General features: G+C 36.0%; 47 protein-coding genes, 1 pseudogene and 1 other annotated feature (1 of these 49 cut by a window edge). Of the genes and pseudogenes, 17 read left to right on the forward strand and 31 right to left on the reverse strand.

The features are described from left to right. Positions 1-321, forward strand: the final stretch of a protein-coding gene (locus HHT355_RS07660; protein ID WP_103202850.1) for a DUF4153 domain-containing protein. The gene continues 1,131 nt to the left of window position 1, outside the view; only the last 321 of its 1,452 coding nucleotides appear in the window; its start codon lies off the left edge, out of view; its stop codon occupies positions 319-321. A 123-nt stretch (positions 322-444) separates the two neighbouring features. After that, positions 445-1,422: a GIY-YIG nuclease family protein gene (locus HHT355_RS07665; protein WP_103202851.1), complete on the forward strand. Its 978-nt coding sequence runs from the start codon at positions 445-447 to the stop codon at positions 1,420-1,422. 93 nt (positions 1,423-1,515) lie between these two features. On the opposite strand, the gene trpS is transcribed toward HHT355_RS07665, so the two are convergent. The 8 genes from trpS to HHT355_RS07705 all read right to left on the reverse strand — a co-directional run bounded on the left by trpS (position 1,516) and on the right by HHT355_RS07705 (position 13,165). Next, positions 1,516-2,520: a tryptophan--tRNA ligase gene (gene trpS / locus HHT355_RS07670; RefSeq protein ID WP_103202852.1), complete on the reverse strand. Its 1,005-nt coding sequence runs from the start codon at positions 2,518-2,520 to the stop codon at positions 1,516-1,518. A gap of 122 nt (positions 2,521-2,642) precedes the next feature. Beyond that, complete coding sequence (locus HHT355_RS07675; protein WP_103202853.1) at positions 2,643-3,275, reverse strand: HAD family hydrolase; 633 nt, start codon at positions 3,273-3,275, stop codon at positions 2,643-2,645. A gap of 396 nt (positions 3,276-3,671) precedes the next feature. Further along, entirely contained in the window at positions 3,672-5,183 is a 1,512-nt protein-coding gene (locus HHT355_RS07680; protein ID WP_103202854.1) for a GH39 family glycosyl hydrolase, read from the reverse strand. Positions 5,184-5,320: 137 nt separating this feature from the next. Next, positions 5,321-6,820 (reverse strand): arabinosylfuranosidase ArfA, encoded by a 1,500-nt coding sequence (gene arfA, locus HHT355_RS07685; protein ID WP_103202855.1) that lies wholly within the window; start codon positions 6,818-6,820, stop codon positions 5,321-5,323. A gap of 126 nt (positions 6,821-6,946) precedes the next feature. Then, the gene (locus tag HHT355_RS07690) at positions 6,947-8,131 is read right to left on the reverse strand and encodes an alpha/beta hydrolase-fold protein (RefSeq protein WP_103202856.1); all 1,185 of its coding nucleotides are present in this window, start codon (positions 8,129-8,131) and stop codon (positions 6,947-6,949) included. Between the two features lie 225 nt (positions 8,132-8,356). Then, complete coding sequence (locus HHT355_RS07695; protein ID WP_158245928.1) at positions 8,357-10,444, reverse strand: methyl-accepting chemotaxis protein; 2,088 nt, start codon at positions 10,442-10,444, stop codon at positions 8,357-8,359. 226 nt (positions 10,445-10,670) lie between these two features. Next, positions 10,671-12,089 carry a family 43 glycosylhydrolase gene (locus tag HHT355_RS07700; RefSeq protein ID WP_103202858.1) on the reverse strand — a complete coding sequence of 473 codons (1,419 nt, stop codon included), beginning with the start codon at positions 12,087-12,089 and terminating at the stop codon, positions 10,671-10,673. A gap of 41 nt (positions 12,090-12,130) precedes the next feature. After that, complete coding sequence (locus tag HHT355_RS07705) at positions 12,131-13,165, reverse strand: LacI family DNA-binding transcriptional regulator (protein WP_103202859.1); 1,035 nt, start codon at positions 13,163-13,165, stop codon at positions 12,131-12,133. 327 nt (positions 13,166-13,492) lie between these two features. Between HHT355_RS07705 and HHT355_RS07710 the strand changes: the two genes are divergently transcribed. From HHT355_RS07710 to HHT355_RS07720, 3 genes are all read left to right on the forward strand, one after another. Then, entirely contained in the window at positions 13,493-13,972 is a 480-nt protein-coding gene (locus HHT355_RS07710; RefSeq protein WP_103202860.1) for an S-ribosylhomocysteine lyase, read from the forward strand. Positions 13,973-14,085: 113 nt separating this feature from the next. Beyond that, positions 14,086-14,943 carry a hypothetical protein gene (locus HHT355_RS07715; protein ID WP_146039179.1) on the forward strand — a complete coding sequence of 286 codons (858 nt, stop codon included), beginning with the start codon at positions 14,086-14,088 and terminating at the stop codon, positions 14,941-14,943. Between the two features lie 4 nt (positions 14,944-14,947). Next, positions 14,948-15,217: a hypothetical protein gene (locus HHT355_RS07720; protein WP_103202862.1), complete on the forward strand. Its 270-nt coding sequence runs from the start codon at positions 14,948-14,950 to the stop codon at positions 15,215-15,217. Positions 15,218-15,461: 244 nt separating this feature from the next. On the opposite strand, the gene HHT355_RS07725 is transcribed toward HHT355_RS07720, so the two are convergent. From HHT355_RS07725 to HHT355_RS07735, 3 genes are all read right to left on the reverse strand, one after another. Beyond that, positions 15,462-16,061: a CDP-alcohol phosphatidyltransferase family protein gene (locus HHT355_RS07725; protein WP_103202863.1), complete on the reverse strand. Its 600-nt coding sequence runs from the start codon at positions 16,059-16,061 to the stop codon at positions 15,462-15,464. Between the two features lie 292 nt (positions 16,062-16,353). Next, positions 16,354-18,762, reverse strand: coding sequence for a leucine--tRNA ligase (gene leuS / locus HHT355_RS07730; RefSeq protein ID WP_103202864.1), 2,409 nt, complete (start codon positions 18,760-18,762; stop codon positions 16,354-16,356). Positions 18,763-18,898: 136 nt separating this feature from the next. Then, positions 18,899-19,114 (reverse strand) — a binding site (T-box leader). Between the two features lie 129 nt (positions 19,115-19,243). Further along, the gene (locus HHT355_RS07735; protein ID WP_103202865.1) at positions 19,244-19,618 is read right to left on the reverse strand and encodes a hypothetical protein; all 375 of its coding nucleotides are present in this window, start codon (positions 19,616-19,618) and stop codon (positions 19,244-19,246) included. Positions 19,619-19,849: 231 nt separating this feature from the next. On the opposite strand from HHT355_RS07735, the gene HHT355_RS07740 reads away from it, so the two are divergent. Further along, positions 19,850-20,464, forward strand: a complete 615-nt coding sequence (locus HHT355_RS07740) for a DedA family protein (RefSeq protein WP_103202866.1) — start codon at positions 19,850-19,852, stop codon at positions 20,462-20,464. A 46-nt stretch (positions 20,465-20,510) separates the two neighbouring features. On the opposite strand, the gene HHT355_RS07745 is transcribed toward HHT355_RS07740, so the two are convergent. Then, positions 20,511-21,863 (reverse strand): MATE family efflux transporter, encoded by a 1,353-nt coding sequence (locus HHT355_RS07745; protein ID WP_242967606.1) that lies wholly within the window; start codon positions 21,861-21,863, stop codon positions 20,511-20,513. Between the two features lie 202 nt (positions 21,864-22,065). On the opposite strand from HHT355_RS07745, the gene HHT355_RS07750 reads away from it, so the two are divergent. Both HHT355_RS07750 and HHT355_RS07755 read left to right on the forward strand, forming a co-directional pair. After that, complete coding sequence (locus HHT355_RS07750) at positions 22,066-24,738, forward strand: calcium-translocating P-type ATPase, PMCA-type (protein WP_103202867.1); 2,673 nt, start codon at positions 22,066-22,068, stop codon at positions 24,736-24,738. Positions 24,739-24,796: 58 nt separating this feature from the next. Then, a complete protein-coding gene (locus HHT355_RS07755) occupies positions 24,797-24,991 on the forward strand; it encodes a hypothetical protein (RefSeq protein WP_103202868.1) in 195 nt (64 codons plus the stop codon). A gap of 263 nt (positions 24,992-25,254) precedes the next feature. On the opposite strand, the gene eno is transcribed toward HHT355_RS07755, so the two are convergent. Then, the gene (eno, locus tag HHT355_RS07760; protein ID WP_103202869.1) at positions 25,255-26,565 is read right to left on the reverse strand and encodes a phosphopyruvate hydratase; all 1,311 of its coding nucleotides are present in this window, start codon (positions 26,563-26,565) and stop codon (positions 25,255-25,257) included. Between the two features lie 417 nt (positions 26,566-26,982). Here eno and HHT355_RS07765 point away from each other — a divergent pair, with 417 nt between their 5' ends. From HHT355_RS07765 to HHT355_RS07775, 3 genes and pseudogenes are all read left to right on the forward strand, one after another. Beyond that, positions 26,983-28,488 (forward strand): carboxypeptidase M32, encoded by a 1,506-nt coding sequence (locus HHT355_RS07765; protein WP_103202870.1) that lies wholly within the window; start codon positions 26,983-26,985, stop codon positions 28,486-28,488. A gap of 557 nt (positions 28,489-29,045) precedes the next feature. Beyond that, entirely contained in the window at positions 29,046-30,422 is a 1,377-nt protein-coding gene (argH, locus tag HHT355_RS07770) for an argininosuccinate lyase (RefSeq protein ID WP_199179172.1), read from the forward strand. A 448-nt stretch (positions 30,423-30,870) separates the two neighbouring features. Next, a pseudogene (locus HHT355_RS07775) lies at positions 30,871-30,984 on the forward strand (transposase); the annotation flags it as partial. A 366-nt stretch (positions 30,985-31,350) separates the two neighbouring features. Here the strand turns inward: HHT355_RS07775 and HHT355_RS07780 are convergent. Further along, the gene (locus tag HHT355_RS07780) at positions 31,351-31,962 is read right to left on the reverse strand and encodes a hypothetical protein (protein ID WP_103202871.1); all 612 of its coding nucleotides are present in this window, start codon (positions 31,960-31,962) and stop codon (positions 31,351-31,353) included. A gap of 131 nt (positions 31,963-32,093) precedes the next feature. On the opposite strand from HHT355_RS07780, the gene HHT355_RS07785 reads away from it, so the two are divergent. Beyond that, entirely contained in the window at positions 32,094-33,284 is a 1,191-nt protein-coding gene (locus HHT355_RS07785) for an IS256 family transposase (protein WP_103202154.1), read from the forward strand. 309 nt (positions 33,285-33,593) lie between these two features. On the opposite strand, the gene lepB is transcribed toward HHT355_RS07785, so the two are convergent. Continuing rightward, on the reverse strand, positions 33,594-34,115 hold the full coding sequence (gene lepB, locus HHT355_RS07795; RefSeq protein ID WP_103202873.1) for a signal peptidase I: 522 nt from the start codon (positions 34,113-34,115) through the stop codon (positions 33,594-33,596). Positions 34,116-34,448: 333 nt separating this feature from the next. Between lepB and HHT355_RS07800 the strand changes: the two genes are divergently transcribed. Then, the gene (locus tag HHT355_RS07800; RefSeq protein WP_103202874.1) at positions 34,449-34,637 is read left to right on the forward strand and encodes a DUF6774 domain-containing protein; all 189 of its coding nucleotides are present in this window, start codon (positions 34,449-34,451) and stop codon (positions 34,635-34,637) included. Positions 34,638-34,907: 270 nt separating this feature from the next. On the opposite strand, the gene HHT355_RS07805 is transcribed toward HHT355_RS07800, so the two are convergent. Further along, entirely contained in the window at positions 34,908-36,191 is a 1,284-nt protein-coding gene (locus HHT355_RS07805) for a glycosyl hydrolase family 18 protein (protein ID WP_103202875.1), read from the reverse strand. A gap of 153 nt (positions 36,192-36,344) precedes the next feature. On the opposite strand from HHT355_RS07805, the gene HHT355_RS07810 reads away from it, so the two are divergent. After that, on the forward strand, positions 36,345-36,881 hold the full coding sequence (locus HHT355_RS07810; RefSeq protein WP_103202876.1) for a flavin reductase: 537 nt from the start codon (positions 36,345-36,347) through the stop codon (positions 36,879-36,881). 193 nt (positions 36,882-37,074) lie between these two features. Here the strand turns inward: HHT355_RS07810 and HHT355_RS07815 are convergent, their stop codons facing one another. Continuing rightward, positions 37,075-37,692 (reverse strand): zinc dependent phospholipase C family protein, encoded by a 618-nt coding sequence (locus tag HHT355_RS07815; protein ID WP_103202877.1) that lies wholly within the window; start codon positions 37,690-37,692, stop codon positions 37,075-37,077. Positions 37,693-37,925: 233 nt separating this feature from the next. On the opposite strand from HHT355_RS07815, the gene HHT355_RS07820 reads away from it, so the two are divergent. Together HHT355_RS07820 and HHT355_RS07825 are read left to right on the forward strand one after the other, a co-directional pair. Beyond that, complete coding sequence (locus tag HHT355_RS07820; RefSeq protein WP_103202878.1) at positions 37,926-39,203, forward strand: hemolysin family protein; 1,278 nt, start codon at positions 37,926-37,928, stop codon at positions 39,201-39,203. Positions 39,204-39,409: 206 nt separating this feature from the next. Next, complete coding sequence (locus HHT355_RS07825) at positions 39,410-39,955, forward strand: glutathione peroxidase (RefSeq protein WP_103202879.1); 546 nt, start codon at positions 39,410-39,412, stop codon at positions 39,953-39,955. Positions 39,956-40,077: 122 nt separating this feature from the next. On the opposite strand, the gene HHT355_RS07830 is transcribed toward HHT355_RS07825, so the two are convergent. The 9 genes from HHT355_RS07830 to rpiA all read right to left on the reverse strand — a co-directional run bounded on the left by HHT355_RS07830 (position 40,078) and on the right by rpiA (position 51,685). Further along, complete coding sequence (locus tag HHT355_RS07830) at positions 40,078-41,175, reverse strand: glycoside hydrolase family 11 protein (protein ID WP_103202880.1); 1,098 nt, start codon at positions 41,173-41,175, stop codon at positions 40,078-40,080. A 393-nt stretch (positions 41,176-41,568) separates the two neighbouring features. Continuing rightward, entirely contained in the window at positions 41,569-42,033 is a 465-nt protein-coding gene (locus tag HHT355_RS07835; protein WP_103202881.1) for a hypothetical protein, read from the reverse strand. A gap of 347 nt (positions 42,034-42,380) precedes the next feature. After that, a complete protein-coding gene (locus HHT355_RS07840) occupies positions 42,381-43,748 on the reverse strand; it encodes a glycoside-pentoside-hexuronide (GPH):cation symporter (protein WP_103202882.1) in 1,368 nt (455 codons plus the stop codon). Positions 43,749-43,796: 48 nt separating this feature from the next. Next, the gene (locus tag HHT355_RS07845; RefSeq protein WP_103202883.1) at positions 43,797-46,166 is read right to left on the reverse strand and encodes an alpha-galactosidase; all 2,370 of its coding nucleotides are present in this window, start codon (positions 46,164-46,166) and stop codon (positions 43,797-43,799) included. A gap of 442 nt (positions 46,167-46,608) precedes the next feature. Continuing rightward, complete coding sequence (locus HHT355_RS07850; protein WP_103202884.1) at positions 46,609-47,892, reverse strand: glycoside hydrolase family 1 protein; 1,284 nt, start codon at positions 47,890-47,892, stop codon at positions 46,609-46,611. A 93-nt stretch (positions 47,893-47,985) separates the two neighbouring features. After that, positions 47,986-48,822, reverse strand: coding sequence for a deoxyribonuclease IV (locus HHT355_RS07855; protein WP_103202885.1), 837 nt, complete (start codon positions 48,820-48,822; stop codon positions 47,986-47,988). 347 nt (positions 48,823-49,169) lie between these two features. Next, a complete protein-coding gene (locus HHT355_RS07860; RefSeq protein WP_103202886.1) occupies positions 49,170-49,892 on the reverse strand; it encodes a phosphotransferase in 723 nt (240 codons plus the stop codon). A gap of 36 nt (positions 49,893-49,928) precedes the next feature. After that, the gene (locus tag HHT355_RS07865; RefSeq protein WP_103202887.1) at positions 49,929-50,486 is read right to left on the reverse strand and encodes a GNAT family N-acetyltransferase; all 558 of its coding nucleotides are present in this window, start codon (positions 50,484-50,486) and stop codon (positions 49,929-49,931) included. Between the two features lie 533 nt (positions 50,487-51,019). Further along, positions 51,020-51,685, reverse strand: a complete 666-nt coding sequence (gene rpiA / locus HHT355_RS07870; RefSeq protein WP_103202888.1) for a ribose-5-phosphate isomerase RpiA — start codon at positions 51,683-51,685, stop codon at positions 51,020-51,022. 726 nt (positions 51,686-52,411) lie between these two features. Between rpiA and HHT355_RS07875 the strand changes: the two genes are divergently transcribed. Further along, the gene (locus HHT355_RS07875; protein WP_103202889.1) at positions 52,412-53,857 is read left to right on the forward strand and encodes a TraB/GumN family protein; all 1,446 of its coding nucleotides are present in this window, start codon (positions 52,412-52,414) and stop codon (positions 53,855-53,857) included. A gap of 188 nt (positions 53,858-54,045) precedes the next feature. Here HHT355_RS07875 and HHT355_RS07880 read toward each other — a convergent pair whose 3' ends face one another. The 5 genes from HHT355_RS07880 to HHT355_RS07900 form a co-directional block, all read right to left on the reverse strand. After that, the gene (locus HHT355_RS07880; RefSeq protein WP_103202890.1) at positions 54,046-54,606 is read right to left on the reverse strand and encodes a hypothetical protein; all 561 of its coding nucleotides are present in this window, start codon (positions 54,604-54,606) and stop codon (positions 54,046-54,048) included. A gap of 60 nt (positions 54,607-54,666) precedes the next feature. Further along, positions 54,667-55,464, reverse strand: coding sequence for a sugar phosphate isomerase/epimerase family protein (locus tag HHT355_RS07885; RefSeq protein WP_103202891.1), 798 nt, complete (start codon positions 55,462-55,464; stop codon positions 54,667-54,669). Between the two features lie 24 nt (positions 55,465-55,488). Beyond that, a complete protein-coding gene (locus HHT355_RS07890; RefSeq protein WP_330403388.1) occupies positions 55,489-55,980 on the reverse strand; it encodes a pyridoxamine 5'-phosphate oxidase family protein in 492 nt (163 codons plus the stop codon). Positions 55,981-56,230: 250 nt separating this feature from the next. Further along, the gene (locus HHT355_RS07895; protein WP_158245929.1) at positions 56,231-56,899 is read right to left on the reverse strand and encodes a CPBP family intramembrane glutamic endopeptidase; all 669 of its coding nucleotides are present in this window, start codon (positions 56,897-56,899) and stop codon (positions 56,231-56,233) included. A 19-nt stretch (positions 56,900-56,918) separates the two neighbouring features. Further along, positions 56,919-57,659: a hypothetical protein gene (locus HHT355_RS07900; protein ID WP_103202893.1), complete on the reverse strand. Its 741-nt coding sequence runs from the start codon at positions 57,657-57,659 to the stop codon at positions 56,919-56,921. Positions 57,660-57,671 lie beyond the last annotated feature (12 nt).

Consider the following 57,671-nt stretch of genomic DNA (forward strand, 5'->3'; position numbering starts at 1 on the left):
ACGTATTCCGTAGTCGTACTTACACTATGCTACGGGGTGTTTTCCCTAAGCAGGCCGGATTACCACATAGCCGGATATCTTGTTAATCATACGGAAAAATTGGAAGAAAAAGACCTCTACTTTTTAGCCACGGAATTGTCCCTTGACGCAGCCCCGGTTGTTCTTCCGCTTTTGGAAAAGCAGTATAATTATGATATTAAGGATATAAAAGAACTGTATTATTACAGATTATTATATACTGATTCCAGGGATTTAAGGGAATATAACCTATCGTACAGCAAAGCCGCAAAGCTTATAAAAAATCGTATAGATGCCAAATAAAAGAAGTAAAAAACCGCTTGGTATGATGTTTTAGAAAATAACATACCGGGCGGTTTTTGATTGATAATGAATCTCTGTGAAGATATAATTATATATATTTAAAACAAGCTGAAAGAGGATTACATGAAAGAAATAAAACCTGAATTAAAAAATAAAATAAAGAATATCCCACCGTTACCAGGTATCTATAAAATGCTTGACAGCCGAGGACAAATTATTTATGTGGGTAAAAGCAAATGTCTGAAAAAAAGAGTGCAGTCATACTTTGTCAAAGACCATAAATGGGAAAAAATAAATAAACTTGTTTCATTTATACATGATGTTGATTTTATAGTTACCGATACACACCTGGAAGCCAGATTGCTGGAATGTGAACTTATTAAATCAATTAAGCCCTACTTTAACTCACAGATGAAAAACGACCAGGGTTATGTGTATCTTAAATTAAATGATTATAACCCATATAATGTTTTGTCTCTGGTAAATGAACGCACCGATAACTCTTATGGCCCATTCAGAAGCCGTAATCTTCTGCTGGAATTTATAAGTCTTATGAAAAATATTTACCCTGTCGGATTTGAAAATAACCGTTATGTTTTTGAGTATCATATATTCCCTGTAGTTATGGATAAGAATGATTATAATCATAATTACAAAATACTGAAAAGCATTTTTGAATTTGAAGATAAAATGAGGCTGTTTATTTCACAGGCAGAAGAAAAAATGTCAGAAGCGGCGAATGCTTACAGGTATGAAACGGCATCGGCATATAGAGATATATTAAATTGCCTTAAATATATTGAACATGGTATTAACGGTTATAAAAATCTTTTTTCCAAAAAATTGGTTTTAAAAATTCCTACGGTTGACGGAGTAAAATTGTTTTATGTAAATAAAGGAAGTATACTCTTATCCAAAAAATATAAAAGGTTATCTGACGTTTACTTAAAGAACTTCATAAATAAAGGAAATCTTATCAGTCAGAAGCAGGAATCAAAAGAAAGTCCCAATGTTTCCGATAAAGCATCCGTGGATTATCGGGATATTCTTTATTCCGAAATATGCAGCCTGCCTGGTGATATGATTTTACACATAGAATAAACCCACCGGAATTAACCCGGTGGGTTTTGTTATAAATATATGTTACATAATCTCTTTATTAAGCATAATCGCTACCTTTATACATAAGTTATATTATCTGATTCTTTCGGGAAAACCTATCTTTTTCTGAACTTTGCGTAAGGTTTTGTTGGCAAAATACTCTGCCTTTTCGGCATTATTTTTTATAATCGAATCAATGTATTCCTTGTCCTTGCTAAGTTCCGCAAATCTTTCCTGAATAGGTTTAAGCATCTGAGCTACCGCTTCACCCACAGCCAGCTTAAATTCTCCGTATCCTTTTCCTTCAAACTCTTTTTCGGTTTCTTCGATTGATTTTCCGGCAGCTATGCTGTAGATTTCAATCAGGTTACTGATACCGGGCTTGTCTTCAGAGTAACGGATTTCATTACCCGAGTCCGTAACCGCCCTCTTGAACTTTCTGATGATAGTATCGGTATCGTCAAGAAGGAATATGCTTGCATTAGGATTCTCATCGGACTTAGACATCTTCTTGGTAGGTTCCTGCAGGCTCATAATTCTTGCGCCGGTTTTCTTAATATAAGGTTCGGGAATTGTAAATACATCCCCGTAAATCTTATTAAATCTTTCGGCTATATCCCTGGTAAGCTCCAAATGCTGCTTCTGGTCCTCTCCTACCGGAACAATATCCGACTGGAATAAAAGAATATCCGCAGCCATAAGAACCGGGTAAGTAAATAAACCGGCATTAATATTCTGAGCATGCTTGGCTGCCTTATCCTTGTACTGGGTCATACGGTTGAGTTCACCCATATAGGTAAAGCAGTTCAAAATCCAGGCAAGTTCCGCATGAGCGGAAACATGGGACTGATAGTAGAGGCAGTTTTTAACAGGATCAAGGCCTGCGGCGATATATAAGGTAAGGAGATTCCTTGCTTTTTTTCTGAGTTCCGCAGGGTCTTGTCTTACGGTTATGGAGTGCATATCCACTACACAATAAAAACACTCATACTCATCTTCGAATTCCAGCCAGTTTTTTAAAGCTCCCAGATAGTTTCCCAAATGAAGGGTTCCCGTAGCCTGCATACCTGAAAACAGAGATTTCTTTCCGTTTAACATCTTATCACTTCCAATTCGAATATTTGTATTCTACGGATAAAAGTCTACTAATGTATCCGAGAATTATATCGGTCTATAAATTATTCTCATTCAAATATATAAATAAAGCCTGAAAATGTCAATCATTGTTTTAATTTCGTGATCAACTCCAAAGGAGAATCTATCACATCAGCATATTCTTCAACCTGTCCAAACCCGTACCGGGCAAATATAAAAGGTATACCTGCTTCTTTAGCCGCTTTGGCGTCCCCGGCCGTATCCCCGACATAAACCGGATTTTTCAAATTGTTTCTTTCAATCACCAGTTTGATATTTTCTGCTTTGGCTTTTCCGGTCCTTCCAGGGCATTCATAATCCGTAAAATATTTTTCCAGATGGGGATTAGCCTTAAAGAAGCACTCAATATAACCGTCCTGACAGTTGCTTACGATAAGAAGTTTATAATCTTTATGAAGCTCTTTTATAGCCTCTTCCATTCCATCATACATTTTGGCATTGTGTTTTGCCAGGTACTCACACTCATATTCGCAGCATTCTTTCATTATTTTTTTTGCTTTTTCTTCCGAAACACTTGTAAACAGCTTGACCGCAATATCGTCAAGAAGAAGCCCAAATAAGCTTTTTAGTTTTTCAGGTGTAATTTCATCAGTTACTTCGGGATACTTATTTCTTACAACCTCACTGAAGGCTATTGCCACCTCTTTGGTGGAATCCCATATGGTGCCGTCCATGTCAAAAATTATGCTATCGTACATTTAACTATCCTGACCTTTCTATGAAGCATTATATTTTATTAATAAATTTATAGTCTATTTATATATGTAAAAAATAATCCCATGTATGTTATAATGCCTAAAAATAAGCCCTATGTCAACCCTTCTTAAAGTATTTAAACTTGATTTTATAACTAAAAAAGACGGAACTTATGAACTTTAACGTAAAGAAATTGGGATTATTGCAAGGAAGCAGTATACACATGAAAATAAAAATACTGTTTAAAATAAAAATGGTATGCAGATAAGCATCACTTTGCATGATTACTTGGCAGGAAAATACCGCAAAATTTACTGCCAAAAAGTTACCTGTTTGATGTTTATATCCGCATACCATATATGATTATTAAACAGTCCCTTTATTATAGATAATCAGATTTACTCAAGACCGTAAAATTCTTTAGTGTCAAATTCCCAGTATGTATCCGTCATATCATTTACCGGGAAAATTTCTGTCATAACAAGATGATTACATTCGATATCCATATTTACACTTATTTTTCCGTCTTTGGCAAATACTTTTGAATCGTATCTTAAAGGTTTAGCTGCCTCTTTAAGGATTTCAGCCTGTTTTTTGGTTAAAGTACGGGGTTTTCCGAGATTGCTCCAGGTTTGGGCCGCATTGCCGTATTTACCGCCCACAACTTTAGTTACACTAAAATATTGCGCTTTTTCTGCCGGCAGTGTTATCTCATATGATACGGGATCTAAGGTTTTTCCGTCCCTCGGATCATGATAACTCCAGCCGATAAGGCAGTATCTGCCGTCTTTATCCTTGGTAACTATAATATTTTCATCACGGTAAATCAGTTCATTACCTGCTTTGGAAAAGAATTCAAAAGTATAAAACGTAGGCTTAGGTATCATATAATTAGCTACCAGGCCGAAACCACCGTGAAATACGGCCGCCGGAATTCCTTTTTCTTCAAACACATCACTGAATGTCCAATAGGAATAGCTTTGGGCGTAATCTCCCGCCTCGCTTAAAACTCTTGCTATAAAGGCTGCATTAAACGGTGTATCATGGACAGGGCAGACCGGATCATAGGAACTGTTAAACTCCGTGATATGTAATTCCTTATCCCTGACAATATCGTACTGGTCCATAATTTCTCTTGTCATTTTTAACTCATCAATCATATATGAAGGGTCAAACATTTCCTGGTACACATAGCGGCCTACTATTTTGGGCTGTTTTGCCATATAGCAATGTCTTGTTACCATGTCTATGGGTACATTATTATCCCGGCAGAACTTAAAGAAAGAATGCAGCCAGTTTTCGGTATCCACCCCACAGATAGCAGGGCCTCCTACCTTAAGGTCCGGATCAACTTCCTTTATTGCCCGGGCCGTACACTCATATAATTTAAAGTATTCATCCATAGTGCCAGCCCAAAAACCGATATTGGGTTCATTCCATACTTCAATGGGCCACTTTATAACCTCGTCCCTGCCATACCTTTCTATTAAATGAGTTAAAGTTGCCTTTACCATATCAACCCATTTATTATAGTCGGCCGGCGGAGTAACGTTTCCCTTCCAGTAAAATATGGTCCTGTCACCGCTTGCCAAGGCTTTAGGCATAAAGCCCAGTTCAATGTAAGGTCGGATATTGTTTTCAATATAATAATCAAAAATCCGATCCAGATATGTAAAATTGTAGTAAACAAACGGCTTTCCGTCCTTTTCAATTTCCTGATATATTCCCACATCGTCGCAAAACAAGCCGTGGCCTCTGATATATGAAAAGCCTATTTTATCCTGTACAAATTTTAAATGCTCCTGATATTCTTTTTGCAAAGCCAGGCCCATACGGCCGGTACCTACACAATGGGTCACATAATTATTAAAAGGTTTGCCCTTGCTTGATAATTGCAGTTGCTTTTTCATATACAACACCTCAGAATATTATCTCTTATATTTTTATAAAATTTTTGCTTACTCTTAATACCGTATAACTCTGCCTTCCTATACGAAAAACTTTAAAATTATTTAGGAAGCAAAATAATCAATCATTATAAATATTTTTATATTTGAAAACGTATCACATTCCATGAATGTTTATTTAATGTTGCTACGGCACAGTCAGATCCCATTTTGGTAATTCCATTATTATGGGGAGCTACATTTAAAGGATTTTCAGCCGTATTGGTAGCTTTCATATCGTCATTTTCAAGAACAATATGCTCGATAAGTTTTGCATTCTTAAAATCCCGCAAATCAATTTCAAGCTCAATATCTTCTTTAAGCGAACGGTTTACCGCAAATACGGTCAGTTCTTTCTTATCTTCATTCATTACGGCTATTGTTTCAATATAAGGCACATCTTTTACCTTTTCTGTACTGTAGCTGTCGCAGCTTACCACAGGGGTTAAGGCTACTCCTCTGCCGTAGTTTGACGCATGCATGAAAGGATAGAAAATAGTTTGTGCCCAGACGCTTCCTCCGTTTTCCGTCATGATAGGGGCTATAACATTGACCAGTTGGGCAAGGCAAGCAATTTTTACTCTGTCGCAGTTCTTTAACAGAGTAATAAGGAGACATCCTACCACCAAAGCATCTTCGAAAGTATAAATATCTTCCAATTGATGAGGTGCTATCTGCCAGGGCTCCAGTTTTTTATCCGCTTCATTGCTGTGGAACCAGACATTCCATTCGTCAAAGGATAAGTTTATAGTTTTATCCGAATGTTTAACAGCCTTTACATAATCACATATGGCTATTACGGACTTAATAAACTTATCCATATCCAGTGAGCAAGCTAAATAAGATTTTGTGTCATTGTCATGGTTTCCGTAATAATTATGAAGCGATATATAATCAATATAGTCATAAGTATGTTCAAGAACCGTAGCTTCCCATTTACCGAAAGTCGGCATATTAAGATGGGAACTGCCGCAGGCAACCAGTTCTATTGTAGGATCAAGCTGTCTCATGATTTTTGCCGTTTCACAGGCAATCCGGCCGTATTCCTCGGCTGTTTTGGCTCCCAACTGCCATGGGCCGTCCATTTCATTTCCCAAACACCAAACTTTGATATTGAAAGGTTCCTCAAATCCGTGGGACCTGCGTAAATCACTGTAATAAGTACCTTTGGGGAAGTTGCAGTACTCTAAAAGATTGCGGGCATCTTCAGGTCCTCTGGTACCTAGATTAACAGCCTGCATAACTTGCGAATTAGCTCTTTTTGCCCATTCCTGAAATTCACCGATACCTACTTCGTTTGTTTCAATAACGCGCCAGGCCAATTCTGCCCGTCTGGGCCTCTTTTCCTTAGGCCCGATACCGTCTTCCCATCTGTAACCTGAAACGAAATTTCCGCCCGGATAACGGACTATAGGCACATTAAGCTGTTTTACCATATCAAGAACATCTTTTCTGAAACCCATATCGTCAGCCGTGGGATGAGAAGGTTCATAAATACCGTGATATACAGCCCTTCCCAAATGCTCTATAAACGAACCATATAGCCTCTTGTCTATCTGTCCAACCTTAAAATCTTTATTTATAGTCAGTTTTGCCTTCATAATTAGTCATCCTTTCCAAGATTTGTATGATTAGTTGGGTCATTTACCTTAATATATAAAAATTTATAAATTTACCAACACATTTGCTTTTATAAACATTCTATGCCTATACGAAAATGTAAGCCTTTACCATTTAAACAGCATCTCGAGCATATCAACCGCACATTTTCTCCAAACATCCCATTCATGATATCCGGGATAGGTTCTGACTACGATATTATATCCTTCGGATGCCAGTTTATCTGCTTTAGGTTTTGCCACTTCAACCATCTCGGTTTCTTTATCACCCATTCCGACAAACAGCAAATGCATTTTATTATTAAATATTTCTGCCGATGCAAATGTTTCGGAATAATCATAATTTCCTAAAGAATCTACGCCTAAGGTTCCCTGGCTCTTGTAACTAAATCCTCCACTGAATATACCCAAAGCAGAAAATAGATCCAAATGCCCCAAAGCTGTCATTCTGGCATGGATGGAACCGAAAGATAATCCGGCTATAGCCCTGTAATTTCTGTCGTTAATAGTGCGGTATTTCTCATCAATCATCGGTACGCAGTCTTTACAAATAACTTCATCAATATCTTCAAGAATAAACCTGTCTTCACCGACTTGCTTAAAATTATATCCGCAGTTTAAGACTATAATCATTTCCTTGCATCTGCCTTCATGTATCAGGTTATCCATGATATAATTTATTTTCCCGTGCCACAACCAGCCGGTTTCGTTTTCACCGCCACCATGCTGCAAATAAAGTACGGGATACCTCTTATCGGTATTTTTTTCATAACCCGGAGGTGTGTAAACCCAGCAGTTTCTGTACCTTCCGGTTATACTTGACTTATATATTTCCATATGCACACTGCCGTGAGGAACATCCTTTAAAAGGTAATCGGTAAAATCGGGATCCGGAATTTCAATAAAGTTAACCGCATAAGATCCTCCGTATCCTACCGGCATCTGAGGATGGATAGTTTCAACCCCGTTAACAAAGTATGTATGATAATGAAAGCCCGGTCTTATGCCTTTTAAAACCGTTTTCCAGTACCCGGGCATTTCCTTGACAGGCTCAAAATCATAGTATCCGGGAAGAGAACCGCCAAAACCTTTTAATTGAACCGTCTCTGCTCCCGGTGCATAAAAAGTAATTTCAACGTCACCGTTGTCAAGAATCCTAAAACCAGGCACGTTTTCAAACTCTTTAAAATGTAATCTGCCGTTCCCTCCCGGTACCCTGGCTTGATTTATAGGGTCAAAATACAGGGCATGGCTATAAAGGGACTGATTTTTAGTTAAATCTTTATTCAACATATGCTATCACCTTCTTCTTAAAATTTTGATTTATTTTAAATGGGTATATGCCATACCGTTATTCGAAACTAAAGACTTAATAATACAAAACCAACACATAAGAAGTCTTGTCTAATGAAAAGGGGTGTCACAAACACCCCTTATATTTAAATTTACCTGTATATTTTCCGGTTTTTTCATATGTTTATATGATTGAGGTTTAGATGCTTTGCGTTAAGTAATATTTTATTTGGTTATAAACATTTCAATAGCCTTTTCAAGGTCGGATGCATCCTGATTTAAGGCTTTTACCGCTTCGTTCAGTCTGGTTACAGCCTCCAATTGCTCCTGAGCCGTAGCATCAACTTCCTGCGATGAAGCGGAGATTTCTTCTGCCACAGCAGAAATACTTTCGATAGCATTCAGTGTATGTACTTTGGATTGATTAATTTCACCGATGCTGCCTGCAATCTTTTCAAGTTTGTTGGCTAAGTCGTCAACATAAAGATTAATATTGTCAAACAGTTTTACAACGTTATTCAGACGGGCCTCGGTGTTTTGTGAAATTACTTCTGCCTGCTTAACCGTATTTACCGTAGTTTGTGTTTTTGCGATAATATTTTTAATAATCTCTTCTATTTCCTGTGCAGCCGCAACCGATCTGCCTGATAAATTCCTGATCTCATCGGCAACTACAGCAAAGCCTCTTCCGGCTTCACCGGCTCTGGCTGCTTCAATGGAAGCATTCAATGACAGTAAGTTTGTCTGGGCAGCTATTTCGTTTATAACAGCGATAATTTCCGTTATTACTTTCGATTCTCTTTCCAGTTCGGAAATATCCCTGATAGTTTCGTTGGTTACCCGCAAACTTTCATTTGCTGCTTTAGTAAGTTCTTCTATTACATTTATACCGTCTTTAACTATGCTTCTGGTAGTTTCCGCAATCTGTTCGATAGCTAAAGTATTGTCATGGACATTATTTATTTGATTAGCCAGATCATCACTCAGTTTTAAGCACCGCTGGGTATCCTCTGCTTGCTGGACATTTCCCTGCTGAATTTCCGATATGGCCAGTGTAATATTTTTTGAAGATGTCAACAGAAATTCGGAATTTTCGGAAACCTTTCTGGCAGATTCCACAACAGTCTGTCCTACTTTGGTTGCCTTATCAATTATTGCCTTAAGGTTTGCAATCATTTCGTTAATGCTTAGCGACAGCACACCGAATTCGTCATTTCGGATTTTATCAATTGCAGCTGTCAAATTTCCCTTTGAAGCCGAAGATAAAGTACTGATCATCGTTTTTATGGCTTTATCAAATCCATATGCGATAAATATCCCTATAGCCACCGCCAAAATAACAGCCAGTGACACAAGGAATATTGTAACTTTCATGATAGAGCCGGCCTGATCCCTAAGATACGAAGAGGGTATCATAGCACAGACAACGGCACCGCTGTTTCCGACTTTTGAATATATTAACTCATAATCCTGATTATTGTAATCAATGGTAAGATGATTATTAGCTTCCGGACTGCTATGTATATCCTGATATTCTTTAAGACCGGTAAAATGAGCTTCCTTGGCAATCCCGTCCGGAGTAATTTCCCTGCCATCCTGTGATATAAAAGCAATATAGCTGTTTTCAGGCAGATTTAACGTACTCATGGCTTCGGATATAACATTCATTGTTAGATCCATAAAAATATATCCGATTTGCTTTGACGATGAATTATAAAGAGGTTTTACCAATGTTATGGCATACTTATCTTTTGTGACATCCAGATGCTCATCAATAAAATCATGGTAACCCAGCCAAAGATTAACATTGGGATGTTCATTTATCACCTTGGCTTCTTCGGTTTCAATGAAAGCCGAATAAGGATCAAAATTATCATCAAAGGAGCCAAAGGATGTTATGGGTTTTCCCGTATTAGGAATAATGAAAATATTTTCTATATAGCGGTCGGAGGTAGCAATAGTTGAGACCTGACTTCTTGCTGCTTTATATGCGTTACCTTCCGCAAGAATATCTCCGGCATATTTGCCTGAATAATAATCTCTGATTTGAACATCAAACGTAAGAGAAACAGCTTTGTCTTCGATATTTTGTAATATCAAGCCAAAATATTCCCCGGTTTTATCGATTGACGCTATGGTTGCATCCGTAAAAATTTGAGTAATGGCTTTAGACGAACTTATGTAAGCGCTGATGCCTAAGATAACAATAAACACTACAGGTACCAAAAAACCAAAGATTAACTTGGTGCGTATACTTCCGGTTACCTTTGAGAAGATAGAATTTAACTTAATGTTTTTAGCCTTAGTCTTCACTCTTAACCTCCGTCCTTTGTAATTTAAATACATATTTCTGTAGATGTAAATCGTTTTACTATGATGTCCTTAATTAACTAATATATAAAATTATAATATATGTCAATAATACTTGTACAACATGTATAAAATTTTATGGATTTAGTAACATTTTTAGTATTTTTTGCTCAGCTTATTTTATTATCAACAAGCTAAAATTGAAAAACGAAGGGCAAGTTTACCAGTTTTATTCCAATGTAAATGAAGCCAGGCTTGCGCTTCCCTGTCCTTTATAAGTTATATATATGGCATGAATCCCGTCCGGTATTTCTATATCTGCCGAATATTCCTTCCATACATTTGAAAATACCACCGGTATTTTACCCAGGGCCGGCCCGTTCCATGATGTTTTTATTTCAAAATCTCCTCTGCAATATCCCCGGACTTTTATTTTTACCCGTTTAACCCCTTTGCAGTCAAAATATTTAAACCCGGCTGTTGCGGAATCTTTCATATTTGCAATATAGCCTATCTCTTCATCACCGTCTTTTCCGTCCTGGGTAATTTTAGGGAACTGATTATTCATCCATGCCCCTGTAAAATCCGTATAAACCGATTCTTCCCTGCAAAACAGATTGCAGGCTATATAAGCATAATACTCTCCTTTTCCAATTAGAGGACCGCCGTTTGATCCGCAGGAAGTCATTTCTACCTGAGGAATCGAGCCGTCTTCCAGGAAAGTAATTTCTTCCATACATCCCTGCCTGCTGAAGTTGGTACCGTTGGTATGCCTGTGGTAAAATACGTACCATTTGCCGTTTATCTCAATTATGCTTCCGTGATTATTTCCTCCGTAATACATGGGTTTATCTGCAGGTTTATAGGTACTTATACCCATATCACAATTACTTACTATAGTTCCCCCAAATTTAAAACCCTTGGTGGGATGCTTACTGGTAGCATAGCATAACTCATGCATAAGAACAGATGAGTATATAAAATAATATGTATCTCCTTTTTTTCTTATAGAGGGAGCTTCAAAAAATTCATGTCCTTCATAACCGCTGCCTTTGCTGTACGGTTCACTTGGTGCAATTATTACCGGAGGTTCAATAACCGTAAGCATATCGGCACTGCTTAAAACCGTTGCCATGGCACCGCTTCTGTTCTTATCTCCAACGGGACAAAAGCCCGTATATAGATAAACTTTATCGCCCTCTACCAAAACAGCCGGATCAAATTGGGGTTCATCTCCCTCTTTTTCGCCTAATCTGACCCCGTCAGGATAACGGACGTAACCATAGAACTTATATCTTCCCGCAGGTTTATCGCATACCGCAACCGATACTACGGAACTTTTGCTGTCGACATAATACAGATAATACCTCCCGTCCGGTCCTTTTGCCACATCGGGAGCATAAAGGCAAGAGTCCCTGTCATCGTTATTTTCCACATCTGTGGCTTCATAAATTACTCCCTCGTAGCGCCAGTCGGCCAGATCGTCTACCGGTGCAGACCAGCAGACATAATCGTTCAAACAGTATGCATAACCGTTAAAACGGTCATGGGAGCCGAACACATACACTCTGTCATCAAAAACATACGGTTCACCGTCGGGAATATATTCCCATGACGGAAGATACGGATTAAATCCTTGTTTTTTCATCTTTGCCTCCTTTTTCTAATGAAAGAATGTTTTAGCAATGGTTAAATGCTGCTTACCGATTCTCTTATAATCATCTGACACGGCAATTTTATTACTGTATGATTACTTTTTATCCTGCTTTCAATCATATTTAAAATTTTTTTTGCAGCTTCTATACCGATTGATTTAAGTGGAATGTCATTGGTTGTAAGTTTCGGCCTTAAATATTCTGAAATCACATTATTGTCATATCCGACAACTGAGATTTCTTTCCCTATGGATATATTGTTGTCATAAAAGTAATCGTAGGCACCGGCTGCCATCAGATCATTCATGCAAAAAACAGCCGTAATCCCTTCCTTAACTAATAATTCCGCACATTTATAACCCGACGGCCTGTACCAGTCGCCATATTTTATCCAATCCGGGTTAAATAAAATATGTTCTTCATATAATGCCTTCTGATATCCCAAAATTCGACCCTGGGCATGAAGGTTGCCGGCATCTCCGGAAATCACACCAATTCTTCGGTGTCCCATTGATATCAGATATTTAGTGATATCATATCCGCCTTTTTCGTCATCAAAAACGATTGAAGGTATTTGGGCCGACGTAGAAAGGCCGTACACCACAATTACCGGAATATTTAAGTTATACATTTCCAAATCTATGTAACGGCAGTGTCCCGCCACATACATTATGCCGTCCACCTTAACAGACAGCAGCTCCTGTATGGCGGGCTGTAGGACCGATTGAATTTTGTCTTTGTCTGAATACCATGTATTCTGCCATCTGTCATAAAGCCTTAGGTTTACAAGTATTGTACGATAATTGTTGTCATCACAATAAGCCATAATGGCTTCTACTATAGGCGGGGTGCTGAATAAATCCAGGTCTTCCGCAATAATACCTATAATTCTGGTTTTATTCTTTCTCATACCCTGTGCAAAATAATTAGGTTGATATCCTGTTTCTTTTACCACTTCCAAAATCCTTTGCTTGGTTTCTTCACTGACTTTAGGCTTGCCATTAAGGACATTGGAAACCGTACTGACAGAAACCCCGCACATTCTAGCTATATCTCTTAATGTTACCATTTATTTCAATCCCTTCTTAAAGGATTAGGTAAAACGTTTTACATATAATTATAATCACCATCATAAATAATTCAACTGAAATTTATTATTTATTTAAAAAATACAATATTATTTCCTGCTGCATTAAAGTGTTGATATATGGCATTTTATAATGTAAACTAGCTATAAAATGATATTCGAAGCAATAACATATGCAATTTTAATTTCTAATTTGATTTTTTGAATGTCTTATTTAGACATTAAGTATCGGATTTTCTGCTTAATCTTATATGGTATATACCGATGCTTAATGTAATGATAAAATTTTATCGAAAGGTATGATGACATATGAAGCAGATTGAAAGCTTTACCGTAGATCATTTAAGGTTACTTCCAGGTGTATACGTATCCAGAAAGGACAGACTGGGGAACGAAACCATAACGACTTTAGATCTTCGAATTACAAGGCCAAATTTTGAGCCTGTTATGAATACCGGAGAGATTCATGCCATAGAACATCTGGGAGCTACTTATCTTCGAAACCATAAAGATTATGCCGACAAAACCATTTACTTTGGCCCTATGGGATGCCGTACCGGATTTTATCTTCTTCTTGGCGGAGATTACAGTTCCAAAGATGTTGTACCTTTAATAATCGAAATGTTTGAATTTATCCGTGATTATGAAGGGGAAATTCCCGGTGCAGCTCCGATAAATTGCGGCAATTATCTGGATATGAATCTGACGATTGCAAAACACTTTGCAAAAAGATACCTTGACGAGGTACTGTACAATATAAATGATGAACGCCTGAATTATCCGGCATAACTAAATAATTCCATATAGATGTCACCGGAACTTAAGCCGTTTTACTGCCGATTATTAGCATGATTGTTATTCCCATGAATATACTATAATGAGTATGTACAATGGGAGAAGCTATGGCAGAGGACGGCTTACTTCATACTGCGGAAATCCTAAAAACCGCACTGCCCTATGTAGACGTAAAATCAAAACTGATTTTGGATTTGCTCGTTAAATTATATGAGCTTATTGCCTGCTTGCGCAATTTCAGGACCAAAGATATGGCTGCCTGTGGCTTTGAAAATACCGGCGAAAAAGTAGATGCGGAAGCATTGTTAAAAAAAATCAGACCGAGTTGTAACCAAAAGGAGCGGGCTTTTGTAGATAAAATATTAAATATATTTCAGGCCAAGAGAATTTTTGAAATGTATAATACATATATGGAAGCTATGAAAGCCATGGAAGGCTTTGACGGGTTTGCCGAAAATGACAACAGCAATGACAATACCTACAATTTCATGGATAGTTTTTCCGATTTTGATTTATCGGCCATTATAGGCGATGATAATATAGATGTAAACTTACATAAAGATAATAATACATACGCAGAAAATGATTTAAGCCCAGACAAAGACTATAGTTTAGCCAATGATCTAAGCTTGGACAACGGTTATAATTCAGCAAATGCTCTTATTAAAAGCAATAATTATATCTCTGACAATTATTTATACAACAACGATACCTTTAATGAAAATAATGACTATAATAAAAGCAATATTAATTACGCCAATGATCCTGATAACAATAACATAGACAACAATAGTCAAACTGAAAAACATCAGGCAACCAAAGAATCTCCTGACAATAGCAATTTAATCGAAGCACTTAAAGCCATGTTACCTCCGGAGCAGATAGAAACTTTTGAAAACCTGAGAATGCTTTTTGATTCTATGTCATATGATGATAATAAGAAACCTGAATCTGATAAGGAGTGATATTTTGGCTGATTCTTCCTGGAATAATCCTAAAATGAAGAACATAGATCCCCGGAAATTAGCCGTTCTTATGGAGTTGGTTAAAGAAGCCCAGGGAAAACCTATCGATAAATTAATCCCTCTTATATTAAGTGCCAACAAAAAGCTTCAGGCTCAAAATTTAAGTTTTACTAAAGATGAAAGCGAGGTTTTAATAGAAATACTGACTAAAAATATGTCCCCAAAAGAAAGGGCACGGTTTGAAATGCTAAGAAAACTGATGTCAGGAAAATAATATTGGCTTGTTATTTAAATTAAGATCCGGATACGTCAAATCAATACTGAGCATAACAAAAGAACATCTAACTTATTTTGTATGTAATAATTGGAACATTTATATCCGATTATTACGCACAAAATAAACTAGATGTTCTTTTATCAGTGTATAAGGTTACATCTATATAAATCTTTTTATTCTTTTTCTACTCTTATTCCAATTATAAAAGCAAATTGCACAGTCTACGTATTTTATATTTTAGTTATCTTATGGTTTCTGTTTTTTCCTCCAGCTTAGCCTCCCTGTACATTCTTATATACTCTCTTACATATAAAGCAAAAGATAAGGCCAAAAATGCACCGCATATAAGCAACATAACATTTACAATATTCTGATTCAGATTAGGTACAGCAACCAGTACCAACATTACTGCATAAAATACTGTTGTTGATACCTTACCGAACCATTTAGAACCGTCCAGTTTTTTATTCTTTTTAAGCATTGCAAGACCGGCTATAAGCAGGAACAACTGCATTAATACAAACAATATCAGCAGTAGAAACATCCATTTAATTTTCACTATCAGAACAAAAATTAAAGCAGCCTGTGTCAATTTGTCGGCTATCGGATCAATCAGCTTGCCAAGCTCGGTAACCATATTAAAAGTTCTTGCAATAAAACCGTCCAAAAGATCGGTAATCCCTGATGCAAGAACTACAGCGGCTGCCTGAAAGTATTCCCTGGTTTCCTGTGCCTTAATATATTGCACTACAAATACCGGTATCAGCAGGAAGCGGATATAACACAAAATATTCGGGATGCTCCACAAGTCTTTCTTGTTAAATTTAGATATAACCTTCATAATAAAATCCCCTTTACTAGTTTATGCTGCTAATAATGTCTTTATATAAATATCATTGCAATCCATTAATTAAAGGAAATTATATGAGTAAATAACTGCTATCTTCATATCTCCATAACTATATTATTAAAATATTTCGTTCTATTAATATAATTACAACTATAGCTTATATTTTAACATATTCCTTATTTTTATCAAAGGTGTTTTTTTAAAAGCTAAAATATAAAATATATTTCTTAGACAAAAACAAGCCCTCCCCTTATATTATCAAAATTTAAGGAGAGGGTCTGATTTATTTTACAACAATATTTACTATTTTACCGGGTACATAAATTTCTTTAATAATCGTACCTGATATTTTTCCTGCCAAAACTTCTTTAGCCTTATTTATGGCGGTTTCTTTGGATGCATCTGCAGGTATCATAACGGTACCCCTTGTTTTTCCGTTTATTTGTACCGCTATTTCTATTTCACTGTCCTTTAGCATTTCTTCATCATATGTCGGCCAGGTATTTTTGAACACCGAAGTATCGTGGCCCATCTGTGCCCACAATTCTTCACTGATATGAGGAGCAAACGGAGCCAAAAGTATAATTGCAGTTTCTAATGTATCACGGTCAATACCGCCTGCTTTTTTTACCAAATCAATCATCTTATTGTTATATTCCATAAAACCGCTTACAACAGTATTGAGACTGAAGTTCTCGAGCCTTGTGGTAATGTCATGAACAAACCTGTGTCTGAGCTTAATCATTTCCTGAGTCGGTTCAACAGTTTTATCCTTGTTATCCATTACCAGATTATAGAAGCGGTTCAGGAATCGGTATACACCGTCAATTCCCCTGTCATCCCATTCGGAATCCAGTTCGGGCGGTCCTACAAACAACTCATATAATCTTAATGAATCCCGGCCGTAATCCCTGACAAGATCGTCGGGTGAAACTACATTACCTTTGGATTTGCTCATTTTTGCCCCGTTCTTTACTATCATTCCCTGATTAAAGAGCCTTATGAAAGGTTCGTCAAAGTCTACCACTCCGATATCTTTCAGGAATTTTGTATAGAATCTGGAATATAACAGGTGCAGTACGGCATGTTCCACACCGCCGATATACATATCCACAGGTAAATACTTTTGCGCCTTTTCTTTGCTTACCAGTTCTTTGTCATTTTTGTTGTCCACATAACGCAGGAAATACCATGATGAACCTGCCCACTGAGGCATGGTGTTGGTTTCTCTCTTAGCCGGTTTTCCGCACTGAGGACAAGTGGTATTTACCCATTCATGAATATTGGCAAGGGGTGATTCACCAGTACCGGTCGGTTCATATTTTTCTACATCCGGAAGCAGCAAAGGCAGTTCTTCTTCGGGAACGGGAACGGGACCGCAGTCTTCGCAGTGAACGATAGGAATAGGCTCGCCCCAATAACGCTGACGGGAGAATACCCAGTCACGCAGCTTGTAGTTTACCGTCTTTTTACCGATTCCCATCTTCTCCAGCAAATCCGGTATCTCTTTTTTAGCGGTTTCAGAATCCATTCCGTTCCATTCACCGGAATTGATCATTATACCGGGCTCGGTATAAGCTTCATTTAGTTCAGGCACTTCTTTGCCGTCTTTTGATATAACCTGAATAATCGGAATACCGAATTTTTTAGCAAAATCAAAGTCTCTTTCATCATGGGCAGGAACACACATAATGGCACCTGTTCCGTAATCGGCAAGCACATAATCCGATATCCAGATAGGTATAGGCTTCTTGGTTAACGGGTTAATTGCATAGCTGCCGGTAAATACGCCGGTCTTTTCTTTATCCTGCATACGGTCAACCGAAGATTTCATCAAAGCTTTTTGGATATACTCTTCTACCGCTTCTTTCTGCTCAGGTTTTGTCAGTTCACTTACCATGGCATGTTCTGGAGCTAAGACCATAAATGTGGCACCGTATAAAGTATCGGGCCTTGTGGTATAAATTTTTATGGTCTTATCGCTTCCCTGTACCTCAAAGTCTACCTCGGCACCGTAACTTTTTCCGATCCAGTCTGTCTGCATCTTCTTTACTTTTTCAGGCCAATCAAGCTTATTTAAATCCTCAAGCAGACGGTCCGCATACTTTGTTATTCTTAACATCCACTGTTTTAAGTTCTTTTTTGTAACGGGAGTTCCGCAGCGTTCACACTCACCGTTAACAACTTCTTCGTTGGCAAGTCCTGTCTTACAGGAAGGGCACCAGTTAATAGGCATTTCTTTCTGATATGCAAGACCTGCCTTAAACATTTTTACGAAAATCCACTGGGTCCATTTATAAAATTCGGGATCGGTAGTGTTTACTTCCATATCCCAGTCATATATTGCGGATATATCTTCCAACTGTTTTTTGAATGTTGCTATGTTTTCTGCCGTAGATACTCTGGGATGTACGCCCATTTTTATGGCATAGTTTTCTGCAGGGAGGCCGAAAGCATCCCAGCCCATGGGGTGAATGATGTAGTAACCGTTAAGCAGCTTATATCTGCTCCATACATCACTTATTACGTATCCTCTCCAGTGTCCTACGTGAAGACCGCTTCCCGACGGATAAGGAAACATATCCAGACAATAGTATTTGGGTTTTTTGCCGTCATTGACATTGACAGGATTTTCTTGCCAGTACTTTCTCCACTTTTTCTCTATTTCCTTATGGTTATAAGGTGTTGGCATTCTTTTCTCCTCCTTATTTACTTTTCAGATAAATATTGGTGTAAAATCTTTATATCCTTATAATGCAGCTGTAAGATTTATAAGCAGGAAGCTTTGTAAATTTTAAATATTATATAACAAAAAAACCTTTCATCTGCATAGAGACGAAAGGTAATTTCCGCGGTACCACTCTAATTCGCAATAATACTTATTGCGCACTTATAACCTTTAACGGGGATTATCCGTTCCGACCTACTGAAAATTCAGCCGGAAAGCTCCGAGGCGAGTTGGGAGACCGTTGCTGCTGCCTTCCACCGACCGGCAGCTCTCTGAAAGCACATCTTCTCTTAATACTCCTCTTCACAGCTTTTTTCAATATAATTTTTATTAATTTAATAAATAAAATATAATATACTTAATAAATATAGCACTACTTCCGCTTTTGTCAAGTATCTCTTACTTAATATTTCCCGGGCTTTAAGGGTACTTCACAATTTTCAATTCAAATTTCACTCTTTAAAATCTGGGACTTTAATTTTTTTACTTTTTTGAAAAACGGAACTGTTCCAATAACACTAACCAGTATCTGTAATATAAGGCAAATTATTAAGTTTATACGTTTAGTTTCAAAATATAAACATGAAACAAGGCCGATTATTATGGTTATGGCTGTAATTAATAATGTTACTTTCAGAATATCCATTCTTAATACTCTTCTGCTTTCTAATGACAATTTTTCAAGATCATCCTTATTCATATATATAAGCCCAATATCTCCGCGCATATCTTTAAATGATTTAACGGTCAGGACTGAAAATAATGTAATTCCTGTAACAAAAAAAATTTCAGGTACAATAAAGAACTCATACATAGCCATAAAGACACTCCCACCTTATTTAAATTATATTTCTTTCGGCTTTTCTTATATTATAACAAATACAAAATATTTACAAATTAAAATATGCTTAAAAAATATTTATAAATTACAAAACCTATCGATACAGCAGGGGTTTAAATCTTTACAAATACGCTTATTAATAATATGTATGCAAATCATAAAATACAGTTAAAATAATATACTTAAAATAAATATCAAAACGGAGGTTTTATGGGCTTTATTACTGATTTTATTAAAGAGTACGGTCTTTTTGCTATTTTTCTGATAATAATGCTTGAATATGCCTGTTTTCCTGTTTCCAGTGAAATTGTTCTTCCCCTTTCCGGGGCTGTTGCCTCTATAAATAACATTCATTTTCTAGTAATCCTGCCTGTAAGCGTAATTGCAGGTTTGATAGGAACCGGCCTTTGTTATGCCATAGGCTGGTTCGGAGGCGCTGCTATCATAAATTCAATCATACGAAAATTCCCCAAAGCAGAAAAATCTATTAAAGCCTCATATGAAAAATTTAACGAAAACGGAGCCTGGGCCGTATGCATCGGCCGAGTTATTCCCCTTATCCGTACATATATAGCATTAGTTGCAGGAGCGGCAAAATTAAACCCTGCCACATATTTTCCCTCATCTTTCCTTGGTATTACCATATGGAATACCCTTTTAATAGGCTTGGGATACTCCCTTAGGGAAAATTATGACAGGGTAGCGTCATATTACCAACGCTATAAACATAATCTGATTCCCGTAATTTTTATTTGCTTCGTATATTTAATCTTAAACCGTATTCTTAAAAAAAGAAAAAACAAAAAAATCGAAAGCCAAACATAAAGGCGAAATTTTTTATATTTTAATTACTAGGCCGTTTCAAAATATATTATCCTACGACGGATTTATTTTTCCATCTGCCCGATAATACCCTGACGGTTCCTACTATACCTGTGACAAACCATGTTAAAGCCGTTGCAAGAAAAATTCCTCTGTATCCGATAGTAACGGACAAGTATTTGGAGAAAATAACCCTGCATACAACTTCTATCAATCCCATTATCATGGGAATTCTTATATCACCAGCACCGCTAAGGAAATTTCTTGTTACAAAAATCATGCCAAGAAAGCTATAAAACATACAAGTGATCCTTATTCCCTCAACACCGTATAGTACCACATCAAACTCATCTTTTTTGGTAAAGAGCATCATTATGTATTGACCGCAAAAATACATCACAGGCAGCATAACCAGACTAAATATTATGGCTATAACAGTTGCAGATTTCATCCCTTTTTTTACCCGGTCCAATTTCTTAGCCCCTATATTCTGTCCGGTAAATGCCGCAACAGCGGCACCTAAAGACATAAAAGGCTGCATGACAAGCTGTTCAATCCTGTTGACAACCGTATAAGCCGCCGTTATTACAGTTTCATTGAAGCTGTTAATAACCGACTGTAAAGCTAACATCGATACCGATACAAAGGAATTTTGCAAAGCCACAGGGATACCGAAGCGGATACACTTTATAAATATATCCCGGTCAGGTTTAAGTTCTTTAATAGGTATACGAAGAAATTTAATTTTGATTAGGGCATATATAATACAACCTATGGCTGATACATATTGAGATATTATTGTTGCTATGGCAACACCTGCAACATTCCAGTGAAATGCAATTACAAAAATCAGATCCAAAATAACATTAAGGACACTTGCCACAATCAAAAATACCAGAGGAGTTATAGTATCGCCAAGGGCCCGCAAAACAGCGGACATGCCGTTATAACCTGCAATACCCAAAATACCTAGTAAGGATAATTTCATATATAGTTCCGACTGATCAATTATATCCGGATGAGTATCCAACAGTTCCAACAAGGGACGGCAAACAAAAAAACCTGCTATCCCCATGATAACAGATGCCAGAAATACTACATATATGGCTGTAGCAAAACTCTTCCTTACGTTATCATAATCTCCCGCACCGAAATATTGGGATATTACAATGGATATACCAGCCGAAAGGCCGAAGGTTAATCCGAATATAAGAAATATGGATGAGCCTGTTGCACCTATTGCCGCCAGGGCATCCTTATTTACGAATTTTCCTACAACTATGGAGTCTACCATATTATAAAACTGCTGAAAGATATTTCCGATAAGCATTGGGCCGGTAAAAGCCAATAACAATTTTAAAGGCCTGTCTTTAGTCATATCACGCACTAGAGTTCTGGACATATATACACCTCTTTGGAAATTTTTCTTAATTAATATAGTCAATTAACTAATCTAAAATATGTATCATATTATACTAAATTTAAATCAGTTGTAAATGTATTATTTGATAAGAAAGATGTCGCATTCCCAAAAACGCTTTTCTTACATATTCCCCCCTTATCCTCATATAATTATAGAAGATTGACCAAACAAGGAGTGAAATATGCATTGGCATAGTTTATCCATCGAAGAGACCATAAGGGAGTTAAAAACGGATATTAACAAAGGTCTTTCCCAAAACGATGTTAAAGAAAGACAAAAGCAATACGGAAAAAATATTTTAGAAGCAAAAAAAGGCAAAAATCTGTTGCAGAAATTTATTGCGCAGTTTGCCGACTTTATGATAATTGTGTTAATTTGTGCCGCAATAGTTTCCCTGGCAGTATCATATATGGACGGTAACCCGGATTTTGTTGATCCGGTTATTATACTCATGATTATTTTTTTAAACGCATTTTTGGGAGTGTTGCAGGAAAGCAGGGCTGAAAAAGCTTTGGAAGCACTGAAAAAAATGGCCGCACCTACCGCCCATGTCCTAAGGGAAAGCAGGGTAAGCGAAATTCCGTCCTCGGAACTGGTTCCGGGTGACGTAGTCATATTGGAAACAGGCTGCTTTGTACCGGCCGATTGCAGGTTAGTCCACAGTGTCAATCTTAAAGTTGAAGAAGCTTCCCTGACCGGAGAATCCCATCCGGTAGAAAAAAGTGCAAATGTCCGTTTGCTACCCGAAACCAATCTTGCCGACAGAAAAAACATGGTTATGGCCACAAGTACGGTCCTCTACGGAAGAGGAGTAGGTGTAGTTACAGCTACGGGCATGAATACGCAGGTAGGCCACATAGCCAGGATGATTATGGAAGACGATACCCCGGATACTCCTCTGCAAAAAAGGCTGGCTAAAACAGGCAAGGTACTTGGGATATCCGCCCTAATCATCTGTATTATGGTTTTTCTGGTTGGAATATATAAGAAACTGCCTCCATTTGATATGTTTATGACCTCCGTAAGCCTTGCTGTGGCGGCAATTCCTGAAGGTCTTCCGGCTATCGTAACCATTATGCTTTCTTTGGGTGTACAAAGGATGGCAAAGAAAAATGCGGTAATACGAAAACTTCCTGCTGTAGAAACCCTGGGAAGTGCTACGGTAATATGTTCGGATAAGACAGGAACCTTGACTCAAAACGTTATGACAGTAACGGAAATAGCTTCCGTAAACGGAAAAGAAGAAATGAAAAGCGATTTTGGGTTCTTCCTGCTTTCTCATGCCGCCCTATGCAGTGATTCGATACTTCAGACCGAAAACAGCCTGCCTGTAATCAGCGGAGAACCCACAGAAAAAGCTTTGGTTCTGGCTGCATATAATACAGGAGCCGATAAAAACCAATTGGACCTGGCATATCCAAGAATATATGAAATCCCATTTGATTCTGCCAGAAAACTGATGACTACGGTACATAAATCTTCCGAGATAACCGCTTACAGAAGTATTACCAAAGGAGCGTATGATGTTTTAATTGAACGATGCACCCATATTTATAAAGACGGCAAACCTCATCCTCTATCTGTACGGGATAAAAACAAACTTAACTCCATAAACAACACCATGACGGGCAGGGCCTTAAGAGTTATTGCCGTTGCCTATAAAAACCTTTCCAGGTTTAATCCCACAACCGACGCTTCATCCCTTGAAAAGGATTTAATATTTATCGGACTGATTGGGATGATTGATCCTCCCCGTAAGGAAGTAAAAGAAGCCGTAAGAGTATGCAAACAGGCAGGAATTAAACCGGTCATGATCACCGGAGACCATATACTTACCGCCCAGGCTATTGCCAAAGATCTTGGTATACTTACAAATCCCGCTGAAGCCATAACCGGAGAAGAATTATCGAGAATTTCGGATGAACGGCTAAACGACACCATATCCCGTTACAGTGTTTTTGCCCGGGTATCTCCCGAACATAAGGTAAGAATTGTTAAAGCCTATCAGAACAGGGGCGAAGTTGTTGCCATGACCGGTGACGGGGTAAACGACGCGCCAGCCCTGAAAGCCGCAGACATAGGCTGTGCCATGGGTATTTCCGGAACGGATGTGGCAAAGAAAGCTTCGGATATGATACTTACGGATGATAATTTTGCGACAATTGTATACGCCGTACAGGAAGGAAGAGGCATATACGAAAATATTAAAAAGGCCATTCATTTTCTTCTTTCCAGCAATATCGGAGAAATCCTTACCATTTTTGCTGCTATATTGTTTGGCCTTCCGTCCCCTTTGGTGGCTGTGCAACTGCTTTGGGTAAACCTGGTGACAGACTCCCTTCCCGCAATTTCTTTGGGAGTTGAGCCGGCTCCCAAAGACATAATGAAAAGGAAACCCATATCGCCTAAAAAAGGTATGTTTGCGGACGGCCTTGCCTTACAGATTGTGATAGAAGGCATACTAATAGGCTCCCTGGCCCTTACGGCATTCGTAATCGGTGTCAGGTACTATGACCACCACAGCCTCCATGAGAGTAATACCTTTATCCCTTGGGTCGGAAGAACCATGGCTTTTTCCGTTTTAAGCCTGTCGCAACTGTTTCATTCCTTTAACATGAGAAGCCACCGTTCCCTTTCCGAAATCGGCATTTTTACCAACAAAAAACTGGTAATATCTTTCCTTATATGTTCTTTATTGCAAATTTCGGTAGTATCCGTACCTCCTTTAGCCAGGGTATTTCAAGTTGTACCTTTAAGTATCCGCCAATGGGCTATTGTACTCATGCTTTCTATGGCACCTATTGTTGTCGTGGAACTTCAGAAAAAATTTAATAATAAAAGACATTCCTCTTGAAATTTTAAAAGATCCATTTTATATTAAAATTATCAGCTAGACAAAAAGAGGTGAGAGCATGCCGGAAATCAGTCATGCTTTTGATCCACTTAGACCCTATGATGATTCGATGTGGGACAGATTCAGCCTGTATGACAACATGCCTTATACCTGGGATTCGAATATCGAGAAAAAAATATCACTGATAAGCGGAAATCTAATAAAAAGTTACAGATGTGTATTAACAGATGAACCATATGTGATAAAAAACTAAATAAACTTACCGGCAAAATCAAATCTTCTGATAGAATCTAATTTTAAGATATATGATTTAAACAGATAAACAGAATATACGGCAGGCTTTATGTGTAAATACGATATTATAATTATTTAGTGCTTAATAATTCTAATTCTAAAATGAAAGTTACATAAAAGTAAGAAAAGGCTTTCTATAATTAATTTACTTAATCATAGAAAGCCTTTTAATTTTTTGTATTCTTATAAATTAACTCAAATTTAAGTCTAAATCCTTAATAATTATCTTTTTACCTTGAAAGCATTTTTTCCAAGATATACTGCCCTGCTTCCAAGTTCCTGTTCAATTCTAAGGAGCTGATTGTACTTAGCAACACGGTCGGTTCTGGAAGGTGCGCCGGTCTTAATCTGGCCTGCGTTGGTTGCTACAACAATATCAGCGATGGTAACATCTTCGGTTTCACCGGAACGGTGTGATACTACCGCTGTCCACTTGTTGTTCTTAGCCATCTCTATAGCATCCAATGTTTCAGTTAAGGTACCGATCTGATTAACCTTAATCAGTACGGAGTTGGATACGTTCTGGGCTATACCTTTGCGGATTCTTTCGGTGTTGGTAACGAATAAGTCATCGCCTACCAACTGTACCTTATGACCTATACGCTCGGTAAGTTTTTTCCAGCCTTCCCAGTCTTCTTCTGCCAAACCGTCTTCCAGTGAGATTACAGGGTATTTGTTGCAGATATCATCCCAGAAATCAACCATTTCATCAACGGTCTTATATACTCCTGCCTTCCAGAAAAGGTATTCTCCTTCTCTTCCGGCTTTCTTTGCCTCGTCATACATCTCTGTGGAAGCTCCGTCTATAGCAATATAGAAATCTTCACCGGGTCTGTAGCCTGCTGCCTCTATAGCCTTCATGATATAGTCAAGAGCTTGGGTATCGCTGTTAAACTTCGGAGCAAATCCTCCTTCATCACCTACGGCGGTTACATATCCGTCGTTAGCAAGTAGCTTCTTTAAGGTGTGGAATACGGTAGCGCTTTGCTCCAATGCTTCGGCAAATGTATTTGCTCCAACAGGCATAATCATGAACTCCTGAATATTTAAGCTGGAGTCGGCATGCTTACCGCCGTTGATAATATTCATCATAGGTACAGGAAGGGTCTTGGCATTTACACCGCCAAGATAACGGTATAAAGGCAAGCCGAGTGCTGCGGCAACAGCTTTAGCGGTAGCCAAAGATACGCCAAGGATTGCGTTTGCTCCCAGTTTTCCCTTATTGTGTGTTCCGTCCAGCCCAATCAAAGCAGCATCTATTTCTGCCTGATTTTCTGCATCCATTCCCTTAAGGGCCGGAGCAATTACGGTGTTGATGTTGTCAACTGCTTTCTTGACACCTTTTCCCAGGTATCTGTTCTTTTCACCGTCACGAAGTTCTACGGCTTCAAAAGCACCTGTTGACGCCCCGGAGGGAACAGCTGCTCTGCCCATGCTTCCGTCAGCCAGAATTACGTCAGCTTCAACGGTAGGATTGCCTCTTGAGTCTAAGATTTCCCGGCCGATTATCTTCTCAATCTTTAGGTTCTTCATATGTTCAATCCATCCTTTCTATTTACTAATAATTTGATTGAATTGACCTTTTAATTATAATTCTGCATGTTTCTGGCAAGCATCAATTCTATTATTTACGAAAACATGCAAACTATACCATACACTAAAATATTGTTTATGTATTTGATTTCTGTCACAGAAAATAATAATTAAATAGCATTATTCCATATATTACATAATACATAACAAAGCAAAACAGGGCAAGTCTATTTTATTTTTTTCAGCTTAAAAAATTTTCTTTTGCCTCTTTAAACTATTGTTAATTTTTCATATATTTATGGTAATTTATGTTTTGTTATAATATAATTTTATTGATATACTATAACAAAGATAATTTGTGTTTATTAAAAATAATAAAACAATAAAGAAAGGATTGCTTTAGAAAAAGGTGAAATTATGAGCAAAACATTTGAAAAACTTCAACCGTATCTTGATAAGGTTATGGCATTACAAACCGCAAGAAATCTGTTTGAATGGGATTCTCAGACTCTGGCGCCTATTGAGTCAACTGACTACACATCAAAAGTTATCGGTATTTTAGCTGATGAATATATGAAATGCCTTACATGCGACGAAGTAAAAAAACTTGTAAAAAAGCTTAAAGAAGACAAGGAACAGGAAGAACTTACTTCCAATGAAAAAGCAATAATTCACGAACTTAATAAGACTATCGAAGAACTTGAAAGCATACCGCCCCAGGAATTCAGAGAATTTAACGAATTTACTTCCCTGTCTAACCGGGCATGGGTAAAGGCAAAAAAAGAAAACGACTACAGCCATTTTGCCCCTTATCTGAAAAAAGTAATAGAATTCAAAAAGAAATTTGCCAAATACCGGGCTAAAAATAATCAGGAGCCTTATGAAGTAATGCTCAAAGATTTTGAGGAATGCTTCGGAATTAAGGATCTTGATTCCTTCTTTGATAAAATCAAAAAAGAAATCGTCCCTTTATTAAAAGAGGTAGCTAAAAAAGCAGATACCGTTGATAAGGATTATAACTTTTTAAAATATGATATTGAAAAGCAGAAAGAATTCTGCAAATTCTTAGCCGGATATATAGGTTTTGACTTTAATAAAGGAGTAATTGCAGAAAGCGCTCATCCTTTTACCTTAAACCTTCATAATCATGATGTACGCATAACTAACAGATTTATTGAAAATAACCTGGAAAGCGCTATATTTTCGGTAATACATGAAGGCGGCCATGCCATTTACGAAATGAACATTGACGATTCAATAACAATGACACCGGTGGGTAAAGGTACATCCATGGGAATGCATGAATCTCAATCAAGATTTTATGAAAATATTATAGGCCGCAGTGAAGCTTTCTGGACTCCTATTTATCAGAAACTTGTCGATACCTATCCGGAAAACCTTAGAAATGTAAGCCTTAAACAATTTATAAAAGGAATCAATAAGGCTGAACCTAGCCTTATTCGTACTGAAGCGGATGAGCTATCTTATCCTTTGCATATCATTATCCGTTATGAAATAGAAAGAATGATATTTACCGAGGATGTTGATATAGAGCGGCTGCCGGAAATATGGAATAAAAAATATGAAGAATATTTAGGCCTTACTCCTCCCAATTATTCTCAAGGCATTCTTCAGGATACCCATTGGTCCTATGGTGAGTTCGGATATTTCCCCTCCTATGCCATCGGATCTGCGGTTGCCGCACAATTATATGCCAAAATTAAAGAAGTCATGCCTTTTGAAGAGTATTTGAGAGAAGGTAATCTGCTCCCTATACGGGAATATTTGAGAGATAATATCCACAAGTACGGTGCCACAAAAAATACAAACCAAATTCTTTTGGATGTGACAGGTGAAGAATTTAATGCCGACTATTATGTAAAATACCTGAAGGAAAAATATGAGAAGCTATATGAACTGTAATAACAAGTATTTATGAATCCATAAAATCTAAGTGTATAATGAAGCTTTTTCATTTATTTTTTTAAACATATAAGCCTGCTTAATTGCAGGCTTTTTCTATAAAGTTTTTTCTAATTTGCAAAGAAATTGGAATAAGCATAATCAATACCGGTTACAACATCTGCAGCTTCTTATTAATGTAGCAAATGACCTTAAAAAGTCCACCGTTTACGATAATTCAGGGTTACCGATAAAAGAAAAAATTGTTGCGGCAATTACTTTTTATTATCCTGTCTCAGGCTAATTAAATACTTACATTATTAAATTCTAGTGCTGAAATATTCGGTCATATTATAAATAATATAAATTAATATCCTTCTGTTATTATGATACTGACATATATTTAAAGACATACAATTACTTCATGCATAATTATAACTTAAATTTATAATTTATGTATATTTATAAATATTTTGCTTGCAAAATGCATAATTTTAAGTTAATATATTTATAAGCTCAAAGGCAATCAGGTTTACAAACGCTGATTGCCTCTTAATATAATTGAAAGGAGCAAAATTATGAAGCTTTGGGGCGGACGTTTCACCAAAGAAACCAATCAACTGGTTTTTAATTTTAATTCATCCATATCATTTGACCAAAAATTTTTCCGCCAGGATATAGGCGGCAGCATAGCCCATGCAAAGATGCTTGCCAAACAAGGTATTATCACAGATGAAGAAAAAGAACTTATAGTAAGCGGGCTGCAAAGTATATTGGAAGATATAGAAAACGGAAATCTTGAGATAACAGATGAATACGAAGATATTCACAGTTTTGTAGAATCAAAACTTATAGAAAGAATCGGGGATGCAGGGAAAAAACTTCATACAGGCCGCAGCCGCAACGATCAGGTGGCACTTGATATGAAGCTATACATAAGAGAAGAAATAGATGCAGTTGACAATTTGCTTAAAAGTATGTTGACAACTCTCTTTAATATAATGAAAGAAAATACCGAAACCTTTATGCCGGGTTTTACTCACCTGCAAAAAGCCCAGCCCGTTACTCTGGCCCATCATATGGGTGCCTATTTTGAAATGTTTAAAAGAGACCGCCAAAGGCTTTCAGATATAAAAACCAGAATGAATATTTGTCCTTTGGGATCAGGTGCCCTGGCGGGAACTACCTATCCTCTTGACAGAGAGTATACTGCTATGTTGCTGGGATTTGACGGTCCTACCCTAAACAGTATGGACTCCGTATCCGACAGGGATTATCTTATTGAGCTTCTTTCCGCCTTGTCCATAATAATGATGCACTTAAGCCGCTTAAGCGAGGAAATAATCATCTGGAACAGCAACGAGTACGGGTTTATAGAACTGGATGATGCTTACTCTACAGGCTCATCCATAATGCCCCAAAAGAAGAATCCGGATATAGCCGAACTGGTAAGAGGGAAAACCGGCCGGGTATACGGCGCTTTAGTGTCTCTTCTTACCACCATGAAAGGGCTCCCTCTGGCATATAACAAGGATATGCAGGAGGATAAGGAGCTGACTTTTGACGCTATCGATACGGTAAAAAGCTGTCTGGCTCTGTCAAATGAAATGTTATTCACCATGAAATTTAATAAGAACATTTTAGAAAGCAGTGCCAAGAAAGGTTTTACCAATGCTACGGATGCGGCAGATTATCTGGTAAACAAAGGCATACCTTTCAGGGATTCCCACGGCATAATCGGCCGCCTGGTTTTAACCTGTATTGAAAAAGGCATATCCCTTGATGAATTAAGTCTGGAAGAATATAAATCCGTTTGCCCTGCCTTTGAAGAAGATATCTATGATGCGATAAGCCTTACAACCTGCGTCAATAAAAGAAACACCGTCGGTGCACCGGGCAAAGAAGCCATGGAAAAGGTATTAAAGATATACGAAGAATACTTGCTTAATACATGATTTACATATGATGACTCTTATAATATAAGCCTGCTTTAAGCAGGCTTTTTTATGTCTTAAAAGCTGTATATTAAAAGGAAGCTATTTTAGATTTAGTTAAAGGGTATTATGATTTATTTTAATATGTCCAGTGACTACAATCCGTTACTTTTTTCTGTATTTCCAAATTATAGATATATGTTACAATAGTTATAGAAAAAACAGCTTTTTAACCTGCCTGATTTTATATATAAACTTGAGAAAAAGGAAGGTATTATGAATGTACCAAAAAATTGATCTGGAAATATACGGGACGATTTTTCAAGAATCATAAAACGATCAGAAATTGCTGACGGAAAGACGACCATATCATCTTATAAGTATAATGAACATGGGGACTTAATAAAATACGAATCAAAACAGGAGGATACTCTTTTAGCCGAAATAATCTGTCGCTATGAATATGATGAGCAATGGTGTGACCGAGGGATTTAATAATAAAATAAAGGTACTTAAGCGTATATCATATGGCATAAAAAACTTTGAACGATTTCGGACACGAATTTTACATTCTTGTAATTAAATAAAAATAAATATGACTGGCACGAGGTTTATTTGTCATGCTCAAAAATAGGTGTTTTAAAGATAAATGTTAAAAAGGCTCTAAGCCAAGTAATTTAGCATGATTCAAACACATCATACCCCAACACTTGACAAAGAGCCATTAAAATAAACTTATTCCAAATAAACACTTACAGAAAACACAATAATCAATAAAGTAAATAAACAAAGGCCTGAAAGTGTTTTACTATACTTTCAGACCTTTTATTACTATGGATTTGTATTATCAAAATTTAATATAATATATATAATTCAAATTTCTTTATACTTAGATTTTAGAATATGCTGTTTTTCCTACCTTTGAATTGGTTTTCAAATTATTTTTTAGTTATTCTCTATTTATACCCTTGTTTTCCAAAAAGACCAGTAAATTATTTGAAAAATTAACCAGCTCTTCTGCTGCTGTATCTATTTCCTTATCATCAATAATATAATTATTAGAAATAGATAGCAATGATATGTGGCATCCATTTAAGTTGAAACTATTGGTTGCTACCTGAACATCCGGATATACACTGCTGTAACTTGACTTATATTCTCCCTCTTTATTATTAAACATCATTGGATAATAACTGTAACTGGATGACCATTCCTCTTTTTCATGTAAATTATTATATTTGCTTGCAGTAACAGACAGCAATATTATACACTCTTTATCAGGGTTCTTATAAACAAATAATTTTTGCCGTCCGATTAAATCTGTTTCTTTACTTTCTATCGGAAGGGCTAAAAAAAAGTTTTTGTCATGAAGTATTTCATCATATCCTTCAATTTTAAAATCGTTATTTATTAAATCAACTATATCTGAATAATTATCATAATTTTTTTCAAATAATGACTCATAATTTATTTTATTCGCTTGTATTCTGCTAAACATAAATATATTAGTACCTAAAGACAAAACTAGTAAAATAATAACTACTATAAACTTTTTTTTCATACTTATCCTCCAATATCAATATAGATAGTGTAAAATAAGTTGTGTAAATAAAAATAGAGAAACTCCGAGGCTTATGGTAAAATGTTTAACGACCAAATCAAACAAACACCATTTAACGAAGGAGTTTCTCTATGACGAATGATAACACAAATACCACAAAGAATCTAGACCTTAATCAAACATTAAATGATTTTCTGATTGGTCTTTTAAAACAGACTATGGAACGCCTCATGCAAGAAGAACTCACAAATGTTCTTCAGTATGAAAAATATAGTTATGACGGTCGTGGAACAGGTAATTCCAGAAACGGTTTCTATTATAGAGATTATGAAACCAGGTATGGAACAATCCATGATTTAAAAATCCCACGCGATCGTAACAATGAATTCAACCAACAGCTTATACCTCCTTATGCCAGACGAGATGATTGGCTAGAAAGTCTCATTATACGCATGTATGCCAATGGTGTTTCCACCAGAGAAATCGCTAACATTATAGAAAAACTATACGGTAATTCATATAGTGCTACAACTATTAGCAACATTACCGATGTTGCGATTGATGAGGTAGAAAAGTGGCATAAACGCGATTTAAAGAAGCGTTATAGTATTATTTATATAGATGCTCTACATGTAAAACTTAGACGCACTACAGTTGATTCTGATGCTGTTTACTTCATACTTGGCATTGATGAAGATGGCTACCGAGAAGTAATTGACTTCTTTATAGGTACTAATGAAAGTGCCTATGTTTGGGAAGAAAACCTACATGCAATCAAAAGTCGTGGTGTAGAGCAGGTACTTCTTTTTGTCATGGATGGTCTGGCTGGCTTAGATGAGGCAGTCCACAGGGTATACCCAAAAGCTGAAATTCAGCGCTGCATAGTTCATAAAATCCGCTCTTCCATAAAAAATATCCGTAAGAAAGATATAAGTGCATTTACTACCGATTTAAAGGCCGTATATGAATCACCTAACATGGAATTAGCAAAAAATGCTTTGGACGAACTTAACCAGAAATGGGGAAAATCCTATCGCAAAGTAGTTGATTCCTGGTGTTACGATGATCAACTATTTACTTATTTTCTATTTCCAGAATCTATTCGTAAATGCATTTATACAACCAATTGGATAGAGCGCTTTAATAAGGAAGTTCGTCGTCTAACCAAGACGAAAGACAGCCTACCTAACGAAGATGCATGCAGCAAACTGGTGTACTTTAAAGTCATTCAATACAATGAAATATGGTCTACCAAGAAGCTAAGGGGTTTTGCTATGGCTTATGATGACCTTCAGGAAATGTTTAGTCTAAAGTATTCATAAATTTATTTACACAAAATTCTTGACACTATCTCAATATAGTTAGTAGTATTTAATTTATATATTAAAATAATTTACTAAATATATGAGCCATTTTATGCCCTTTACAATATATATGTAACATTTTTCCTTGTTTTTCCTTTTTTTATATAATAATATAATTTCAAATTTTGTCAATAGTCTAATTACTTTAGCTGTAAAATAATTTAATCTGTTGTGACTTTGTGCCATAAATATTGAGAACGGCATATAATCACAGCAGGTTAATTTAATGATCATATAATTACAACCGAAAAAGAATAATATTTTTAATTAATTAAGCCATGTAAATTTTGGGTATTTAAATATGGCTTTCCCCTTAATTTTTTCCTTTTTTACAAACTTATTTATCCAATAGCGTGAATCCATGGAAGAATTCCGGTTGTCTCCCATCATAAAATAACAGCCCTCCGGAACAACTACCGGTCCGAAGTCCTCTTCCTCCATCGGTTCCAATATATAATCTTCTTCATAAACCTCATCATTAATATATAAGATACCGTTTCTGATTTCTATTTTATCTCCGGGAAGCCCTATAATTCTTTTGATATAATCCACCTGTTCATTGTCCGGGAAAGGAAATACTACTATATCCCCCCGTTTAGGGTCTGAAAATAGGTACGACAAGCGGAAAGTAAAAACCCTGTCTCCTGTCATTATGGTATTTTCCATAGAGCCTGACGGCACTTCAACTTTAAATATTACAAAACGGTTAATAAGCAAAGCCATGACAAACGCAACAGCAATTACTAAAACCCAGCTTATTATTTCTTTAATAATAATCCGCTTATTCATAATGTCACTCCTTTTGTTATTTAACACACAAAATATTTAATACGTCCGTACAATCGAATTTCAGGGATACTACCGTAAAAAGCAAAACTGCTATTATATATAACAGTATATATAACAGAATCAATATGTACTTTTTCTCATATTCCCCATTATATCATTTCCGATAACAGTGTTTACGGTATACCCTATCTTCTCCTTTCTTTTGTATAAAAAATCCCATACAAACTAATATTACCACAAATATTTAACCTGCTCAATTATTTTTATAAATTTTGCCAATTTCTAAAGCACACTTTTAAATACTTCATATTATATTGTATGGGAGGTTTTCGTATGCATGATTGTGAACTTATTTCATTTATAACCGCTGTGGCCTGTACTATAATCAAATGTTTTCCTGATGAAGAACTTGAACTTATTTCTGCTGCCTTTGTCCAGCTGGGAGACACGCTCGCAACATATCTTGTTCAGCAAAGTATGAAGGAAAATAAATGCCAAAGTAAATTAAACGATTGTAATTAAAATAATGCCGTTATGCACAGAATATAGCAGAAAAATAATACAAGAAATATATTCCGGTATTTTTATAAAAAGGACAACTGTAGTTTTAAGCGTAATTCAAAAATCCTGTTTTTTATAAAATACAAGGTCTGAAAGTGTTCATATTCTTTCAGACCTTATTTATCTTCAACTCATCAATCTTAATATATATCCTATACTATATATGTTCATTAATCATATCATTATTAAATTAATCCATGTGTTATTTTACTCCTTATACATTATGGTAAATTATCCCCTTTCGATATTAAACAGTCCATTTGCAAGCATCCATAAAGCCGGAAAGAAATTCATAATCTGCCAAACCCCCGCACCCCGTATCTGAAACTCAGGAATCAGGCGAAGTTTGGCATTCATGCTTCTTGCATCGTCAAACCATACTACGTGTTCTACCCCTTGCGCATCGGTATAAAAATAGAAAGGGGCCTGTGCAGTTTCGTCAAACTGTATGGTAACGCCGTACTGTGCCGCCCTGGCTATGGCTTCCTGATTGCTTAAAGCCTCCGCCATAGCTTCTCCCATTACAAATGGCAAGGACCAGTCATAGGCATAATTTGGTACTCCCATAAGAATTTTTTCTCTGGGTATTACCGATACACCGTACTCTAAAACCCTTCGGACATTATTTAGCGGAGACGTTGCCATGGGCGGCCCGAAAAGATACCCCCACTCGTATGTCATCAAAAGTACAAGATCTGCTATTGCCCCCATAGCCGGATAATCGTGAGCTTCATATAAAAGCCCTGTCATTTCGCCTGAAGTCTTAGGCGCCAATGCCACTAAAGTCAAAAATCCCAGCGGCTGGAGCCGGCTTTTTACATTTGCTATAAAATCTATAAACAACTGCCTATCTTCAGGCAAAATAAATTCAAAATCTATATCAAGCCCAATATACCCTTTTTCCTGCATGGTGGCTATGATATTTTCTATTAACCTGTTCTGGCCTTCAGGATTAACAAACATATCATGGGCAATCTGAGAATTAAACTCCATCTCAGGTGTCATCGGAGCTAACATCATAATAGGAGGAACTCCGAAAGTATATCCTTCAGAGATCAAAGCTTCGTCAGATATAGGAACCAAATCACCCTGGGGGCTGAAACCATAAGTAAATAACGCCTGATAAGTGAGGAAGGGTAAGGTTTTTCTGTGAACTTCCCTGTTAATAAACGGATAGGCATAACCGTTTATTAATATATTGCCGAGTTTAGTTTCTTCTTCAAATGTTATAACCAATGTTTGCCCGGGAGTTAAAACTGCCTGAACCGCTGCCCACGGATTATTTCTTAGAATATCCTCAACAGTTACGTTATAAGTCTGAGCAATTGACAAAAGAGTGTCTCCTGGAGCAATAGTATGTTCCAAAGTCGGTATTCTGACAATTAAGCTCTGCCCCACAACCAAATTTTCGGGATTAGGAAGTTCATTATCTATAATCAACCTCTCGGGAGTGACCCCGTATTGCTCTGCTATCGAACTTAAAGTTTGCCCCTGCTCCACAACATGGATTATCATTATTAACTCTCCATGAATTAAACTTTATTAATTAATATATGCTAAGGATAAACGATTGTTATTTAATTACATCATAACCCGGCATTGCATAATAGCCGAAGGTATCATATAATTAAAAATAACTGAGAGAATATGGCATGGGAGGATGAAAAGATGAATAAGTATAAAATAATTACAGCCGATCAGTTTCGTAAAAACCCTTTTCAGTTAATCGGTAAAGACTGGATGCTTGTGACTGCCGGTAACAGCGAAAAGGTGAATACGATGACAGCCTCCTGGGGCGGATTGGGTGTTATGTATGGAAAAAATGTGGCTTTTATCGTTATCAGGCCGCAAAGGTATACAAAAGAGTTTGTAGATAAAGAAGATACTTTTTCATTAAGCTTTTTTGACAAGGAATACAGAAAAGTACTTAACTATCTGGGAACGGTATCAGGTCGTGATGAAGATAAAATAGCCAAATCCGGATTAACCGTAGTTGATTTTGAAGGTACCCCTTATTTTGATGAAGCTAACCATGTCCTGATCTGCAAAAAATTATTCCGACAACCTCTTAATATAGAAAATTTGCTGGACGAAAAACTTATAAATACCTGGTATCCTAACAGAGATTATCATACTTTATATATTGCTGAAGTCACCAAAATACTTCGAATCTACCATAATCAGGATACAGATTATAGCATATAAAGCTATATTTGTTTTATAGTTTTAACACTTAATTAAATGCATAAAAATAAACACACATAGTATTGTATATCTGACATGATATTCTATGTGTGTTTATCATTATATGCAGTTTATCATTATATTCAGTTTTTCCTTAATCTTTCTTTCATCTTACAGTATACTTTACTTGCAACAATGTCTCTATTCATTGATGCTATTCCATTGCATTATGAAGCTGTAATCTATGATTATGGCCGTTTTCGATTGAGTCAATGGCCATTTTTATAAATGTAAGGATAGCATCTACCACCTTGCTGCACAGCTCTATTATATATTTAATATCCTGTTTTACAGCTTTAAGCCCCGACAAATATTCCCTATGGGTATTAATAATATATTTTATAATCTCATCATATGTATAAAGCTTCTGTCCTTGAATTGCCAGCGAATGTATACCTTCCACTTCTATGAATTCCCTGAGCCGGTATTTCATCTCCTTTTCATAATACACATGGTCAGCCATGGATCCGGTATATTCCGAATTGTGAGGAAGCGTACAATAGTCTGCCAAATAATGGGTTATTATTCCAAGATGTCTGGCAAAATAACTGCCAATACCTTTACTTACGTCATAATCAACAGTTATTTTTTTTATTTCCTTTATAAGTATGTCAAATGTTTCTTCAATAGTATGTCGTCTTGTTAAAAATGAGGGCTTTAAATCCGGCAAGATGCTTCCTATATAAAAAGCCTTTTTATGCTTAATCAGTTTGTGTTCCTTAATATTGTCAATCAAAAATTTAGCCAGTGATATATGTGACTTCTTTCTCATCTGAAACCTCAAATCTAAGTATAATTAGCAGTCTATAAAAATCTACATTGTCGATATTACACTATTTAGGATACTATCACAATAGGATTAATTATAATTAAAATAGCAAAATTTTATTATAATAATAATAGCTTTTCATAAAATAATCCCTACTGTATTGACTTTTTATGGATAGTCCTGTAAGATGATAAATCATAATAATAACTATATTTAGGAAATTAGGAGATGATTTATTGGATTCGGGTGAAGCCGCTCGAGCGGTTATTTTATTAATACTTATACTGCTATCTGCATTTTTCTCAGGTATTCAATCGGCATTTAATGAAGTTAATAGGCTTCGGCTAAGAAGCCTTGCAGATGATGATGAAAGGGGAGCCAAATATGCTTTAACTCTTCTTGAAAAACCTGGCAAGCTTCATACCGCCTTATTAATTTGCATTTATACAGCCAATATTTCGGCAGCAGCTCTTACAGTTTCAACAATCAATAATATTGCAGACGGAAAATGGGTAGGAATTGCTACAGGTATTTTAATTCTGATTATTCTTTTATTTGTCGACGTCACCCAAAAATCACTGTCATGTATAAGGGCCGAAAAATTTGTACTGGGTGTTGCCGGGTCGGTTTTATTGTTAACTAAACTTCTTACTCCTCTGGTATTTATAATTCAAAAAATTTGCGGCGGAATTTTGAAGCTATTTAAAATTGAATATAATGAAAAAACAGATTCATTACCGGATGATGAACTTAGAACCATATTAGAAGCCGGAGATGAAGACGGTGGCCTGGAAAGCGAAGAACGTAAAATGATAGCCAATGTGGTAGATTTCAAAGATTCATTGGTTAAGGATGTAATGGTTCCCAGAATTGATATGGCTTTTGCCAGTGCCGATCTTTCCTATGATGAACTTGTCGAAGCCTTTGCTGCCGATAAATATACCAGATTACCTGTATATTCGGAGTCTAGGGATAATGTTATTGGTATAGTTAACTTGAAAGATCTTTTCTTTTATAACGGAAGTAAAGAAGATTTTAATATATTGGATATAATGAGAGAGCCCTATTTTACCTACGAATTTAAAAAAACCTCAGAGCTGTTAATTGAAATGAGAAGAGAATCTATCGCTTTATCGATAGTCCTGGATGAATATGGGGCTACTGCAGGTTTGGTAACCATTGAGGACTTACTTGAAGAAATTGTAGGTGAAATCAGGGACGAATACGACTTTGACGAAGAAGACTGCATAAAATCCATATCAGATAATGAATATATCGTAGACGGCAATACAAAACTGGATGAAATTAATGAAGCCCTAGGACTTAATATTGAATCGGATGACTACGATTCAATCGCAGGGCATATCATATTTCTGCTGGATCATTTGCCCGAAGAAGGCGAGACAGTAATCGATAATAATGTGACATATACAGTCGCTGCTGTAGACAAAAACAGAATAGACAAGGTTCATATTCAGATTAATAAAGATAATAATTTAGGTTCTAAAGAATAATTTAATACTCGACAGAAAAAAAGCAGGCATACTTATAATAGTATTCCTGCTTTATTTTATTTTCTCATAATAGGCTTATAATCTATTAATACTATTATAAAAATATAAAAATTTAAGTTGACTTTTTACAATGTATTTATTACAATTAAGTTGTATCAAATTATTTTAGATGTCAAATATCTACCGTTTGTTTAAGGAGGTAACTAATGAATATATACGATTTCAATGTTATTGATAATAACGGCAATGAAGTTAATTTAGGCCAATATAAAGGAAAAGTAATGCTTATTGTAAACTCGGCAACCCGTTGTGGCTTTACCCCCCAATATTCAGAGCTTCAAAAATTATATGAAAAGTATTCCGATCAGGGTTTTATTATTCTCGACTTCCCATGTAACCAGTTTAAAAACCAAGCTCCGGAATCCGTTGAAGAAATTCAGGAATTTTGCAAGCTGAACTTTGGTGTTTCCTATCCTATCCATGCTAAAATAGAAGTAAACGGAGAAAATGCTCATCCACTCTATAAATATTTGAAAAAGGAAAAAGGATTTTCAGGATTTGATGAAAGTCATCCGCTCGCTTCCAAACTGGATGAGATCCTTTCCAAAGATGATCCGGACTATAAGAACAATCCGGATATTAAATGGAACTTTACTAAATTTTTGATAGACAGAAACGGAAATGTCGTTGAACGCTTTGAGCCGACGACGGATATTAAGGTTATTGAAGAGAAAATAAAGGAATTGCTGTAACTGACTTGTGGCATAAAAATTTGCCCCTTATAGAAGATCATATTAAAAATTATTGAGTAATATAAGCAGAATAAAGGGGCTGTCTTTATTGACAGCCCCTTTTAATATATTAATAACCCCCATTAATTGATTTCCAGATAATCTATGTAAGCATCCCACGTGCCGTTGTCAGCTGTTAATATTAACTCTACCGTCTGATTTCCTGTACCATGGCTTACATTATTTATCGTATATACTGCCGGATAACTTCCGCCATAATAGAAGGTTCCCTTATATTGTCCTCCGATATATAAGTCAACCCTGGCCATATTGGAATTATTCGAGCATCCGCGCAGTGAAAAGTTATGGGTTCCGGAGGCAAAATACTGATTGAAAGAAACTTTGTCGTTATTTGCATAAAGGGCAACTCCGTTAAACGGATAATTTATTACTCCGGCATACGGTCCGCTTATGGTCATGTTTTCGCATTCTATTCTTGTAGGATTTCCGCCCGGATTAGGAGTAGGCGTAGGATTAGGATTCGTACCGCTGCCACCGATTGTCAGAGTATGACTGTAAACGTTGGCACTTCCGCTGGATTGATATCCTTCTACCGTAAGGGCCACTTCATACATCTTACCAAGGCGCATTCCCCTGTTTTCCCATGCATTAAAATGCTGTGTAACGGAGATTGTACCGCTGGTACGCTTGGAAGTACGTACACTCCAGTACTGTTGGAAAGTCTGGGTACCTCTTATGGAAGGCTGATTATATCTTGTAGTTTCATATATATCATATGTTCCACCGTCAACTGTGATTGTACCCTTTGAGCTGGCTCCGGGAGGACGCCAATTTCCCCAACTGTCAACTATATAGTATTCTACCAAAGGATCAACTGTCCAACCATATACACAAAGATAAGAATTACCGTTAGGCTGATAATCACATCCATAAGTTACTGTGATATTTCCTATCTGCTGATGTGTCTGCGTCTCATCAAACTTTCTGCCCTTTCGGAACAAGGCATTTCCGATATTGCTCCACTGACAGCTGAACGTACCGCCGCTATTAAGGGTCATAGAAGTGTTTCCGTAGTCTTTCCAAAGTTCGTAGTGATATCCGTCATGAATTCCGGTTTCATTGTTGTAAATTGTCTGGGCAGCTTGTACACTCATAGCAGGCATGAGCAAAATCATGGTCAGCATTAATGACAGGAACAATTTCACTTTTCTCTTTCTCATTATTTTTCCTCCTTTCAGACCCAAACCTATACACCACTTTACCGGTAAAGCAGATACGACACTACGCACCTTTTTACTAAGCGGAAACATAGCATTAAAAATCTGTAACATCCAATATTCTCAGTAAAAGGACGCGGTAAATATTTACATTTTATATATACCATATTTTTCCTGTTTTTGCAATATGTTTTTAGACATTATTTACATTTTATTGTATAATTTTCATATAATATAAATAAAGATATGTAAGACAAATTATTATTATCTTACATATCTTATAATTTTAAACCCTATATAAATAGGCATTTTGCACATTTGTATATATTGTTAAGAATATATATACAACAGAATCATTTTATAACTAAGTCGGACAACTCTTCTTTTTATATAGCTTTATTTCAATTTATAGCCCGCAAACTGTTCACCCATAATTTCCTCAAGATCATTAATGATATCGGTATTTTCACCTACATACTGAACAATTATGCGGCCTTTTTTATAAAAGTGAGGATATGAAATCCAGCTTATATGTGTTGCCTTACGCCCGTTATTGTATGAAGCACCTCCTTCATCAATATATCCGGCCTCTTTTTCCATTTCTTCTTCACTGTCAAATATATAAATATTTATTGCTTCTTCATTGATTTCGATAATTTTTCTTGTTGCAGGAAAAAGAAACTTATCGGCATCTTTTACTTCAAAATTATATCCCTTATCCTTCATGGCAATTTCAAAATCATTGATGTCAAATACAACATCATTATCTTCATTATCAGTTTTCTTATTGCACCCCGGCAACAGAAAAACCGCAGATAAAGCTACTAATAAAGCTATAATTTTGACATATAGTTTTTTCATAGCTTCCTCCCCGTCCACGTTATATATTACAGGATATTTAAGCTTAATTATGAAAAATTAAGATTAACCTATAAACTATAAAAAACTCAACTCCTTTACTTCACTTACCAGAGTTTCTGTCCGGCTTTCATATTTCTTTTTCCCGACACCCGGAAGTTTATAATCTCCACGGACATCCCAAAATTATCTATTGTATTCCTTCAAATAATTACTGCCCGAATATTCTTCCCTCTGATATTTATGGAAATATTTCTAACAATTAGACGGTAAATCTTTGTAAGAAGTTGCATAATAAGCTCCGTCGTATGTATTATGCCATATAACCCCAATACGTCCTTCCATAAGTTTTACTGCTTGCTAATATCTCCACGTTCAGTAAGGTCGGCAATAATTTTGTCAAACAACTCCTTGTTAATCTTGAATTTCTTGCTGTAAATAATATATCCTATCACAATAAATATAAGAGGCAAAATCATCATAGCTATTTTCATCATAAGCAGGCCTGATTCGGTAACGTCTTCGGGAGTTTCTGCAGCATTTATACCGGAAAGGATTAATGTCACCCCTAAAATACCGTTTGCTATTGCACCCCCAATTTTATTGATAAAGGGCTGAACAGAAAATGTAATGCTTTCGTTACGGTTTCCCAGCTTCCACTGCCCGTATTCAACCGTATCAGCCAAAAACATCAGCATCAAAAGCTGAATAAATGCCTGACCGAAAAACAGTAAGATACCCGCCGTACCGATATAAAGCATTTCCATAGGCGCAAAGAAGAAAATTATATAACCTAAGACAACAAGGACGGTAGAAAAAGCATAAAGTGTCTTACGGGTATACCTTTTTGAAAATACAGGGAATACAGTAAGTGCAACTAACTGGGTTACTCCAAGAATAGCAGCAAATATTGAGTACATATTTTCGTTTTTATAAGCATACTTAAAATAATACGTACCAAAAGACGTGGTAGTCGTATAACCGATCATAAACAAAGCCATGGCTATTGCAGTATATAAGAGCTGGTCGTTCTTAAATAAAACATAAAACATTTCCTTTAATGATGTAGATTCCTGCTTTACCTGTATGCTTTTATCTTCCCTTACCCCAAATACGGTAAAGCATAAAAACGCCAACATTATTAAAACAATTGCAATAGCGGTAATAAGCCATGCCCTGGTATCTCCTCCCAATGCCTTAGTTACCGGCAATATGCCTACTACAACCGTAAAAAGCCCTATATTTGCACATATTCTGGCAAAAGAGCCGGTTTTCTCCCTCTCTTTTTGGTCGAGTGTAAGGGACGGCAGCATGGACCAATAGGCTATATCGTTTGCCCCATATGTAAAATCCCATAATAGATAAAGGACTACAAACAATGCTACATAACCGGTTCCCCTTAAGCCAAAGTCAAAAAAGAGCAAGATTGTAAGTATTCCTCCGATAATACCTCCTATAACAATCCACGGTTTAAACTTGCCGTATTTGCTTTTTGTGTTGTCAACAAGAACCCCCATTATCGGATCGTTAACCGCATCAAAAACTCTTAGTATTGTCAATGCCCCGGTCATCCACCACATGGTAGAATCGGGCAAATTGAGGATTTCCGTAAGATAAACCATAAGATACATGCTAACCAAAGAATATTGCATATCCCGTCCTACTGTACCCAGTCCGAATGTATAGCGGTTTAAGTTTCTTTTTTCCTTAAAGTTCATAAAATACCTCCATCCGAAAATACTTTTACCTTTATCTTTTGTTAAATTTTAGGCCCCAGTTGTTTTATTGTCTGTTTCGGTAATATTATCACTTCCGTTATAAGTCTCCGTAATATAAATATTTGATCCGAAATCCCCAAGCATTCTCACTTTTTCATTATAGCCAGTGCCTATAAACTGATCATTTAAAGGTATTCCGGCTTTTAAAGCCTCAGAAGAACATTTATATTCCTCTACACAGTCTTTCATGCTGTAATGGCGGTTTGCCATACGAAGTACAAAACCGTCCGGATTAAGTTCCACAGGCATTATATGTTTTACCAGCCCTCCGAAACGCTTGATATAAAGCCGCTGCGGCCTGGTTCTTACGGTGTATATGCCGTCCTTTAACCCGATTACTCTTAGTCTGTCGCTGCCTTCTGCCGCATTTGCCAAAGTCTGAAAGAAGCCTGTCAATGCGGTTTTGCCGTCAGTACTCACTACTTCCCAGATAACCTTATTGGCTTTATAAGATTTTACTCTGTAGAACTTTCCGTATTGGAATACCTTCCTATACTTTTTATAAAATTCAATCTGTTCGGCAACATCCTTCTTTTCTTCCGGTGTCAGGTACTTTAGATCAAGCTCATATCCAAGGCAGCCAAAACAAGCCGCATTAAAACGGGTGGATATAGGGGTAACTCTTAAAGTTTGCTGATGAGGCGCCTGCGATACATGAGCTCCCATAACCGACAAGGGATAAAAGTATGATAAGCCTGTCTGGATTTTCAGCCTTTCAATGGGGTCGGTATCATCCGAACTCCAAATCTGCGGGCTGTAGCAGAGTATTCCCAGGTCGAAACGGTTACCTCCGCTTGAGCAGCTCTCAAGCAAAATGTGAGGCCTTGGGCCAAAGATACGGTTTAGCACTTCATATAATCCCATTATATAGCGGTGATAGAATTCCCCCTGATTTTGCAAAGCACTTGAAAAGTTTTCGGCTATATGCCGGTTCATGTCCCATTTTACATACTTTATATCCGCTTCATCCAAAATGGCCGATACCTGCTCTACAATATAGTCTCTGACTTCTTTTTTGCACAGATCAAGCACCAGTTGGTTTCTGCCTAAAGCAGGATCCCGACCCGGCAATTTTACTGCATACTCAGGATGCTTCCTGTAAAGCTCACTGTCTTCGTTCACCATTTCCGGCTCAAACCACAAACCGAAATCCATGCCGAGCTTTCTTATTTTATCGGCAAAGCCTTTTATACCGTTCGGAAGTTTCTTTGTGTTAACATTATAGTCTCCAAGTCCGGCTTTATCATTGTTTCTTTCCCCGAACCATCCGTCGTCCAGGACAAATAACTCAACCCCCAGCTTTTTGGCCTCTTTGGCAAGCTTAAGTAATTTATCCTCATTAAAATCAAAAAAGTGGGCTTCCCAGTTGTTAAGCAGCACAGGCCTTTCCTTGCGCTTATAATTTCCCCGTACAATATGATCATTTACAAAGTCATGCATATGATGGCTCATTCCGTTAAAGCCGTGGCTGCTGAAAGTTAAGACACATTCAGGTGTTTCAAACTTTTCTCCTTTTTTAAGTTTCCATTCAAAGCAATGAGGATTTATACCCATGCTTATACGGACATAGTCCCGTTCGTTCTTCTGTACTATGCTGTAATGGTTGCCGCTGTATATTATGTTAAAGCCATACACATTTCCGTAATCTTCACCGGCATCCGCTTCGGCAAGCATAAAAGCCGGATTATGGCGGTTACTGCTGGCTCCCGTTATTGACGAATTTGAAATAGTCCCGTATGTAACCTGCCGCTTATGTAAATGGGCTTCCTTAATCCATCCTCCATCAAGGGTATACATATAAAAGTTTTCATCCGGCATATCAAGAAGCATACTCATTATACGCCTCATAATTACAGGTCCGTCTGCTTCGTTTCTTACAACGGCCCTTCTTGTTATGACATCCGCTTTTTCAAATACGGAATAATATAAATCAATAAAAACCGGAAAGGCTTTATCCTTTAGTGTAATTTTTAAAGTCTGATCCGCACCGTAAGCACCGGGCAAGGTATCCATACCTACACTGCTTTCTATAATCTCATGACTATAGTAAGTAAAATCTGTAACAAAACTGCCGTCAGGCATTACAAATTCAGTCGGGCTTTGCCTGTAATCCCCCCGTCCGTTGTCGGACCATTCCAGGCATGTGGAATCAAGGCTATATAAGTAATTATTCCTGTCATATAAGACACTGGTGCCTATCGGAGCTGTCCGTTTTTGGGCCAGGCTGTCAGCCACGTCATCTTTACTAAGCAAATTTCCGTAATAAATATGCTCAAGATGTCCGTATGTGGTTTTACGAAACCAATAAGTTGTGTTTTCTGTATCAAGGCGAAAACTTGTCTTATGTACCGTAATCAATTTTCTTCCCCTTTTCTTTTAAATTATTCTTGAAATCTGAATTTATGAAAATTTAATTCTTCACTAATCCGATACATTTTAAATGGTAATTTCTCTTATAGAGCTGAAATGATTATATTATGATAAATGATTAATGTAATATATTGTTAAGATTCGTATCTTTATAAAAGTAATTTTATAAATGATTATATATACTTTGCAATGCATATTTGAGGTAAATATATAAGTAAGTATATACATTATTAATAATATATAAGTATATACATTATTAATAATTGATATATTCCGTCTTACTATTAAACCATTAACCGTAATCTATTAAATTTTAAAATGTAACTAATTATACCCGAATTAGCTCTGCATTCAATCGGTTATGCAATAGCAAAACAACTTTTTCCGGTTATGTTACCTCATCTGCCATATTCCCACAATTACCTTTAAGTTAATAATGATACTTTGCAGGCTCAACATACTGCCTGTATAATTCGTCAGTTACCCCGTTTTCCTCAATCATCCGGGTATAAAATTTTCCTGAATTTTTTATCGTCCTCTCCTGTGTATTATAATCAACATATACCAGGCCGAACCGGGCACTTTCCCCTTCTATCCATTCGAAGTTGTCGCAGAAACACCAATGATAATATCTTGTTATCGGTAAATCTGATTCGGTGATAACTTTCAAATGGTCATAAATAAACTTACATCGGAAGGCATCATTGTTGTCACAGGTCCCGTTCTCAGTAATATAAATAGGCCGCTTAAGGATCCCATATAACTCTTTGCAGCATCGTATCAGTCCTTCAGGATAAATCTCCCATCCCAAATCGTTTTTCGGGGCATCCTGTTTAGTTCCGTCGCCAAAACCGGAAACCGTTGTCCTGGTATAATAATTCACACCAATAAAATCTATATATTCTCCCTGAGTTATATCCTTGTCTTTCTTTAAAGGCCATTTAAAATTACCGGTCAGCATGGCATATGTAAGGGCTCCCTGGAAAAACCTGTCCATAAGTTTAGCACATAAAAGGTGCCAGGGGTTATTGGGATTTTTCGGATCGAATACCCGGACATGATGGGCAAAACCTACTTTTGTATCGTCAAATCCCATCTCTTTTCTTATTTTGTGAATCAGTTCATATGCTTTGATATGGCATACGGCCATATTCGACATTACATTTATGGCCTGGCTCATAGATTTTTCTCCCGGAGGCCAGTCCCCGTAAAAATAAGATATTGTCGCGTATACATTAGGTTCGTTGATAGTTATATACTCAGATACAAGATCCCCAAAAGATTCCACAGTCAGCTTAACAAAATCCAAAAAATATTTTAAGTTTTCCTTCTTTGTAAATCCGCCCTTATTTTCAAACCACATGGGATTACTGAAGTGGTGAATCGTAAGCAGTACCGAAATTCCTTTCTCTTTGAGATATTTAAGTTCATCCCGGTAATGGTTTAATGCCTCCTCGTTAACTTTCCCCTCTTCTGGACAGATTCTGGCCCACTCAATTCCCATACGGTAATACATTATTTTCATTTCCGCCATTAAATCGGTATCCTGCTTCCATAAATTGTAGTGGTCTGTAGCACGGGCAGGGTTACTGTTATCTTTTATTCTGCCTTTGTGATACCAGTCATTCCAGTTGGAACCGCATTCACCGCCTTCAATCTGTGTTGCTGCTGTAGCTACACCTAAAGATAACCCATCTTTGAATTTAAAACTCATACCTTCCGTCCCCCTTTTAATTCTATTATCTGTCGCCGTTTGCAGCTTATATATCCTTAATATCCATATGCTATATTAGCTTTTAATTTATAATTACTTAAATGCTTTACGCAGCAAACTGATTTCTTCGGCATATCCGTCAAGTTCATTGGGTGTTTCCAAAATAAAAGGCAAATGCCTTAATTTCGGATGATTTATAATATTGATAAATGTCTGCAAGCCAAGAGTGCCTTTACCCAGTTTTTCATGTCGGTCCTTGCCGCTGCCAAACTCATTCTTACTGTCATTTAAATGGACTGCATACAGCTTATTAAGCCCTATTATTTTTTCAAATTCATCCAGCACTCCCTCAAGATCATTAACAATATCATACCCCGCATCATACACATGGCAGGTATCCAGGCAAACCCCTACTTTATCCTGCAACTTGACCTTATCTATAATTTGTGCCAATTCTTCAAAGCTTTTTCCTATCTCAGACCCTTTTCCTGCCATGGTTTCCAATAAAACCGTGGTCGTCATTTCCTCATATAAAAGTTCGTTAAGCAAATCGGATATAAGTTTAATTCCCACCTCTACTCCCTGCCCCATATGACTTCCGGGATGAAAATTATAAAAGCTGTTCGGAATATATTCCGTCCTGATTAAGTCATCTTTCATAACCATTCTTGCAAATTCACGGGTACTTTCACTTGTCGAACAAGGATTTAATGTATAAGGGGCATGGGCTATTATTGCTGTAAGATTTTGTTCTTTTGCCAACTTAAGAAATCTTTTGATATCCTCTTCATCTGTCTTTTTTGCCTTGCCGCCTCTGGGATTTCGGGTAAAATATTGAAAAGTATTTGCATCTATTTTAAGCGCATCTTTTCCCGCAGCCTCAAATCCTTTTGAAATAGAAAGATGGCATCCAATTTTAAGTTCAGTCATCAGCCTGCTCCTTATGCTATTTTCTTTCAATTTGCCAGATCGTAAAAAAAGATAAAAAAATTTATAATTTATTAATATTTTAGCAGATTATAAGGATTTTTACTACATTATTCTGTAAGGTCTGATTTTTAAACCGATAAATTTAAAACCATATAAAGCAATTACCTAATAGAGTAAAATCTCAAGTAAAGAACTGTCCATACGGCACCATCATTTTGCATTTCTTTAATACAAATAAAAATAGTCCTATGTTTTATGCAAACATAAGACTCACTATTGTCACTTTTACTGTCATATGTTTAAACCAATATATAATATTTGAAACTATATCGATTAAACACTATACTTTATCCACATTCACCTTTTCTTACTTCACCGATTATCTCTAAATAATCCTGTATCATATCCCTGGTAATATTCATTCCAGACAGGTATAAATCTGCCAGTTCTTTTCTAAGCTGTATAAGCTGCTCTTTGTTATTAAAATCATCCGGAATTTCTGAATACTCAACCAGGAAAACTGTTCTTGCTATATCGTAAAGACAAGGGCCGTTACATATATTCATATAGTCTATGACATATGTATTCCCGCCCGATATCAAGATATTACCGGGATGAAAATCTCCGTGACAAAGGGCACACCCGTCTTCCAACCCCTCAATCCTTTGCAGTAACTCATTTTGCTTATCCGGCTTTAATGTTCCTGGTATATGATTTTTTAAAAAATCTTTATAATAAGGCACTTTATCGGTTTTATTGCTTAAAATTTGCTTATGTAAATCGGCCATATAAAAGGCGCATTTTTCTATATCACCGGTTCTTATAAGACAATCAAGCATAGTTTCACCCAAAGTTTTTTCATAAATGATACCCCATCTTTTTTCAAAAGGTATCATGTCATATACCTTGGGTTTCATGAAATTCATACTTCTTACGGCTATCGCATTGTTATATTCCTTTTCTATTGCATCTTTGGGATATCCCTGATGAAACAGTTTAAGTACCTTATCATCTTCCCATTCAAATACGTCAGCCGTATTTCCTTTACCGATTAAACTTCCAAGGCTCATATGGTTACCTCACTCTAATAATCGTTCTTCAGTAACTTAATATTTATTCAGATTCAATTCCATTAAAATCAGGTCATCGTATACGCCGTTTACATTAATATAATCTTTATGAACACCTACTTTTACAAATCCAAACTTTTCATACAGGCTTATCGCTTTGCTGTTGCCTGCCTTAACCCCCAGATGAACATTTCTGATAGTTTCATGGTTTTTGGCAAAACGGATTAACTCTTCCATTACGGCACTGCCGACTCCCTTATTCCAATGTTCTTTTTTTACGGAAATGGCAATCTCACAGTTATGGGCAATTCTTTTCCTGGGAAGGCAACTAATTTGGGCAATACTTGCCACAGAATTATTTATAAATCCTACAACCATTAGGGAGTTCGGGTTGTTATACTGTTTTTTTATAAACTCTCTTTCCTGTTCAACCGTCATATGAAATTCATTTTTACCGTATAAAAGATTATCGCTTTCTCCTCCAACCTGATTGCAGTATTCTATCAAGGCTTCGGCATCATTCTCAACCGGTGTTCTAAGTATTAACTTTTCACCGGTTTTTAAAGTTACTTCTCTAAGCAATTTACTCACCATTTTTCTCACTCCGTAATGTTATCCTTTTTTTAATATTGAGCAACTAAGAACGATATTAAAATGTTATTATAATTCTATTACTTTAAAATATTTATTTCAACCAAAATAATCCATTATTATACATAAAAATTTATAGCTCATACAATCTTTTTTATCGGCATGGCATTGTTTTAAATTTTAAGGATTAACATATATGTCTAAAAATATGCGGTATTACCCCGAATCATAATATTTCCGATATACGTGGCCTTCTAATAACAAAATAAAACGCATCAGTCTTATGAGACGGATGCGGCGTAAAAATCAACTAACAAACCACATAAAGTATTTAATCTATTGCACTTTGGATGCCCTCTATCAGCCCGTTCATGTTTTCTGCTCTTCCTGCCTGTGTTTGAAATATATCATACATCAGAAGGCTATAACCGACCTTTTATGCAAACTTATGCAAGCCAAACTTTAAAATGATTTATCTGCCTGTACGGTTATCCCATTTTCTTTGTAAAGTATGATAATCAGACCTTAAATCAATTTTATATAAGTTCTTTTATATCACCGTTATTATAACCGATTATAACTTTGGCAGCCATATTTATAAATAACCCGTTATCCACTACCCCCGGGATCATATTAATTTTGTTGTGAAGTTCTGATGGATTATCAATTCTTTTAAAATGACAATCCACTATGAAATTTCCGTTATCAGTTATATAGGTATCATTGTCAACTTTTCTTAAAACAGGTTCGCATCCAAGACTTTGCAGTTTTCTTACCGTTATTTCATAGCCAAATTTCACCATTTCAACCGGTAAAGGAAATGCTCCCAATTTGTCAACCATTTTGCTCTCATCAACAACAATAATTAATTGCCTGCTTGCGGCTGCTACTATTTTTTCCCGAAGTAACGCTCCACCACCACCCTTTATTAAGTTAAGGTCTTGATCCACCTCATCTGCTCCGTCAATTGTAATATCTATTTTATCTATTTCAGAAAAAGGAATAAGTTTAATGCCAAGCTTTCTAGCCTGCTCCTCAGACCGAAGTGACGTTGCAACAGCTTTTATATTTAATCCTTCGCGTACTTTGGCACCTATTTTTTCTATTGCCCAATAAGCCGTTGAGCCTGTACCCAGACCTACAATCATCCCGTCCTTAATATAATCAACCGCCCTTTCGGCAGCAATTTTTTTTGCATTCATAAAAGTACCTCCTCATTAATACAAAGCACAATTATCATCAGATACTAACCATTTTGTAATTTGGAAATGATTATTTATTCATTATGAACTTTATATAAAATTTTATCCTACGAAAAGAAAATAAGTATATTTATGAATCATTTTTACCATTCTATAATACACTTTATATTTTGGTATTTTAAACTTTTTTTAATGTTCTTTTAATATAATGCATATATAATTATACACGGTATCCGTAATATAAATATAGCTGAAAATGTAATAAATATAAATATTATGTCGAACAAAATACAGAAACTATATTCTTTATTAATTGGTTTTATGTTAAAATTAAAAAAATTACCAAATATATAGCTCATAAAGGGCTGTTACTCTTTATTAGATAATATTTAATTTAATAATATTAATTTAATAAGGGGGATAATATGAAGAAACGTATTTTTTTATTAATTCTTTTACATCAGTGATTACTCAGTGCCTGCTATCTTAAAAGAAATGGGTTATGAGATCAATCAGATAAAATAATATGAATAATCCAAAAATACCATATTTTACAAATACTTTAATGTTATAATAAAGTAAATTTCCAAATATATATTAATGGTTTTAACCATGCAAAGATAGATGTATGGCGGTTATTTAGCATGATTGAAAGTAAAAATTAAACTTCTTCAAAAATGTGTATACACATTTTATATAATCAAAACACTTTATTAGGAGGTTAAAATGAAGAAACGTATCTTATCTTTGCTTTTAATTGTGTCATTATTTTTAGCCATGTTCTCAACCGGTACTGCACTGGCACAAGATTCATCACAGGCTAATTTGTCACAACCTGTTATCAGCGATTGGGCACTTGACGATCTTATAGTCGGGGATCAGTATGGAATTTATCCGATAAAATGGTACTATGAAGTAGGAATTAATAAACCTATTACTCCCGCTCAGCTACGAGTGTTAATGGCAGGTATTCGTCTTAAACTTATTAAAACCGATTGTGTTACAAATGCAAATGACGTAAAATATTCACTAAAAAATAAAATGACCGTAAAAGATGTGCTTGAAACTTTCTATACCTTAATTAAATCATATGAGTTTAATAAAGACATCGGTATTGTAGAAGGCGAGAAAGCCGTAGATTTTATGGCTAAAACCGGTATATTTACAGGAAAAGAAGGCGAACTTTCATTAAAAGATGTTTGTACCATTGAACAAGCCTGTGTCATTGCCACAAGACTTGTTACATACATTTATGAGGTTCTGGATGCGGCAAGCAAAGGCTTTTTATGGGAAATTAATTCCGGTGAAAATACGGTTTACTTATTAGGCTCTATTCATATGGCAACTTTTGATATATATCCGATTAGCAGCAAGGTATTGAAGGCATTTAAAGATTCCGATGTTCTTTGTGTTGAAGCTGATATACTTAATGCGCAAGATGATATTCTGTATCTGCTTTTGCAATACGGTTACTATACCGATGGCACAACCCTCAAGGACCACGTACCTGAGGAAATTTACCAAAAAGCAGTAGCGGCAGGTGCTGCTCTCGGTTTAACCGAAGAAGTAGTAGCATTGATGAAACCTTGGTATATATACATGGCATTTTCATCATATGATACTGCAGTTTCTTTAACTGAAGATGAATACCTAACCTCTATCAACTTAGGTATTGATACCAAGTTTTTAACGGATGCATACCTTACCGGAAAACCTGTAATAGAATTAGAAGGCCTGGAGTTCCAAATCAAAATGTTAAGCAGCTTCTCTGATGAATTACAGGAATTGCTTTTGGAAAGCACATTGGACTCCATACTGGAATCAAATCAGGACTCAAAAACAGATAACGGCGAAGATATCAAATTAATGCTTAAATATTGGCATGACGGTGATGTAGAAAGCTTTTTGGAAACCGTTGCTCCGTCATTAATGATGTCCGAACTCCCCGTAATAAGCGAAGAAGATAAAATGGCCTTAGAGCTTTTTAAAGAATATAAAAGTAAATTTATTACTGAAAGAGATAAGGGGATGGCGGAAAAAATAGATCAATTCCTGAAAGGTGAAGGAAGTACCACATATTTTGTAGTTGTCGGCTCACTTCACTATATCAGTGATTATTCTATCATTGACATCCTTAAGGATAAAGGTTATGAGGTTAATCAGATAAAATAACCTCAAAGATTTTAATAAAAATTCTTGATTATATATTTTAGAAATACTTCAGGGAGCGTACTAACCGCCGCTCCCTGATCATTTTTATTTTCCCTTCAAACAATTTAGTTATTAAAATATCACATAGTTCAATTCACTTTATTAGGTTTTAAATTATTTAATTAGAGAATTAATGATAAACATATATTTTATAACTCATTCTGTAAATATTTATTTATGTAACGGTATATTACTTTGTCACTCCAAATATGGGCTTCAACATATCTTTCAGGTCCAAACCTGCCGTCATTATTCCAATCCTGAGGAAGCCCGTATTTTTTTATAATTTCTAAAATTTCATAATAGTTATATAGTTTCTTTCTATATTCCCTACCGTCGTTTACCCTGGGACTGAATGTCGGGTGCGAGTCCCCATATGTAAATGATATAGTATCTATATCAAATTCCTCTATCGGAATTTTTATAAAATCACAATTCTCATACCATGTACTAAGCCAGGGGCTATGCTCGACAACCATATAGTAAGGGTTTTGCCTTTCAACTCTTCCACCTTTTTTTATAAACAGTTCTCTTAATATGCTCTCATAATAAAGTCTGTCTTCCAAATATTTATCATGCCGTAATGCACATTGGGAATTTGGCTTATCCTTCTTGATCTTTTCCAATACCTTTTTAGCTTCTTCTACAGATAAATCGGATATACTTCTAAATGGGCCTATTGATTTATCAAAATAATGATACAGATACATATTTACCCTCTTATCACTAACTATACCTTTTATACTTATATAAGCATCCTTTCATACTTATTAAAAAAAATCATACTTAATCAGTTTTTCTACCGATTCTTTTAATGTTTCAGCAGTCTTGGTTTCTATAACACAATAACACCCATGTTTTTTAGCCTTATTTATTTTTTCATATATATTGATATCACCTGTAAATAATACCAGATGGTCCTTGGTATCATTTGCGTCATGAAAATGCATATGCCTTAATTTACTGATATTATCCATTATATACTTTGTATCTTTATTGCCGCTTTTTCGGTCATGGCCTATATCCCATGTAAGATAAATGTTGTTATCCTGCAGCAATATATCTGTCGCCATTGTAATATAATCCATATCATAGATGCCGGTATTTTCAATACACAGGCTTATATCCGATTCCTTTAGCAGTTTATTTGAAATATGCTTGAATTTTGTTATATTATCTAGATATTCTTCCTGATATTTTTTATATAAATAAACTCTATTTGACGGCAAAGTAAAATAAACACCCTGATTCATATGCACATTTATAACAGGTACATCTAGTACTTTGGCAATTTCAACGGATTCTTCAAATATTTTGATATAAGCAGTTCTTACATTTTCATTAAAATGGCCTATATCAAATTCTTCAGGTAAATGAAATGTGAAAAAGATGTTATATTTTTCTTTCATGTAAATCAGTTTTTCCACATCTATCCTGTCAGGCTGATATTCCGGTAAATTCATATTAAGTTCAATAAAACCAAGCCCTAAAGATTTGCAAAGTTTAACGTTAGCTTCAATATTATTAAGTTCAATTAGGGTCGGCATCCCCCAAATTATATGCTTCATCCGGATTCCCCTTATTGTTATATTTTAGGATATTTTATATTGAGCCATATACGGTCGATGCTTTCCGGTAAACTCCTGCGCCACAATTTTAAATACACATACCCTGTCTGCCATTTTATTATCAAATTCAAATTCATGACCGGTTTGGTGTCTCATAAGTACCGATAAAGCAAGTTTTTTCTCATCGTAATCATCAATAAAGACAACTTTACCGCTGCCGATAATACTTTTGTATGAGTATGTATATTGGCAGGCCTCATCCCCGGTAATAAGCCTGTGGTCACAATCCATTTCAAAACATACATTACTGTTTTCTTTAAGCGCATCTATTTTTCTTCCTTCTTTTGCACTGTGAAAATACAATACTAATTGGTTATGTTCATATTTATATCCAAAATTCATGGGTACAATATAAAGACCGTTCTTATCCTGCATTCCTATTCTGCAAACCTTGCATTTATCAATAATTTGCAGTAATTCATTTATGTCCTTTACTTCTCTGTCTTTCCTTCTCATAATCACCATACTCCTTTAAATTAATCCGTCTATATGTGCTTCATTACTGCAAGCCGTTGAATTATTTTTTAAGTCCCCAAAAATAATGCCATTAATTATAGATTATAATAATTTACACGGTAAAATATGTCAAACACTTCTTTATCTATCATAAAAACAGCGAGTTTCGATTATAGCGAAACCCGCAGATTTTAATTTAATATCATAAACCATTATATATTTAAATATCGGAAAAAATTTAATCATTGCATCAGCTTTTTTTGTTCCAAAATATTACCAAATACGAAATTGTATTGTATAAAAAATGGGCTAAAATACAGCTAAACAGTGATTTTGTATTTATATAAAGTAAACCCAGTATCAACCCGCATATAAGCGCAGAAAGCGTTTGCACAAAGTTAAAATGTAATACAGCAAATAAAAGGGATGAAATAAGTAAAGCAGTAAATACACTGTAATTTTTCTTAAGGCCTTCTAATATGAAACCCCTTATTAATATTTCTTCTGCCAGCGGAGCAATTAAGCATATACGAATAAAATTAACAAACGGAAATTGCCTTAACTGTCCGATATTATTTTTATAAGCTTCAGCACTGGAAGAAAAGATACCATCAAAAATGGGATCAAAAAACTTGTCCAGTAACAGATAAAAAAGAATCGAACATCCGACAGCCAGTAATATCCCTTTTAATGATAAGTTGCTAAATATTTGAATTTTTAATTGATACTTATCTTTCAGCTTACAAATAAAAACATAATTCAGGATAACCAAAGTTGATAAATTAAGCCAGGCTGCCAACTCCTTGTTTGCATATCTGAAAATTAATCTGTTTAATATTGCAGGAACTATACCACATATAACAAGATATGATATTATCCACATAATTGCAGTTTCTATACTGACTATATTTTTACTCATTCTAACACCACTCATTATTTTAAATACCTTTCTCCATAAAGAAATAGAACGGGTCAGAATAACTGTCAATAATCTCTGTTTCTTTTTGCTTTCTTAGAATTTTTACCATTGATTTAGCATGAATTCTGTCATGCCAGATAAAGCGTCTCAGTACTTTTTTAACCGTCCAGTCTTCATTGTCTATACTGTAAATCCTGGAATTTCCTTCTTTATTGAACAGTGAAGCAATCTTTTCAACAAATATCTGCCTTCCTTCTAAAAAGCTTCTCCCTTCTTTTGGTATATCTATATTTAACCGTGATAAATAATAATATTGGACCGAATCAATATGTTCAAATATTTCCCGTATGGTTTTGGGAGTATGTCCATAAAATGTTGCTCTGTCTCTGTCAGAATCAATCCAGTCTTTATATTTAGCATTATCAAATATATCAAACGTTGATTTTGCGGATTTGGTTACAAGATCAGCTAACATCTCAAATTCTTTGATATCCATCTTTTCTTTGTCGTCATTAAGTAAAATTTCATTATCGGCATCTTCGACCTTCAATGAACTTTTATGTATTTGAACAACTTTAGGCACAATATCCTGTTCTATATCTATTCCCAGCCATTTCTTAAATATTTTTACTTCATGTTCAACTTTTGATAAAGCTTCATCAAGAGTTTTTCCTCTTACAAACGCACCCGGATATTCACATAAAAACCCCATATAACCTGACCCGTTGGTTTCAAATGCTACATTAACAGGACTACTCACACTAAACCACCT

The sequence above is a fragment of the Herbinix hemicellulosilytica genome (assembly GCF_002904165.1).
GTDB lineage: Bacteria > Bacillota > Clostridia > Lachnospirales > Lachnospiraceae > Mobilitalea > Mobilitalea hemicellulosilytica.

Bases quoted from the DNA above. Each gene is read 5' to 3' on its own strand.
- trpS (WP_103202852.1), bottom strand. From the start codon at position 2,520: ATGTTAAACGGAAAGAAATCTCTGTTTTCAGGTATGCAGGCTACGGGA.
- HHT355_RS07800 (WP_103202874.1), top strand. From the start codon at position 34,449: ATGCATGATTGTGAACTTATTTCATTTATAACCGCTGTGGCCTGTACT.
- HHT355_RS07835 (WP_103202881.1), bottom strand. From the start codon at position 42,033: ATGAAAAAACTATATGTCAAAATTATAGCTTTATTAGTAGCTTTATCT.
- HHT355_RS07740 (WP_103202866.1), top strand. From the start codon at position 19,850: ATGGGCTTTATTACTGATTTTATTAAAGAGTACGGTCTTTTTGCTATT.
- HHT355_RS07665 (WP_103202851.1), top strand. From the start codon at position 445: ATGAAAGAAATAAAACCTGAATTAAAAAATAAAATAAAGAATATCCCA.
- argH (WP_199179172.1), top strand. From the start codon at position 29,046: ATGAAGCTTTGGGGCGGACGTTTCACCAAAGAAACCAATCAACTGGTT.
- HHT355_RS07840 (WP_103202882.1), bottom strand. From the start codon at position 43,748: ATGAACTTTAAGGAAAAAAGAAACTTAAACCGCTATACATTCGGACTG.
- HHT355_RS07710 (WP_103202860.1), top strand. From the start codon at position 13,493: ATGAAGCAGATTGAAAGCTTTACCGTAGATCATTTAAGGTTACTTCCA.
- lepB (WP_103202873.1), bottom strand. From the start codon at position 34,115: ATGAATAAGCGGATTATTATTAAAGAAATAATAAGCTGGGTTTTAGTA.
- leuS (WP_103202864.1), bottom strand. From the start codon at position 18,762: ATGCCAACACCTTATAACCATAAGGAAATAGAGAAAAAGTGGAGAAAG.
- rpiA (WP_103202888.1), bottom strand. From the start codon at position 51,685: ATGAATGCAAAAAAAATTGCTGCCGAAAGGGCGGTTGATTATATTAAG.
- HHT355_RS07675 (WP_103202853.1), bottom strand. From the start codon at position 3,275: ATGTACGATAGCATAATTTTTGACATGGACGGCACCATATGGGATTCC.
- HHT355_RS07855 (WP_103202885.1), bottom strand. From the start codon at position 48,822: ATGACTGAACTTAAAATTGGATGCCATCTTTCTATTTCAAAAGGATTT.
- HHT355_RS07825 (WP_103202879.1), top strand. From the start codon at position 39,410: ATGAATATATACGATTTCAATGTTATTGATAATAACGGCAATGAAGTT.
- HHT355_RS07815 (WP_103202877.1), bottom strand. From the start codon at position 37,692: ATGAGAAAGAAGTCACATATATCACTGGCTAAATTTTTGATTGACAAT.
- HHT355_RS07880 (WP_103202890.1), bottom strand. From the start codon at position 54,606: ATGTATCTGTATCATTATTTTGATAAATCAATAGGCCCATTTAGAAGT.
- HHT355_RS07715 (WP_146039179.1), top strand. From the start codon at position 14,086: ATGGCAGAGGACGGCTTACTTCATACTGCGGAAATCCTAAAAACCGCA.
- HHT355_RS07890 (WP_330403388.1), bottom strand. From the start codon at position 55,980: ATGAGAAGGAAAGACAGAGAAGTAAAGGACATAAATGAATTACTGCAA.
- HHT355_RS07765 (WP_103202870.1), top strand. From the start codon at position 26,983: ATGAGCAAAACATTTGAAAAACTTCAACCGTATCTTGATAAGGTTATG.
- HHT355_RS07735 (WP_103202865.1), bottom strand. From the start codon at position 19,618: ATGGCTATGTATGAGTTCTTTATTGTACCTGAAATTTTTTTTGTTACA.
- HHT355_RS07680 (WP_103202854.1), bottom strand. From the start codon at position 5,183: ATGAAAAAGCAACTGCAATTATCAAGCAAGGGCAAACCTTTTAATAAT.
- HHT355_RS07885 (WP_103202891.1), bottom strand. From the start codon at position 55,464: ATGAAGCATATAATTTGGGGGATGCCGACCCTAATTGAACTTAATAAT.
- HHT355_RS07700 (WP_103202858.1), bottom strand. From the start codon at position 12,089: ATGAAAAAACAAGGATTTAATCCGTATCTTCCGTCATGGGAATATATT.
- HHT355_RS07705 (WP_103202859.1), bottom strand. From the start codon at position 13,165: ATGGTAACATTAAGAGATATAGCTAGAATGTGCGGGGTTTCTGTCAGT.
- HHT355_RS07745 (WP_242967606.1), bottom strand. From the start codon at position 21,863: ATGTCCAGAACTCTAGTGCGTGATATGACTAAAGACAGGCCTTTAAAA.
- HHT355_RS07755 (WP_103202868.1), top strand. From the start codon at position 24,797: ATGCCGGAAATCAGTCATGCTTTTGATCCACTTAGACCCTATGATGAT.
- HHT355_RS07810 (WP_103202876.1), top strand. From the start codon at position 36,345: ATGAATAAGTATAAAATAATTACAGCCGATCAGTTTCGTAAAAACCCT.
- HHT355_RS07830 (WP_103202880.1), bottom strand. From the start codon at position 41,175: ATGAGAAAGAGAAAAGTGAAATTGTTCCTGTCATTAATGCTGACCATG.
- arfA (WP_103202855.1), bottom strand. From the start codon at position 6,820: ATGAAGGCAAAACTGACTATAAATAAAGATTTTAAGGTTGGACAGATA.
- HHT355_RS07860 (WP_103202886.1), bottom strand. From the start codon at position 49,892: ATGAGCCTTGGAAGTTTAATCGGTAAAGGAAATACGGCTGACGTATTT.
- HHT355_RS07750 (WP_103202867.1), top strand. From the start codon at position 22,066: ATGCATTGGCATAGTTTATCCATCGAAGAGACCATAAGGGAGTTAAAA.
- HHT355_RS07875 (WP_103202889.1), top strand. From the start codon at position 52,412: ATGAAGAAACGTATCTTATCTTTGCTTTTAATTGTGTCATTATTTTTA.
- HHT355_RS07725 (WP_103202863.1), bottom strand. From the start codon at position 16,061: ATGAAGGTTATATCTAAATTTAACAAGAAAGACTTGTGGAGCATCCCG.
- HHT355_RS07785 (WP_103202154.1), top strand. From the start codon at position 32,094: ATGACGAATGATAACACAAATACCACAAAGAATCTAGACCTTAATCAA.
- HHT355_RS07895 (WP_158245929.1), bottom strand. From the start codon at position 56,899: ATGAGTAAAAATATAGTCAGTATAGAAACTGCAATTATGTGGATAATA.
- HHT355_RS07850 (WP_103202884.1), bottom strand. From the start codon at position 47,892: ATGAGTTTTAAATTCAAAGATGGGTTATCTTTAGGTGTAGCTACAGCA.
- HHT355_RS07690 (WP_103202856.1), bottom strand. From the start codon at position 8,131: ATGTTGAATAAAGATTTAACTAAAAATCAGTCCCTTTATAGCCATGCC.
- HHT355_RS07780 (WP_103202871.1), bottom strand. From the start codon at position 31,962: ATGAAAAAAAAGTTTATAGTAGTTATTATTTTACTAGTTTTGTCTTTA.
- eno (WP_103202869.1), bottom strand. From the start codon at position 26,565: ATGAAGAACCTAAAGATTGAGAAGATAATCGGCCGGGAAATCTTAGAC.
- HHT355_RS07805 (WP_103202875.1), bottom strand. From the start codon at position 36,191: ATGATAATCCATGTTGTGGAGCAGGGGCAAACTTTAAGTTCGATAGCA.
- HHT355_RS07865 (WP_103202887.1), bottom strand. From the start codon at position 50,486: ATGGTGAGTAAATTGCTTAGAGAAGTAACTTTAAAAACCGGTGAAAAG.